We start from the raw sequence: 57,671 nt of genomic DNA on the forward strand, positions 1-57,671 counted from the left end.
ATGCATAGGAACCGTAGGTGAGTATGTAATCCACCAGCGGCTCTTATGACGCCCATCCTCGAATTTATTAGCGAAACAAGCTAAGAAGCAGAGAATACAGAGAGCCTCAATATGCATGAAAACGAAAGAGGGCATGTAATCCATGTACTGCGTCATGACCTGCGCCTTGCGGATCCAGCTTCAACGGCCTACTCCTCGAAAACTTCACGCCCTCCACAAAAAGCAAGATCGGCTTTTTACTGCGACCGCTCCAGTTTTTTTCGGAGCTGAACGGGCCGTTTCAGCTTTTCGTTGGATCTAGCTTCAACGGCCTACTCCTCGAAAACTTCACACCCTCCGCAAAAAGCAAGATCGGCTTTTTACTGCGACCGCTCCAGTTTTTTCGGAGCTGAACGGGCCGTTTCAGCTTTTCGTTGGATCCAGCTTCAACGGCCTACTCCTCGAAAACTTCACGCCCTCCGCAAAAAGCAAGATCGGCTTTTTACTGCGACCGCTCCAGTTTTTTTCGGAGCTGAACGGGCCGTTTCAGCTTTTCGTTAGATCCAGCTTCGGAAGCCCGTTAGCCCCTCGAAACTTTCACGCCCTCCATAAAAACCAGGACCGGGTTTTCATTGCGGCCGCTCCAAGTTTTTTCGGGGCTAACGGGCTTCCTCAGCTTTTCATTTAAAATTTCGGGTTATAAAACGATCGATTATCCAACCCAAATACTCGTTCTGTAAATTCGCCTGGTTTGGTATGTCGTAATGCTTTGTCCATCATGTTCATCGTTGCATCCATTAAATCAATCTGATGCAAAATTTCTGCCTCTCTCACAAGCGGCGGCTTAGGACTACCCCATTCACCTTTACCGTGATGGCTCAACAAGACATGCTTCAAGATCACAACTTCCTCGCCCTCAATTCCAAGCTCATCCGCCATCTTGCTCACTTCTTCCACTACAATCGAAATATGACCAATCAAATTGCCTTCCAATGTGTATGTAGTAGAAATCGGTCCAGATAGCTCAATCACTTTCCCCAGATCATGCAATATCACGCCAGCATACAATAAATCACGATTCACCGTTGGATATAAGTCAGCAATCGATTTCGCCAATCGTAGCATCGACACCACATGAAAACTAAGTCCCGACACAAACTCATGGTGATGGCGCACAGCCGCCGGATAATCAAAGAAATCATCCTGATATTTCTTCAAAAGCGCACGCGTAATTCGTTGCAAATTCGGATTTTGCATCTCAAAAATATATTTTGTGACCTCTTCACTCATCTCGCCCTTATCAATCGGTGCCGTCTCCATAAACTGCCCAATGCTCACGCCATCAAGCCCAGAAGTCTGCCTAATTTGGCGAATTTTCAACTGTTTTCTGCCACGATAATTCTGCACTTCACCAACGATATTTACAATATTTTGACTCGCATAACTTTCCTCATCACTGTCTGAGATATCCCAAAGTTTCGCTTCTAGCTCCCCAGACTTATCCTGTAATACCAGCGATAAAAACGGCTTGCCATTACTCGCGATTCCCTTCGTGCTCGACTTAATTAATAGAAACAGATCGAGCCCTTCTCCAATTTCATAATCCAATAATTTCTTATCCATCTTCAGATCGCCTACTTTCTCTGATTCCATTTCGCCTCTACTTTACCCTTCTAGTATAGCATGTGTTGCGCTTCCTTGGAAAAATATTTACTGAGCTGCTTATGACACGTAAAAAAGATCACTTGGTTCTCGCGACGTATCTCCTGCAATAATACCATAATTTCTTCCAAACGTTCCTCATCAAAATTTACAAAACTATCATCAATAATAATCGGCAAACGCTGCTCTGCATGTAACATCTGAATTACTGCAAACCGAATCGCTAAGTATAACTGCTCTTTTGTCGCCTGACTAAGCTCTTCCGGGAAAAATCGTAGTCCATCACGCCGTTCCACTTGCAGCCTACTCTCTACAAAGCGAACCTGCGCATAATTTCCTTTCGATAGAACATCAAAGAAATGGGTTGCTCGGATCAATACCTTTGGCAACTTCTCTTCCTGTAACTTCCGCATAATCGAACTAACCATATCCTTTGCTAATTTGACGCGAACCCATTCCTGCGCCAGCTCCTGAAAAGCCTCCTGCTCCGAATAAAAATGTTGCATCCGATCTGAAAAGCTCTGTCCATCCTCGAGTGTCTCCCGCGCTAATTCCCTTTCTGCAAGCACTTTATTATACTTATCTAATTCCGTATCAATCATGCGAAGCGCATCCTTGCGCGCCAGAATTTGCTCACTAATATCGCTTTCTTGCTGCACATTCGCAAGTCCTTCCAAATGCGCATCCGTTAACTGCGCTCGAAGTAAGACGACCCGTTCCTGCCATTTCCACTGTTGTTCGACCTGAAGTCCCTTCTGCCTGAATAATTCCTCACTCTTCACATTCGCAGCCTCTAATAATTCCGATTTATCCAGCGCAATCGACGCCTTCTCCCGCTCCAAAATCGCAATCTGATTCCGCAACTGCTCCTCTTTCTCCTGTGATTTCGCAATCTCCGACACAAATTCCTTCCTAGCCTGCCTTTTTGCCTTAAGCGCCATAACCTGCTCCTCCGTCGGTAGCTCATCCAAGCTCAGTTGCTCTGCCAACATTTCCAACCGGTTTTCCCACTCCGATACTTTCACAGTCAGAATTTCCGCATCATTTCGAGCCTTGCGCTTACTTTTTATACCTTGCTGAATCTCACGCCACACATACAAAACACTTCCTAATCGCTTCCCAGAAAAATCACTCGGCAGAAAAAATAATTCCCGATAGCCCTGCCACTTAGCATCCAACTCCGAACCAGCCTGCCGTATTTGCATTGCCTTCTGTTCGCGCTGCTCCGCTTGTAAAGACGCCCGATCCATCTCATCGTAGCACTCCTTAAGCGCCACGCGTGCTTGTTTCTGCCCCATAAACTCGGCATACTCTGTTGGACTATAGGTGGTATTTACAATATTCTTCCGGCTAAATCGCAACCACAAGACGAAGCTTCCTGCTCCGAAGACAAAAGCAACAAAATACAAAACAAGCCACTGCAAAACCCCAGCTAAAATCAAACTCACCAAAAATAATAGCACTAGGCCAAGCACTGTAACCGGGAAATCCTTCTTTTTTCTCGTTTCCCGTTTCTCCATTTGTTGTTGCACTTGTTGAAATTTAGCAGAAGACCATAAATCGCCTTCTAAATCCTCACATTGCTTTTGTAGCTGATTTAGCTCATGTTTCCCCCATTCTAACTGCCGCTCTTGCTCCTCTAACGCTTTTTGATTTTGATCCGCTTCTTGTTCTAAAACCTCTAATCCACGCTCCACCGACACATCTAATTGCATTGCTAAGATATCCTCATCTTCCGGGATCACCTTCACCGCTTCGATCATGGCAAACTGGCTAGCTTCTTTCTGCTCCAAATAAACAAGCTCCTGCTGCAACTCCTTCTGACGCCGCTTCCATTCCTGAAAAAGTGGCCATGTTTCCAATATACCATCCACTTTCTCCGCATCAGTCTCGCTCCAAAAATCACTTGCTCGTTGCTTTTCCACCAGTTGTACCAAACGCTCTTGCCACTGAATGAGCTGCGCGTTTAACTCCTTCATCCGCCCCTCCAAATGCTCCAATCGAACGATCCCGTTCGCTGGAAACGTCAGATCTCCCAACTGTTCCATTTGCGTGCATAGAAAGTGCCATTCCGCATACACCGGCCAAACTTTAAGTAGCGATTCATCTATTTCCATTTCCGTCCGCAATCTTTGCCGCTCAGATTGATACTGCGTCATCGAAAGCCTTGCCGCTTCCAGCTCTTCCACAATAAGCAAATACTGCTGATTATTTCGCTTTCCATCCTGATACGTCGCAAAAGCCTGCTTTACTTTCACCAACTGCTGATTCAACTTCGGATTTTTCCCACTTGGCTTAAAAAGCTCATCCAGACGTTTCTGCAAGCGCTCCTCCGCCCGAATCAAAACATCTGATCCAATCGTTCCAGTTGCTAATAAATACCTTTCAAAATCCACTTCCTTCAAATTTTGCACATTTTGTAACCCATGAATATCAAACGAAAAAATAGATTGAAAACGCGATCGATCCATCCCACCTAGCAGTTTCTCCAAATCAGTCTCAGTGCCAATCGAACCATCCTCGTAATAAAGCGTCACATCTCCCGTAGCTTTGCCGCGTAATCGCTCTACCGTGATACGACCAAGTGTATCATCCTCTAATAATAGCTTGCCACCATACGAGCCTTTACTCTTTGGCTCCATCCGCGGTAAACTCTGCTGTTTAGTAGGAAAACCAAATAAAATACTATGAATGAACGCCATAATGGTCGATTTCCCAGCCTCATTTGGCCCAAAAAACAATTGAAAATCCTGCAAATTCGTTATCTTTTTATTTTCCCATCTACCATATCCTATAATTTCCAATTCAATAATCTTCATTTGAGGTCTCCCTTGAACTGTTCTAGCATATTCTCAAGCAAATCAGCGGATTCATCCACAAGCGCATCTCGCTCCAACTCATCCAAATCTTTTAAAAATCGATGCATTGTTCCATTGGCAAACAAGCTTGATGTCGCTTTATAAAACTCACTCTCCTGTTTCAAAGTCTCTTTTGCTAATTCCCACTCTGTCAAAAGCCCCGACGATTTCAACCAATCCGTATCCCGTTTTGCTTCCAGATAGCCAACACGCATTACCCAAACAAAGTTCGGCTCATCGATCCAAAGCTCCTGTAACATATCCAACCACTCGCCACTATCCATTCGCTGCTTCACATCACCACTGAGCGCTACTTCCGAACGCACAACAAGCGATAAAAGAACGGCTTTATCTGCTCTTGCTGACTCCTTTACTACCTGCATCAAAAGCTGAAACAACGCTGAAATATCCATCTCCGTCTCCACAACAACATCCTTCTCTTCCCAAATAATCGCTGCTGTATCAACAAACTTTAATTCTGCTCCTGTCTCACTCAGCGAAACAATCGTCACGCCTTTTTCCCCAGTTTCCTTGCGATGCCTCCCCTGAATATTTCCCGGGTAATAAATCATCGGTTTCTTCGTCAAAATCTGCCGTAAATGTATATGCCCCAACGCCCAGTAATCCATCTCCTGCATCTCATTCACACGAAAAGGCGCATACACATCTTGCGTAGGGTTTCCCGTCATCTCAGATCCATGCAACAACCCAATATGAAAATCCGCCTTCCCCTCACGCCTATACCTATCATAGATAGTCTCACGAATATGCCGTTCCCCATAACTAAACCCATACAAATTCACAACACTACCCGTTTCGCTCACAAAGCGATGCCACTCCAATTCCGTATCAAAAGCCGTTACATTAACCGGTAGTTGCAATCGATCTTGATACTTCGCCACATAGTCATGATTACCATGAATTAAATACACCGGAATACCCTTCCGATTCAATCGCTCCATCTCACGGTAAAACCGCGCCTGCGCTTTAATGCTCTGATCTTCCTCATCATATATATCACCAGCGATTATAACAAAATCAACCGCTTCCCTAATAGCCACATCTACAGCCTTCGTAAACGACACAAAAGTACTATCCTTTAACTGCCTAAAAACCGCATCTGGCAAGTGTTTCAAGCCTAAAAATGGGCTATCTAAATGCAAATCCGCCATATGTACAAATGTTACCTCTTTCATTGTAGCCCTCCTAAATTACGAATATACGTTCTATTATACCCTATAAACAACTGCTAACACAACGATATTCCATTACGAATAAAATTTTTCCAAAAAGGCTCCCCATTAGCCGAAAAACATGCTATTCTTAACATAACACACCACAGGAGGGAATAAAAATGAGTAATTGGCACCGCAGCTTTGGCGTATACGGCATTGCAGAAGAAAATGGAAAACTATTAATGATATTGCGTGAAAGTGATCCATATAAACAAAAGTGGGATTTACCTGGGGGCAAGCTAAACGATGACGAAACACTAATGGATTGCCTCAAACGAAATATTGCCGAAATTGGCGGAAAGCCCGATATCACTGCCAATTTTGGCGTTTACGATTTCCTTGTTGGCTATCCATTTCTTGATAAACGTATTTTGCAACACATCACTGCGCTTTTCTATATGCAAGTAGATTTTTCAGCCGAGAAAGCTGTTCCACTAATTTTCCAAACAGAGACAGCCGCAACTCTCAACTACAAATGGGTTCCAATGGAGCTTCTCACAGATAAAAACGCTACACCCGCCGCATTAAAAGCTGTCCAGATTCTTCAAAGTAAATAGAGCTCGAAATCAAAAGGAAAAGAAGCATCGTACGAAACCATTATATACTTGGCCTGTACGATGCTTCCCTTTTTGATATTATTTTTCTTTTACGTCATATAACTCTTGTAACGGAGTCATGATAATGCGGTTTAAATCATTAATAATTAAGCTCATCGCTTGCTCTTTTTCCATTAAGTTCGTGATTGCTGCATTGCTTTGCACTTCCTCAGCCACTTCTTGCGCTAAGTTAATCGTGTCATCATCTATTTCTTGACCTGACATTTGTTTTTCTTGAATCGTCACCTGAACTTCACGGAAACGGTCAAACTTCACTTTCGCTTCAGCATCCGCATTCACATCCGCATAAGCTTGTTTTAAATTCGAGAATTGTTCCGTTTCACGAATGCCTCGCTCTAAATCGTTTGCAATGTCATAAATATTGATAGTCATGTAATGTTCCTCCATATATACGAAATTTTCTTCCTTCCCACTATATCAAATTTCGCAGGTAAGGGCAAAGGTTAAAACCAAATAGCAATAACTCCTTGAAGTATTCCAATGAAACCTCCCAAAAATCCTCCCAAATAGGTAATCATTTTCAATTCTTTTCCTGAAATATCAAGTACGATTTGCTCCATCTCTGCAAGTGAAAAAGCTTCAATCTGATGTTGCACCATCTTGCCGATCTCAAGCCTTCTCATCACATCCGCACTATGTTCTCGCGCAAACTGCAGCACCGCATCCACTAGGAACGGTACGACTTTATCCAAAATCTCCTGCTCATACGGTCGAATCCACTCCTGAACCGGCGTATCCATCCATTTCTCCAATTGGACAGTCCGCATAATTTCAGCAACAAGCTGCTCCGAAAACTTCTCCTGTTTCGAAACTGGTATCACATCTATCAACGCTCGTCCCGAAAATTGTTGCCATTCTGATATAATCAAAGCTTCCAAAACGCCTTCTGTCTCAGGCTTTCCGATAAATTTCACAACCTCTTTTTGCATTCGCGTCACAAAAGTGTCGTTGTTCAAAAATAACCCGACCATACCGCCAACTTTGCCATGCTCCGCCAATATTCGCTCGATCATCGCTTTTATTTGCAATTTCCCAGCATCACTCGCTGTAAATAAACCGATTTTCTGTAGTGTTTGTGTCGTGATCGCCGGTATTTTCCGAGCCAACTCTTGCTGTACCACATCCGGCAACACCACCTGCACTGATTGTTCATTACGCTTAACGAAAAACTGATCTAGCTGTCCCTTCAAAAATACCTCTATTCGCACATGTGCAGTATCACCAAAATCCGTCATATCCCACTGAGCTAATAATTCATTAGGCGTTGTTGCCACTCGTAATTTCTCCAGAACCAGCTCATTTGTTGTAACGATTAGCTCCGCGCGTAGCGTTTCCTCAGAAAGCTTTTCTTGCACAGCCTCATTCGTTAACAAATGCTCTGCAACAACCTCACCGATTTTCACAGCCAGCTCCTCGCGCCTTTTTGGAATCACACCAGGCGTAAACGGAACCCGCCATTTTCCAATATATTTTGCCTCAAACGGTCTAAAAAGCATCCGAATAGCAATAAAATTCGTTGCAGCACCAATAAATGCCCCAACAATCACCATAAATAAAATTGTCATCCAAGCGTTCAAAATAGCGTCACCCTCTAATCTCTATGTCGTGTTATCATCTTACGGCATTTATACCTCCGATACAATGGTTTCGCTCTAATTTCAGCCTAAAGTATGACCGTTTTCCCCATCATCTATGTTCGTCATCGCAAGCGGATCAATCCAAACTTCAAACTGCTCTGCCGTCACAAACCCCGACTGTATCGCGGCTTCCTTTAAAGACAAGTCTTCAGCGAATGCCGTCTTCGCAATTTTTGCTGCTTTTTCATAACCAATATGTGGATTAAGCGCGGTTACAAGCATCAAGGAGCGATCCACCAGGCTCTGCATCGCCTCTTCATTCGCTTCCAACCCTTCCAAACAATGCACTCTAAACGAACGCATCCCGTCTGCCAACAAGCGTACAGACTGTAAAAAATTATAAATTATGACCGGCTTATACACATTAAGCTCAAAATTCCCTTGACTTGCCGCCACATTAATCGTCGTATCATTTCCCATTACTTGTGCCGCAACCATTGTCAGCGCCTCACATTGCGTTGGATTCACCTTCCCAGGCATGATTGAACTTCCGGGCTCATTCGCTGGAATCTGTAGTTCACCAATACCGCTTCGTGGCCCACTCGCAAGAAATCTCACATCATTTGCGATCTTCATCAAATCTGACGCCAATGCCCGCAATGCTCCGTGGACAAAATTAAGCTCACTATGACTCGTCAAAGCATAAAACTTATTAGCCGCCGACCGAAACGGATATCCCGTATCGATTTCCAAATGCTTGGCTACCCGTTCTCCAAAATCAGCTGTCGCATTGAGTCCCGTACCAACAGCCGTGCCACCAATAGCAAGCTCCAATAAATGATCCATACTCTGCACAATGAAAGTTTGCGCATGCGAAATCATGCTTTCCCAACCGCTGATTTCCTGACCGAGCGTAAGCGGTGTTGCATCTTGCAAATGAGTTCGGCCAATTTTGACCATCCGCCAATATTTTTCCTTCTTCACGACTAATACCTCACGCATTGCCTCTAGCTCCGGTAGCAAGTGCTCCACTAGCGCTGAATAAGCCGCAATATGCATCGCCGTCGGAAACGTATCATTCGAGCTTTGTGACATATTCACATCATCATTCGGATGCACCGAATCACCCGCTACATGTGCCACAACCTCGTTTATATTCATATTGGACTGCGTTCCACTGCCCGTTTGCCAAACCACAAGTGGAAAATGCCCATCCAGTTCATGAGCAACGATCCGATCACAAACAGCCACAATCGCCGCTGCCTTCTCCGTGCTTAGTTTTCCAAGATCCGCATTACTCTTTGCTGCCGCCTTCTTCAACTGCGCAAAAGCCTTCACAACCTCACTTGGCATCTTTTCCTCACCAATTTTAAAATTCTGTCTACTGCGCTCCGTTTGCGCTCCCCAGAACTTATCCCCAGCAACCGCTATCTCTCCAATCGTATCGCGTTCAATTCTCTCCATACTCATTCTCCCCCTATTGACTTGCGTGTTTAATTCTATCCTAGCAACAAATCAATAGTAACGCAATACCTTAACACTGTTTCAATCAACTACTTCCAAGCGTACTAAAAAACCTACAGAAAAAGTGCCGTTCTCAGCGCTTATTCTGTAGGTTTTTTCATTATCTCCCAAATGAATCTAAAATATTATTGAATCCATCCGCGATTTGGCCACCAATTTCTTTTGCTTTATCGGCGCCTTTCTTAATCGTTTCGCCAGCACCTTTTGCAGAGTCTTTAATTGAACCCCAGAAATCGCCAGCTTGTTCTGTGACTGCATTCTCTTCGTTCTTCTGCTCCGTTTTAGCAGAGGCACTCTTCGTTCCAAAGTCTACTGGCTTCTGATACTTCAAGCCACTCTTCATCACATAATGCGCAAGCGAGGCTACACCATCTGAACTCGTTGTTTTTAAATAATGTGCTTCGTCTGTTTTATCAAAACCAATCCAGACAGAGCCAACTAGTTCTGGTGTATAACCAACAAACCATTGATCTTTCGTGCCATCTGTTGTGAATGGTACTTGTGTCGAGCCTGTTTTTCCAGCCATTTCATAGCCAGATACACCAGCATTCTCACCAGTACCACCATTATTAATAACATCGATCAGCATCGAAGTCATATCTGTCGAAACCTTCTTCGAGATGATCTGTTTTGTTGATGATTCATTTTCGTAAACTACTTTCCCAGTTGGATCAACAATTTTGCGAATGATGTGGGATTCTGGTTTCGCACCGTCGTTCGCAAAGGTCGCATACGCCGTCGCAAGTTCAACTGGTGATACACCTTTGCTCAGTCCACCGAGCGTTAAACCTAGATACTCATCTTCTTTCGTCAATTGAATACCGAAACGTTTGACCGAATCGACACCTTTTTGCAAGCCAATCTTATCAAGTAGCCATACTGCTGGGGCGTTAATCGACTTCGCGACTGCCGTATACATAGGCACTTCCCCGCGGTATACACCACCAACGTTTGTAGGCGTATATTTACCATATGTTGTCTTCTTATCTTGTAACATGTCATCCACTTTCCAACCTTCTTCAAGCGCTGGAACATAGGTTGCCAGAGGTTTCATCGTAGAACCTGGTTGAGCTTTCATCTGTGTCGCACGGTTAAAGCCACGGAAAACGTGTTTTCCACGACCACCAACAAGTGCACGGACGCCTCCAGTTGCTGGATCCATCAACACCGCGCCACCTTGTACAAGCGTGCCATCAGGTGCATTGGACGGAAACAGACTGTCATTCTCAAACGTACTTTCAAGCGCTGCCTGGTAGTTCTGATCCAGTTCCGTATAGATTTGATATCCCTGTTTCATGATATCATCTTGCGTTAAATCGGTTTCCTTCAAAGCCTCATTGATGACCGCATCGGTATACCAAGGGTAGTGATAGTTATCCGGATCGTTTGATTTATCCGTCAGAACTAGCTTCGTCGCCTGATATTCCTTCATCTGGTCTTTCGTAATCTTACCATTTGTGTACATCGCACCAAGCACGATATTGCGTCTATTCACAGCTTTATCTGCGTGCGTATACGGATCGTAGGCCGATGGAGCTTGTAAAAGGCCTGCAATAGTTGCCGCTTGTGGTATCGTCAAATCAGAAGCGCTCGTCCCAAAATACTTCTTCGCCGCATTCTCCACACCCCACTCATTATTTCCGAAGTAGGACGTATTCAAATACATCTCCAAAATTTCATGTTTCGAGTAAGTCCTCTCGATCTCACGCGCCATAAACAATTCTTTGGCTTTCCGCGTAAACGTCTGATCTTGTGTCAGAAGCGCATTCTTTGCTACCTGTTGAGTGATTGTACTACCGCCACCCGTGATGCTTCCGGTCGTGGCAAGTCCCCAAACCGATCGGAAAATACCTTTCATATCGAAACCACCATGTTCATAAAAACGTTTATCTTCAATTGAAATAACAGCATTTTGTAGATTCGGAGAAATATCCTTAATGCTCACAAAAGTAGCATCTGACGCGGAAAGTTCACCCGCTTTATCATTATCCTTATCATAAATGACTGTTGTCGTTTCAAGTCCCTTTTTTAAAGCATCGATATCTGCTGACTTGGCCATAATGACCAGTGATACGATAAAAATCAGTATGCACGTCAAGCCGATAAGTGTTATAAATTTCCCGATATGCTTATTCTTCCAAAAACGGCGGAATTTACTCCAACCGATCCCCAACCACTTCTTTAGAAATAAAAAGAAGCTTTTTAAATAGGTCAAGATAGTTTTGTTCTCATTATTCACGCATATCTCCTAGCTTTCTTCATTAGTATTTGTTAGTTATACTCAGCTGTATACTATCCATTTTACGGCAAAAGACGGATTTTCACCACCAACTTTAGACCGATTTTCGTCACCATTTTCTAATTATACACAATTTCGTAACAATATTTACACTTTTTTAATTTTATTTTCAAAATGAGGTTTTTCTCTATGGAGATGGGGTATTTACTTACTGTTAACGGGAAAGGCCAAACGAGAAAAACCATATATTGCATCACCGCCATCTCATTAAGAACGGCGTTATTACATGCTTTCATTTAGACAGATAAAATAACGCGAGCACTGTGCATTTTTTCAGTCTAACAAAGCAAGAAAGGATCTGGAGTATGAAGAAAACACTCATTTATTTTTTGTCCCCAAGGCACATTCGCAGTTCGATGGCCGAGGCTTGGGCTCAAAAACTGGCCATCAATGACGCCCACTTTGTTAGCGGTGCTTGGTGTGCTACAAAAACATCACCATTTGTCGCCGATGCACTTCATGAATACGCGATGGAACCACCAGCGTCAATGCCTGTCACTCCGAATCAAAAATTATTAAAAGAGGCTGATTTAATCGTTACCATCTACGATTCTGCGTCCGAACTCGCTCCTGGGTTCCCCGCTGAATTGGAGGAAAAAATTGTTTACTGGGATATTAAAGATCCTGAACAAACCACAGATGAACCAGACAAGTGGGCGTATTATCAAGAAGTCTGTGATAACATCGCCACCTCTGTCAAAGGATTGGAAAAAGTATTCTTATAAAAATCTTTACGTCTCACTAGCAGTCCGTATATACTATACGCATTGTTAGCGAGATTTTTATTAGTTACAAAAATTAGTGGGGTGAGGCAACATGGATAACTATGAAGATTTAAAACGAGGCGAACGCGGAGCTTGGCTCAGCATTATTGTCTATATTTTATTGGCCACTCTGAAAATCGTGATTGGCTCATTGGGCAACTCCGACGCCTTGCAAGCCGATGGTTTAAATAATACAACGGATATCATCGCATCTGTAGCACTACTTATCGGCCTTAAAATTTCGCGAATTCCGCCTGATGAAGATCATCTTTACGGTCATCGTCGCACCGAAACCATCAGTTCTCTGCTAGCTTCTTTTATCATGTTCCTTGTCGGGATTGAAGTTATTTGGCGATCCTTCCTCGCTTTTTTGCATCAAGAATTCGCAACACCATCCACGTTGACCGCGATTGTCGCACTTTTTTCCGGCATCGTGATGTACATCGTTTACTTAATCAACAACAATCTCGCCAAGAAAGTTGATAGTCTAGCCGTCAAAGCTGCTGCCTACGATAATCGGTCGGACGCTTATGTAAGTTTTGGTACTTTTATCGGAATTAGTGGGGCAATCATCGGAATTACTTGGCTCGATAATGTCACCGCATTCCTCGTCGGCCTTCTCATTATTTACACCGCTTGGAAAATTTTCTATGACGCGGCGCACACGCTCACAGACGGTTTTGATATTAGAAAAATTGAAGCGATTCATACCATCATTGCCGATGTCCCACAAGTCCATGAAATCAGGGATATCAAGGCTCGGATGAATGGCAATCGAATTTGGATTGATGCTACGATTACCGTTAAGGCTGACTTAAACGTTGCCCAGAGCCATGCGATTACAGAAAAGATTGAAACAGCCATCCGCGCCGCCTATCCAAATGCTTATACACTTGTCCACATCGAACCCTATTTCGATTCCGATGACAAAGTAAATTCAGACCAATAAATCACGATGGGCCAATTTTGAATCTTGTTTTATTGACACGTTTGACTTATAATTTAGATTAAGTATATTTTTTGCAGTCGTTGGGAGGGAAAAAACACAGTGGGGCAGACAAACTAAGAAACGATATGGAACTAAATAATAGATGTAAACCGTTGCTGTCCTTGTGTTTCCTTACCGAGTGAATATCCTCTGGAACAGACACAAACGCAACATAAACTTTAGAAACCATAGGAGGTGTTCGCCATTTCTGGTGCTTTATCAGAGATGGCCAATCATTGATATTAACCACTAAATTTTTAATTATTGCTTTACTTATCGCCATTTCTGCCTTTTTCGTTGCAACCGAGTTTGCGATCGTAAAAATGCGTCCAAGCCGTTTAGACCAGCTGATATCAGAAGGAAATAAACGTGCCCATTTGGCAAAGCATATTTATAGTCACATGAACGCGTATCTTTCCGCCTGTCAATTGGGTATCACGATCAGCTCACTTGGACTAGGTTGGTTGGGGGAATCGACCGTCGAAGCCGCTCTTCATCCACTCTTTGTACTGTTTGAATTGCCGAGCTCGATCACATCTGTACTCTCTTTCGCCATCGCCTTTATCTTGATTACGTTTTTACACGTAGTTGTTGGTGAACTTGTTCCAAAAACACTCGCGATCGACAAGACAGAAGCCGTGGCCCTATCCGTAGCGCGTCCACTGCACATTTTTTACAAAGTGATGTTCCCATTCATCTGGCTTTTAAATGAATCTGCGGTTGTCATTGCCAAAATGTTTGGCTTAGAAACAGCGACCGATCATGAAATTGCCCATACAGAAGAAGAGCTGCGAATTATCGTCGGCGAAAGTTATAAGAGCGGTGAAATTAACCAATCCGAGTTTAGTTATGTGAATAAGATTTTCGATTTTGATGAACGAATGGCAAAAGAAGTCATGATTCCGCGTACAGAAATCGTTACAGTAGCCACTGGCGGTACGATTGCTGACCTTTCGGATATCATGAAATATGAACGCTACACTCGTTATCCAGTTATCGAAGGCGATAAAGACCATATTATTGGCGTACTGAACTTAAAAGAAATCCTTTCCGCATATGTAGAGAACGGTTCCGATCCACTTTTTAGTATCGATCCTTATGTCAAACCAATTATTCGTGTTATTGAAACCATCCCGATTAAGGAATTGCTGATTCGGATGCAGCGTGAACGTTCGCATATCGCGATTCTGCTTGACGAATACGGCGGTACTTCTGGCCTTGTTACAGTCGAAGATATTGTAGAGGAAATTGTTGGTGATATTCGGGATGAATTCGATGCCGACGAAATCCCAGAAATCCGCAAAATTAAAGACGGACACTTCATTATCGACGCTAAAGTCTTGATTGACCAGGTGAATAACATGCTTGGCACAGATATTGAGGAAGAAGAAGTTGACACGATTGGCGGCTGGTTCTTAACACACAATTACGAAGTTGAAATCGGTGATGAAATTGAAAACAATGGCTATATCTTCCGCGTCAAAGAAGCTGAGCCACACCATATTTCTTACATCGAAGTTTTCAAAAAAGAGAAAAAGAAAACAGCAAGCGAAGAAGCGTAAAATAACCCCCGAGTCCGCCATACAGGATTCGGGGGTTATTTATTATTTAGATTTGGCAACAAGTTCTACTTTCATCCGGTCTGGACCTTCTGCAAAAACCGCATAATAATTCGGCCCTCCAGCGAAAGGATGGCGATCCTCATACAAAATCGGGATGCCCTGTGCCTTAAATCGCTCCGTCCATGTATCAACGTCGGCACGCGTCGCGACATGAAATGCCAGGTGACTAAGGCCTGTATGTCCCCGATGATAGCCGGCATCCACAAAACGTGCCTGCGTCTGGACAAATACTAAATACGTCTCGCCGTACATCCAACTAACGCCCATATCCCATTCTGAATAAAGCGAATAACCAAGCCATTCCAGCAAATCATCCCAAAAAATACGTGCTTTTTTCAAATCCGAAACATTGATTTCTACATGATGCAACATCTCACTACTCCTCCTTTTTAAAAATGTTTCAGTGCCTCCTTGCGACTTAGCGTTGCCAAATCATGCGACTCCACAAAAGAAAGAACCGCATCCGGCTCAAATTTAGCATACTGTCGCAAAGCCCAGCCAATCGCTTTTTGAATAAAGAATTCCTCAGACTCCAGCCACTTCTCACAATTAGCGAACAACAAAGCCGCATCCGTTTTGTCCTTATACTTCAACTGAAACAAGATCGCCGTGCGTGCCAGCCATATATTTTCGCCATCGATCCATTTGGTATTATACGCCTCGATCAATTCTGGATACACCTGAAAATGCCCACCGACAAGCGTTCCTGCAAGCAAATCAACTGTATCCCACCACGAATCCGTCACGACCAACTGCTCATAAAAATCAATGGATTCACGCGACTGCTTCTTCACATCCTTCACCAAAATATCAATCGCGATATATCGAAACTCACGTTCAGGCTGTTCATATAACACCTTCGCCACAGCCAATGAATCCCGCGGCTTGCCCTGCTCAGCAACAAATTCCCGATAAACTGCGCGTCGCAACGGACTTCGTAATCCTAAAAAAACAAATTGATTTCGCATATACTGCTCCATCGCAATTTTTTCCTCCGGCAAGGCTCGGCTCCTCAAAAATGCTATCAATTTTTCTGTATAACTATCCATGATTCTCTCCTTTTTTGCTCTTACTACGAAAACATGGCACGCTCTTTTTCCATGCTCGCTATCATGAAATCTACATCATCCGGATCGGGACCAACACGCTTACCAGTTTCCAATTGACCAATTCGCTTCATGTCCTCCGAGTCCAATTTAAAATCAAATAACTGCGTATTTTCAAGTGTCCGTTTCGCGCTGATAGAACGAGACATCGTAATCGTATTCCGCTCCATATGCCACCGTAAAATTACTTGATCCACATGCACCCCGTGCTTCCTCGCAATTTCTCCAATCACAGGATTCTGGAATAGTGCACCCTTCGCGAGCGGCGACCAAGCTCCGTGAGCAATACCCTGCTCCGCCAAATAAGCGCGCAACTCATTCTGCGGCAATAGCGGATGTGTCTCCACTTGGTCAATTGCCGGCTTCACATTCGCTTTCACAAACAAATTCGCCAAATGGTGCTCCTTAAAGTTCGCTACACCAATTGCACGCACCATTTTTTCTTCATATAAACGCTCCATTGCCCGCCAGGTCTCCGTGTACATTTCCGTAAGCGGCCAATGAATTAAATACATATCTAAAAAGTCCACGCCCAAATTCTCCAGCGTGTGCTCAAACGCGGTCAATACCTTATCGTATCCTTGATCCCCGTTCCAAATTTTCGAACTAATAAAAAGATCATCCCGAGCGATATCACTGTGTCCGATTGCCTCCCCAACTAGCTTCTCGTTATTATAAACTGCACCTGTATCAAACGAGCGATAACCAAATTCAAGCGCTTTCTCAATTGCCCCAGTGACATGCTGCTGATCGGTTACTTGAAAGACGCCCATACCAAGATAAGGAATCATGGCACCATTATTTAAACGATAACGTGCTTGAAAGGAATTGACCATCGATAAAACCTCCTGCTTTTCGTAGTTTATATAATATCGCAACGCTTTTCTTTCATTAAATACTTAAAACCAGTATACAGAAATCCACCCCGCTTATCTACCAAAAAGCAACCGCCATAAAAACAAAATCGTGAACAAAAACACAATCTAGTCCTCCAAATTAAAACCTTCATAAAAGTTACCTTCCCCTAACTAAAAAAATATATAAAAGAGCCCTTCGTCACGAAAGCCGTCAAATAGCAAATGTAACCGATTTCAAGTAGTTTTTACCTATTTTAGCACAAAAAAAAGATACCTATTGGCGTCATCCTATGTTAGTATGAATATGTAGTAAATTTCTATCCTTGTAATGATTTTTTTATGTATATTTTTTGTAAACATCCGCTCACTGACATCAATGAAAGGTGAGTCCTATTATACTGGGAAAAATCACACAAAAAAGATCGGGGGAATTAAAAAATGGCTTTTAAAAACAAAAAGGACCGTTTTGCATCATTATTACATGACATGGCAGTAAACCTACGTGAGGGCGCCAATTATTTCGCTTCTTACGACATTGAAACTGGGGAAGATCTACATACTTTTTCGGAGAAGATGAAAGAATATGAAACACATGGTGATTCACTTGTCCACAAAATGATTTTAGAACTAAACGATGCCTTCATCACGCCAATCGAGCGCGAAGACATGTTAGAGCTAACAAACCGATTAGACGACGTAATGGACGGCTTTGAACAGATTGCCTTCACATTCGAGATCTGTCATATCAAACGATTTGACGATTATATGCAAAAATTCATCGATGCGATCGAAGCAAGTACTGTGGAAATTGAAAAAGCAGTAGACCTCGTATTCGACAAAAAATTAAAAGATGTACGCACATTAGCTATTAAAATAAAGAATTACGAATCGATTTGCGACGAAGTATACCGCGAGTCCTTGATTCAACTTTTCCAAAATGAAGAAAACCCAATCCGCTTAATTCGGATGAAAGAAGTGTATGAGAATTTTGAAGAAATCGCAGACAGTTGTCAAAGTGTAGCCAATACGCTTGAATCAATTGTTATGAAAAACGCGTAAGGGGCCGGCTAAATGGAAGGTATGTTATTTATAACGATTGTCATTGTTATTGCAGCACTAGCGTTTGACCTTATCAACGGATTTCATGACACGGCCAACGCGATTGCAACCAGTGTCTCAACGAAAGCATTAAAACCAAAGCATGCGATTATTCTCGCGGCAGTGATGAACTTTGTCGGTGCCATTTCCTTCACAGGGGTTGCCAAGACAATTACAAAAGACATTGTCGATCCATTCTCCTTACCACATGGCGATCTTGTTATTCTCGCAGCGCTTATATCCGCAATTACCTGGAACTTACTCACCTGGTACTTCGGTATCCCGAGTAGTTCCTCCCATGCTTTGATCGGGTCTATTGCTGGTGGTGCTATTGCGGCGGCAGGATTCGGTGCACTCGAATATAAAGGCTTCTTGACCATCATCATCGGTCTTATCGTGTCTCCATTCCTAGCATTTGGAGTTGGTTTCCTAATCTATAGCCTATTCAAGATGTTCTTAAAGAATTTAAACCTAACATCAACAAATCGTCGTTTCCGCTACATTCAAGTCGGAACTGCGGCACTCCAATCCTACACACACGGTACCAATGACGCTCAAAAATCAATGGGTATCATCACACTCGCTTTGATCGCAAACGGTTTTCAACATACCGACGACGTTCAACTTTGGGTACAAGTATCCTGTGCGATCGCAATGGCCGTTGGTACATCGATCGGTGGTTGGAAAATCATCAAAACAGTTGGTGGTAAGATCATGAAAATCAAACCAGTAAGTGGCGTTGCGGCAGATCTAAGTTCCGTATTCATCATTTTTGGTGCAACATTCATTCATCTACCAGTCAGCACAACACACGTTATCAGCTCCTCTATTCTTGGTGTTGGAACAGCTCACCGTGTGAAAGGTGTTAAATGGGATACAGCACAGCGCATGATCATCACTTGGATCATCACATTACCAATCTCAGCCGCACTTGCTGCAGCTGTCTACTATGTCCTACGTTTCTTTTTAGTATAATACTTCAAAACTCGTTTCTAAAATATAGAAGCGAGTTTTTTTATGTTTCCCCTACTAAATAAAGGGAAAAGGTATATATACAACAAATAGGTTAAGTTAGGAGACGATTTTATGCCAAGCTTTCACTTTCAAAAACCTTTAGTCATCCGAAAAAATAATCCAATCGAAGTAAAAAATGAAAAAGAAGAAATCATCGGAAATATTGAAAAAATCTCATCACGTATTTCATTTCAAAATAACCATCCACTATATAGCTATTCTAACGACACCACTCAAAAAGAATTGGCGACACTGACCATCGAAATTGGTTGGCTTGGAGAAGACGGTTCTTCCGTCGTCTACCACAACCTCGACCCAAGTTTTGATATTTCCTTCAAAGAAATCCCAAGTAGCGATCACCATCTGCATATTCGAGCCAACCAAAAAGATCACCGTATTGATATCATTCAAACAGAAACAAAAAGCATCGTCAAAATTTTAATAAACCATACCGATATCAGCCACATTTCCATCGATAAATCCATGTCTGGTAGCGCTGTTTTAATTGAATACCGAGAAGACAGCCCACTTCCGCCCGCCTTCTTTTTGTTGTCCTTTTTTATTATCAAATTAATAAAAGAGGAGTTCTAGAATTTAAGCCCATCTCTGTTCCTTCAAACAAGAGGGAGCAGTTTTTTATTGCCTTTTTGATCAAATCGCGTATACTATTGATTATTATCGAATATTCCATTACGAGGGGCTGTGGCCATATGCGTTCCAATAAAACACCGCAAGGAAGCCTATCTGAACTTTCTAGAGGAATGGGTTGGAAAGGCGCCGGTATTGTACTTCTTATTTTAATAGTTACCATCGTTGTACTGGCTTGTCTCTAGTCCAAAAAAGATGCTGCTATTAAATCAAGCGATTAATAGCAACATCTTTTTTTAATTGGTGTAGAAATCCATCGAAACTGGTGACACACCTCGAAACGGGGTTTTCCCCTCCATTTTGTCAACGATGGCTTGGAGCACTTCGTCTGTTGGGCTGTAGCCATTAATAATTGTCATCACATCTGCAAAATCATACTCGTGATACGGGTTCGCCACTGAGATTAGCATTGTCGGGATTTCGTGAATAAACCATGGTGCGTCAAATCCGGCTAGCGACTTGAACTCCACGCGCAAATTCGTCTGATTCGACATCGTATCCTTCTTTACAAAATAAATAATCAGATCATACTTACTCGTGAACTCCGCAATACTTTCCTTCACCGACTCCATCATGACCTTAATCTGCGAATGATCGATAAAACTCACCTGATATCCCCGCCCTGTCAAAATTTCTCCAAACGCCTCATGGGATTTTTTCTTCCGCTTCTGAAATTTCAATGCAAGTTTCATAATTCCCGACGCGCCCTGCTCTAAAATATCGAAAACATCGAGTTCGTTGCCCAGTGAGATAATTCCAATTTTCTGCTGTTCACTTGAATGAATCGGCAAGAGTTGCTGCGTATCCTTGACCAGCGTGACACCTTCATCCGCGACTTTTTTCGCCAATTGTTTCGAGGTTATCGCTGAATCAAGCGTTGTTTCCCGCTCCAGCCGAGCATCCAAATGTAACCGCGCCTTGAGCCCTAAAATCCGCTGCATCGCGTCATCCAAACGTTCCTCCGTAATAATCCCCTCGCGGAAACCAGCCATCATAAACTGGTAATCCTCCTCTAAATTCTTCGTAAACAAGAACATATCATTTCCCGCCGCGATCGCCCTTGGCAACAAATCTCGCCGCTTTCCTTGCGATCCAAAACCGACCATCAAAGACGCATCTGTCATCACTAAGCCATTAAAGTCCAAGCCTCCGCGCAATAAATCTTGAATCAAAGCTGGATTTAAACTCGCAGGCACGTCCCGAAGCCCCACTTCCTTATCTTCTTGAAAATAATCCGGCAACGAAATATGGCCCACCATCACGCCCGTCGCACCATTATCAATGTTATCCCGGTGCACTTTTCCAAAAGTCCGCATCCATTCAGGAAACGGCAAACTGTTCACACTTTTAACAACATGATGGTCGCGTCCGTCCACACCATCTCCAGGAAAATGCTTAATTGTTACCGCGCCTCCCGCTTCTTGTACCCCCCTCACATACGCCTGGCCCATCGCCGAAACCAACTCCGGATTGTCACCAAACGAGCGGATATTCGTAATCGGATTTTCCCAATTATAGTTAATATCAATAATCGGTGCAAAAGACATGCTCGCACCAGCCAGCGCCGCCTCACCCATACAAAACTTCCCGAATTCATAAGCGTTATCCACGTTTCCCGTCGCCGCAATCAACATCTCATGCCCGATATTCGTATTCTCTTCTATCAAGCCATTCGAGCCCGTCTCCAAATTAGCCGCTAAAAATGGTGGAATTTTCGAATGCGTCATCAAGTAGGTGTTCACTTTTCTGACGTCAGCTTCCTTCAATGGACGCAACATGACGCCACCCGCTTCAAATTCTGCAACTTCTTGTAACGTCTTATCCTTCGCGTCTCCTGCCGCAATCACAAACAACTGTCGAATCTTCTCTTCCAAACTCATCGTCGTTATCGTATTCGCCACCCATTTCAACTGCGCCGCGTCTAAGTAAAATGGTTTTTTCGTCAAATCCACCGTCATACTTCCTTCACTCCTTTCCTAGCATCCAAATCCCGCATGATTTGCGGATACAGCTTATCCACCTTATTAAAGGAAAGCACAATCGCCACAATCAAACAAATCATCCCTGGAATCCACAAATTGATCCACACAATCATCGATGATACCGCTTCTGGCTGTGTTGCTAACGTCCCATTATAATGCACCAGTGCTAGCAACCAACCCACGAGCGCCGCACCAACGCCACCACCAATTTTCGTACCAACGCTCGCCGCTGAGTAGGTCAAGCCCTCTATCCGCTTCTTCGTTTTCCATTCCCCATACTCGATCGTATCCGCAATCATTGCAAAAAATCCAGCTGTCCCGATGCCTAAAAAAGCCCCGTTCAGGACTAAAAATCCATAAAACAGCACCAAGTCATCTGGGGATTGGAAAATAAAATAAAATAAAACGCTACCGTTGCCACAAACATAATCAAATTCCCAAATACCGTCGTCTTAATTTTGCCGAATCGTCTAAATAAAAGCGTCGCAACACCCATACCAATCAGCATTCCTGGCATCATCATGACATTTAAAATACCGACCAAGCTCTCATCACCAAAATAGTATTTTGCCATATAAATATTGGACGTCATCTTCAAGCCAGAGAACGTAAACACTAGAATCCCTACAAGCAACATAATCAGCCACGGCTTATTTTTCAGTAGCGCAACGAATCCCTCTTTAAAAGGCGTCACCTTGTCCTCTTGCGTCAAACCCACATGCTCTTCGGTTCCTTTAAAAGTCACTAAAAGACTTGCCGCTGCGACCAAACCAATGATCAAAAATGTCCACGTATAGCCGACAACCTCAATCAACATCGGCGCAATAATCGCCACTAACATTGAGCCAATCAACGCCCCAATTCCCCGAAATACGCCCAACGAACCGCGTTCCACCTGATCATCCGTCATCTTCACCGACAAAACGCCATACGGAATATTAATCGCCGTATAAATCACCATCGTCACATTATACGACACAAATGCAAAAATAATATCCGCGATTCCGTTCGTTCCCGGCGTCCAAAACGTAATCATCGCCGAAAAAGCAAATGGAAGCGCTAACCATAATAAATACGGCCGAGCCTTTCCATATTTGGATTTCGTCTTATCCACCAAATTACCGAACACGACATCAATCACACCGTCAAAAATGCGCGAAATCAGTAGAATCGTCCCAGCCACAGCCGCACTAATTCCCGCGTAATCCGTCCAATAAAACAAAATAAAGATCGATATCCCTTGATACACTAGATTGGATGCAAAGTCTCCCATACCATACGATAGCTTCTCTTTCATCGACAACTTGCGACGCTTCATCAATTCCCCCACGTACATAGCAAAAACCCCCTCGCTTTTTAGAAACCGCTTTCAAACACTATGTTACGCGTGTCCGAAAAAAAGAACAATGTCATTATGCGGCGATAAAAGCGAAAGGACTATCAAATTCCTATCGATGTTTTTTACGATACGCATTCGGTGTCATCTCATATTTCGCATGAAACAACTGATAAAAAAACTGCAAATTATTATAGCCCACTTCACTAGCGATTTTGTTAATAGGCAAAGTCGTTGCAGTAAGAAGTTCCGCCGCCTTATTAAGACGAATAAACTGCAGAAACTGCGAATACGTCATGCCCGTTATTTCTCGGATCAGTTTACTGAAATAATCCGCAGAATAATTAAACTTTCCAACGAGATCTTGCAATTTAATATCCCGATAATTCACCTCGATGTATTTTTCAATCTCATGATAGAGCAACTGACGGTATCCTTTTTGCTCTGATTTGATAAAATGATAATCGCACTCCATCGTCAACGTATTGAGAAGTCGCGAAAGTAGCCCCTTCATAATCAGAATATAACCAAAATCCTTCGCCGAAATTTCCTCAAACATCCGCAAAAGCACGTTCTCCATTTTCCGCTTATTCGTGCGTGGCGTGAATTTGATATACTCACTTCTCGTCTTCTCCTCAACCAACGCCATTTTCAAAAATTTCACCATGCTGATCTCATTCACATTACTAATCACCGTCTCATCCAGCATCCGCTGCGAAATCCCCAGAAAAATAACCTTGCAATCCTTGTTTTGAATATAATCGGCATGAAGCGTATTACAATCCAGCATCAAAACCTCACCAGGATATAGCGTCACATCTTCCTTCTGCACTCGTAACCTAAACGTTCCCTCAACGACAAAGCATAATTCAATATGCCGATTCTTATGCATTGGCGTGATAAACTCCGTCTTGGCAAGCGCCCCCTCCTCGTACACGATCCCACCATATCCTTCAAAATCCGCTAAATCTGCGTGAAACGACTCCTCCAACTTCTCAAGAAAACTCATTTTAGAGTCAAATATCCCGTTTTCCACCGACCAACGCGTCAAATAAAGCTCATCATCAAAAGACAACTCCCCACCTTGCGTCAAATGCATCGTCGTCGGCATCTGCATCTTTTTCAAATCCTCCACACCAAGCGTATGAGGTCGCGCATCCAACTCATCAGAAAATAAATCACGAAGCGGCATATTCTCCCTCCTCACACAATCCTTCTACTTATTCCTCACCCATGCTTCCCAACATCTTAGCCAGTATCGCATCCGCATGACGCGCCTGCGTATCCGAATCATTATACACCTGAATAAAGCCTTCTATTCCCAAATTAGCAAACTCAATCTCATGCTCCGGCGTAAATAACTTCCCAATCTCCACTTCCAACACCAAAAAAAGGGCATCCAACTGGCGTAACGGCCGCACATCCCGCTCCTCTTCCATTCTTGTAGCAAATAGCTTTAATTCCCGCTGAACCAACTCATTTACAAGGCGCCGCTCCTGTCTTTGCAACATCGGCTCATCCGACTCTGCATCATAAGCCGCCTTATCCTTCGCAACAAAAAACTCCATGCATAAAATCGTTCCATCAAATATCCCTCTAGAATCATTCGGAAACTCTACTTCTTGCATAACAAGTTCATATTCTTTTTCCATCATAACCACACCTTTTCTTTATTTTTAATCTACGATATAATAATCTTGCCTTCAATATAACATGTTCGAGGTCTCCATACCAAATAAATTACAATACCTTAACAATAATATTCCATTGACAAAGAAAGCGCTTTTATGATAAATTTAGAGGAGTATATAGCCAAATTAAGTATTTGTTTAGTTATATATAAAATAGAAAAAAGGGAGATTTTTTTATGAAACAAAAATTTATTAAGATAATTAGTGCAACTCTTATTATTTCTTTAATTAGTCCATCATTTCCTATGATGGCGAATGCTACCGAAGACTTGCCTGTAGTAGTATTCGAAAATGATCAGATTTCAAATCAAAAAGAACTATATGAATTAGCTCAAAAGCAAGATACAGAAAACATTGATATGGTCCAAATTGCTGGGGAAGAAATACCTTTAGATTTAGTTGATACGGAGTCTGTCATACAAGCTAACAATAACGAAACCGAAAATTTAGAAATTTCTAAAGCAACTGAAATTCTCTTGGTTGATAAAACATCAGATGAAGATTATTCCGCGTATATGGCTTCAACAATCTTTGTAGAAGGTGATAGTTCATCTGATCTTTCCTCACAACTTGTTGCTCCTGATAATGCTCAACAAACTAATACTATTGATGATATTAAAATTGATAATACTAGTACTTACAAACAAATTGGGTCCAATTTAGTAGAAAATTTAAGTAAAAATCACAAAGCACTTCTTTTTCCAACTCTAGTTGCTAGTTGGACAGACAGCAAATCCTCTCAAAAGTACGATAGTGGTAGGAATGTTCTATTAACAATAAAAATTTACTATCACTATCAAAAAAAAAGCGGAGCTAATCACCTCGATATGAACTATGTAGAGTACTGGACAACACCTAAAGCTAAAGGCTCATCTGTCGGTTACAGAAAGTTAGAGTTTAAGCAAATGGGAATGTCAGGATATAAGAGTGGGTGGGTGTATAACACTCATGCCAGTTATCCCACATCTAATCATAAAACCGTGGATGTACCTGATGGCTGGCCGCCAGTTCTTACAGGGAACGCTTTTGTAGGGGCTAAGGTACAAGCAACTATATACGGTGCTAATAATAAGTCCTATCACGTCCAGACAACTACAATGTTACTAGATAATCTTGGAGTGAATAAAGGAAGAGGTTCTTGGTAATTTTACTATTATCTCCTATCCTAGGTGATAAAATAAATATCCATTTTTCGAAAGCACGCACCTATTTTTAGGGGCGTGTTTTATATATATCTAGATATATTTAATCCCCTCTATGTTTCTAGTAATAAAAAATATATTGCATAATTAATCAACTTGTTGTATTATTATAGATATCAATTATAGTTACTAATTCATATTCATCTTAAATGTTTATTCATAAAAATGCATAAATTCAGGGATGATATACATTACAAAGGAGTGTACCCATGATTAAAGGGAAGTTTTATCTTAAGTTACCCGCCATTTTTTTCATATTGATAATTATTTTTTCTAGCTTTTCCCCCGTCTTAGCCGCAGACAAAGACACATCACTGGCTGATGTTCAACAACGTGGAAAACTGATTGTTGGTTTATCCGCAGATTATCCACCTTATGAATTTCACAAAACTATAAAAGGTAAGGACACATATGTTGGCTTTGATATAAGTATCGCACAAAAAATTGCCGATGATATGGGTGTAGACTTAAGCATTAGTGAAATGGATTTTGATAGCTTACTACCTGCTCTTAAAACAAATAAAATCGATGTCATCATTTCTGGTATGTCTCCAACCCCAGAGCGTCTTAAAGAAGTAGACTTTTCTGATCCATACATGACGGTTCAACAAAAAGTTGTCATACGTAAAGAGGATAAAAGTAAGTTTCAATCTACAACTGATTTTCACGGTGCTAAAGTCGGTGCCCAAAAGCAATCCACTCAAGAAGCTTTGGCACAAGACGAACTCACAGGAGCAAAAGTAAAATCTTTATCCAAGGTAACCACACTTATGCTTGAGCTACAACAAAAAAAATTAGATGCTGTTGTACTAGAAGGACCTGTGGCCGATGCATATATCACACAATATGATGATTTAATGATTTCTGATGTCAACTTTGTTAATGGCACAAAACAGACGGCTATTGCGATGAATAAAGGAACGACATCACTCCAAAAAAGCATCAACACTTCTTTAAAAGAAATTAAAGATAAAGGTCTATTAAAACAATACCAAGAGGAAGCAAGCAAAGCTATGTTTAAAGAAGGTAATTTCTTCACACAATATGGTTCTTATTACTTGAAGGGTGCGCTATATACAATTGGCATTGCTGCTATTGGTGTATTTTTTGGTGCTATTATTGGTGCCTTAGTTGCTCTTATGAAATTATCTAAAACAAGATGGCTTCGTTGGCCTGCAAATTGTTATATAGAATTCTTACGTGGAACTCCGCTACTTGTTCAAATTTTCCTAGTGTATTTCGGAACAACCGCTGTATTTGCTGGACTTAATTTACCAGCGATTGTTGCCGGTTGTATCGCCCTATCGCTCAACAGTGCCGCCTATGTTGCTGAAATCATTCGTGCTGGAATCATGGCCGTTGATAAAGGACAAGAAGAAGCTGCGCGTAGCCTTGGCATGACGAAGAGTGCGAGTATGCGTTATATCATTTTGCCACAAGCGGTTAAGAACATCTTACCAGCGCTTGGCAATGAATTTATTACTGTTATTAAAGAATCTTCCATGGTATCGATTATCGGTATCGGGGAATTGATGTTTATGTCCGGAGTCGTTGCAGGAGCGAGTCTAAATGCATTCCTTCCATACGCAGTCGCAGCTGTGATTTACTTCATCCTAACGTTCGGTCTGTCCAGACTTCTAGGCGTTGCTGAAAGGAGAATGAGAACAAGTGATTAAAGTAACCAAACTACAAAAGCATTTCGATAAATTAGAAGTTTTAAAAGGACTTGATATAGAAGTAGCGCAAGGTGAGGTGGTCGTTGTCATCGGCCCCTCAGGATCAGGAAAAAGCACTTTCTTGCGTTGTTTAAACCTACTCGAACAACCAACTGGCGGCCTTATCGAATTCGAGGGCACGAACCTCACAGATAAAAACGTTAACATCAACGAATTGCGTCAACGAATGGGCATGGTTTTCCAAAGCTTCAACCTGTTTCCACATAAAACCGTGCTTGAAAATTTGACTCTGGCACCGCTAAAAGTAAAAGGCGAATCCGCCGAGACTGCAAAAAAACACGCCTTGTCTCTGCTTGATAAAGTAGGCCTCGCTGACAAAGCAAACAGCTATCCATCATCGCTATCCGGCGGACAAAAACAACGGGTTGCCATCGCACGTGCCTTAGCAATGAACCCTGACGTAATGCTCTTTGATGAACCAACGTCCGCGCTCGATCCAGAAATGGTCGGCGAGGTTCTTCAGGTGATGAAGAGCTTAGCCAAAGAAGGCATGACGATGGTCGTTGTAACACACGAAATGGGCTTTGCTAAAGAAGTAGCCGATCGTGTCATCTTCATGGACGGCGGTTATATCCAAGAAGAAGGTACGCCAGAACAACTCTTCGATAACCCGCAAAATGAAAGAACACAAAGTTTCCTCGGAAAAGTGTTATAATAAACAAAAAGTGGAATGCCAATTCGGTCGCATTCCACTTTTATCTACATATGGAGGTTTTTTAAAATGAATGCATCTCATTTAGCGAAAAAATATCAACAAGCACCCGTCAATATCCTATCTCAAATCACAACCATCGCGAAAACAACGCCCAATCTGATTGACTTTTCGATTGGCGATCCCGACCTGATTACCGACCAAGAAATTATCGAGGCATCCTTCCAAGACGTCAAAAACGGCCAAACCAAATATACCGAAGCATCCGGTGACATCGAACTACTCCAAGCGATTTCAGGATTTTACGACCGCACGTATGATTTGCAGTTTCCAACGAGCGAAATTCGCGCAACAGTCGGTGCCTGCCACGGTATGTACTTAGCACTCCAAGCCATCATGGATGCGGGCGACGAAGTCATCATCCACGAGCCCTACTTCACGCCTTACAAAGATCAAGTAATGGCAGCTGGAGGCATCCCCGTCTTCATTCCAACCTACGAAAAAGACGATTTTGCAATCAATCTAGATATTTTAAAAGCCGCGATCACCGACAAAACGAAGGCGCTGATTCTAAATTCACCGAACAACCCAACAGGCGCGGTGTTCTCCAAAGAAATCTTTGAAGAAATCGCCGCACTCGCCAAAGAACACAATTTCTACATCCTATCCGATGAAGTCTACGACGGCTTTAGTTTTTACGAGAAGTTCACCCCGATGGCAAGATACGCACCAGACCATACCATCACGCTCGGCAGCCTCTCGAAAAACTTTGCGATGACCGGCTGGCGGATTGGCTACATGGTTGCAGGTGAATATATTATCCAAGCCGTAAAAGCAATCAACGAAGGCATCACGTTCTCCGCCCCATCACCATCCCAGAGAGCCGCCATACACGCAATGAACCATGCCGAGAAGTTTATACCCGCCGTCACAAAAACCTTCCAAGAACGGCTAGAGTACGTCGGAAAACGCGTTGCAGAGATACCGTACCTATCCATTCATCCCATCAAAGGCACGATTTACGCCTTCATCAACATCAGCGGCTCCGGCATGACCTCCGTCCCGTTCTGCGAATACGTCTTAAAAGAAACCCAAGTGCTACTCATTCCAGGCCTAGCGTTTGGCGACACCGGAGACAATTACGTCCGCCTAGCCGCGACACAAAACTTAGAAGTATTAAAAGAAGCTTTTGATCGCTTAGCAAAACTAGAATTCTAAACAGAAATAGAAATAGAAATAAGACCATGGCACAAAGCCATGGTCTCACCTTTACACCAAATTATACTTCCATTGTTCATGCCCGTGCCACCAAACCTCAGCGGAGCGAGAGGGCCTTAGTTCCTAGGCAAAAGCGAGTACCGAAGCCTACGATTTGTACATTGACTGAAAACAGGGAGGAAGTCGTATCCCCGACCATGTAAGAAGTTATGCGAAACGTAGTGTACAAGAGCCCCGGAACAGAACTTTTAACAACGGAGATAAGCGTTTGTCGCTTCGCTGAAGAGCCATTAACCGATAGTAGGAGCCATGGATACTTGCCAATTCGTAATCATTCGGTGCATTTCTTCCTCCGTCAACACATTAAACGCGATAATCTGATCCACCGAAACCGTCAATCCCTTCGAAAAACGATTCACCCTTGATGCCGAAACACAGTTAATATACACATCTTTCAGGGCAACCACACTATGCGGAATCTCATCCGGAATATCGGTAATCCCAATAATATACCCAATGGCCGTCACAAATAAGACCGGCTCACCATGTGTCATTTGCTCGAATAACTCTACTTCTTTTATCGTATTTTCAATCATTTTCAATCACTCCTCATCATTTCCTTCTTTATTTACCCACTAAAAACGCATCCAAATCCACATCTTCAAATGAATCATAAACACTCGTACCTTCCGGGAACACAATGCCCTTCGTGACTTCATTTTTCACAACAATCACGTGAAGTCCTGCACCTACTGCTGACAAAGAACCATTCCGAGAATCTTCTACAGCAACAGCTTCCTCCGGTTTCACACCAAGTGCCTCTATTGCTTGACGATAAAGCGCCGGGTCAGGTTTGATAACCTCCACATCATCCGCCGTCTGAATCGTGTCAAAGTCCTCTAAGATACCAAACTTCTCTAAAATAGGATCTACCCAAGCCCGCGCTGAACTTGTCGCCAAGCCAATTTTGTAGCCATTATCCTTGGCATAATGAAACAATCGCATGAAACCCTCACGCATTTCCAATTTATCACGGCCATTATGCACTTGTAGATCTATGTATTTTTGAAAAGCCGCAGCGTCAAATTTGCCATTCGTTTGTTCCGCCATATATAGAAGTAACGGCTCATCCGTGCTCCCAACCACCTGCTCATAAACATTCATCGGCAACTCCATACCATAGTTCTCTTGCAGATATTTCTGTGTTTCGTCAAACCAAACCGCTTCCGTATCAATCATCGTGCCATCAAAATCAAAAACAAATGCTTTCATGATTTTCCTCCAACTCTCATATTTCAACACCTTCATTATACCATATGAAACCGTTTCATCCTTAAAAAGAATTAAATTCCCCAAAATAAGCTTGCATTTCATTCGAAAAACGAATATTATTGTAGATGTGATTTTAAAACGTTCGTAATAAGACGAGAAATCATCTTTTTAATTATAAAAGGGAGTGGAATTTTATGTTTCAACTAAAGGCTCATGGAACAGATGTCAAAACGGAGGTCATTTCAGGCTTTACAACATTTTTAACAATGGTCTATATCATTGTCGTAAACCCGGCTATCCTTTCAGCAGCAGGCGTTCCTTTTAACACAGTCTTCATGGCAACGATTATTTCGGCGGTCATCGGGACACTATGGATGGCACTATTCGCCAATTACCCCATCGCGATTGCGCCTGGACTCGGGATGAATGCCTATTTCGTCACCGTTGTCACTACGCAAAAATTAGACTACACCACAGCATTCACAGCGGTTTTCGTAGCGGGTATCATTTTCTTACTACTATCATTAACACCCTTTCGTGAAAAATTAATCACGGCAATCCCGCATACACTAAAAGCAGGTATCACAGCGGGGATTGGGCTTTTCATCGCCTTCCTAGGCTTCCGCATGACGGGAATCATCGTGAAAAGCGACTCCAATCTTGTGGGACTTGGTGATCTTCACTCACCAGAAGCATTGCTTGCCATCGCTGGACTCCTAATTACACTTATTTTCTTGGCGCTAAATGTCAAGGGGGCGCTCTTCATCGGGATGATCGCCACCGGAATCATCGCTTTTTTCACAGGCGAATTAAAATTCAATGGCTTTGTCAAAATGCCGTCGATGCCTGATCTTGTTATCACCAACCCAATTCACGCATTCGGTGATGTGATCTCATACAGCCTGTACGGTGTCGTTCTATCCTTCTTGCTAATCACGATTTTCGATACAACAGGAACGATGATCGGCGTCGCTAAAAAAGCCGGTCTGATGAAAGGCGAAAGCTTACCAAATGCAAAACATGCCCTACTCGCAGATGCAGTCGCAACCAGTGTCGGCTCCATGTTCGGTACAACACCAACAAGTGCGTATATCGAGTCATCCGCAGGTGTTGCAACAGGCGGACGTACCGGTTTAACAACATTAACCGTAGCAGGACTATTTATTGTCTCCGCCTTCTTCGCCCCACTCGTCGGTGCCGTTTCAGGTATTTCAGCAATCACCGCACCAGCCCTTATTATCGTTGGTAGCATGATGATTGGCGCCGTTAAAGAAATCGACTGGGACACACTTGACGAAGCCTTCCCTGCATTCCTAGTCATCCTTGCGATGCCACTAACATCAAGCATCGCAATCGGTCTTGCATTCGGCTTCATCTCCTACCCAATCCTAAAAATCTTCACAGGTAAATGGCGCGAACTCAACTGGTTCCTTATCGTCATCGCGATTCTATTCTTTATCTTAGTCGCATTCCTACCCCATTAACAACAAAAGCGATATTCCTATCTTGGGAGTATCGCTTTGCTAGTTCACCTGTTTCCCCAATTCGATGCAAAAATACTCACATTGAGCCCTCGTTTATTCACCATTCCGACAAACTCAAAACCTCGAAATCATGCTATACTAGTACATAACACCTTAGAAGGGAGGGCTTATCATGGGATTTTTAGAAGCATATAAATCATTTTGGAAAAACTATGTGAATTTCACTGGACGTTCTACACGCTCGGCTTATTGGTATGCGATTTTATGGAATGCTATTATTATTAGCATCTTTTACGTATTAATGCTAGTTTTCATCGTATTTACAGTGGCAACGTCTGCAACCAACGCCTCGGGGGACTTAGTGTTCCTCATGACATCTGGTTCCACATTGTTTATCTTGATACTACTATTTCTTTATGAATTAGCAACATTTATTCCAATGCTAGCTTTGAGCATTCGCCGTTTGCATGATTCCAATAAAAGTGGTTGGTTCATTTTACTCGGCTTGATTCCATTTGTAGGCAGTATTATTATAATCATTTTCATGTGCCTACCTAGCGAACTATCCATAGCAGACGATTTCGATTTTTAATACACAAGAGGACGCGAATCAATTTTCGTCCTTTTTGTTTGAAAAATTTATATATATAGCCATTTTATTAGACATTCGCCTTACATATCTGCTATAAAGGAAAGAGAGATTTGAATAGAAAAGAGTGAGCCATTTGTGGAAAGCATTTTTTAGTGGCATTGGAATTGCCGCGTTAGTTATCATTTTCAGCTTATTAACGACCGGATACAGCATGTCATCGCTATTCTCCTTCGTATTGATGGTCTTAATATTTGCATCAATTATCTGCTCCGCACTCGTCTCCATTGGCAGGTCACAAAATCCAAACCGAAAAATTCAAATGCGATGGAGCATCCTACTCGTCGTTACCGCGATTCCATCCTTCATTGGCTTTATCATAAGCTATTACTTCACGTAAAAACCAGGTAAAACAAAACACGTACTCCTAAACAATATTAGGAAATACGTGTTTTTGTTTTGTGTCCGAATATTATTTCTTAAAAGCTTCGATAAAAGCAGGTACATATTCTGGAAGATCTGGTGGGCGGCGGCTCGAGATAATATGGCCATCCGTCACAACAGCCTCATCATGCCAAATCGCGCCAGCATTCGTCATATCATCCTTAATTCCAGGCGTACTCGTCACATTCACACCATCTAAGATCCCCGCCGAAATAAGTACCCAACCAGCATGGCAGATCTGCCCAATCGGCTTCTTCTCTTTATCGAAATAACGAACGAAGTCCAACACCTTATCAAAGCGGCGCAATTTATCTGGTGACCAGCCACCCGGAACCAAAATACCGTCGTAATCTTCTACTTTAATATCCTCAAAACTAAAATCACTCGTTGCAGGAACACCATATTTCCCATGATATACCGTATCCGCCTTTTCTCCAACTAAGTGAACCTCGGCACCAGCCTCGCGAACTCGCAAAACAGGATACCACAATTCCAAATCCTCAAAATCCTCACTGATTAAAGCGATAACTTTCTTACCTTTCAATACCATCTCGTCGTCCTCCTTCGATCATTGCTACTTCCAAGTATAACAATAGAATTAGCAAGCTTGAAGTAATCTGCTTATTTAAAACAAAATACCGTCCTACAAAAAAAAGCCTAGTCAATAGACTAGGCACGCCATCATGTTCGAATGTTTATGCTTAACGGGATGAGGCACAAACGAAAACTACATGGCAAATGAGATGAATGAAAACAAATAATGGTTGTCGGTGCGAAATCATATGATAAACATAAATGCTTACCATTTGGAAGATGGATACACCGAATTCCATTATAACCATGATAGGGTCTTATCCCCACAAAAATAAACAACACTTGTATACTTTTGTCAAAATAAGAACTTACACCATCTGCAAGGTATATATACATTCTACTTTTCTTCAGCAAAAAAAGCAAGGGAACAAATTGTGTAATTTTTGTGACTAAAATAACCGAAGTTTATAGAGTTTTATATGTAAAATCCTCCCCCAGTAGCCCAATAAAGGACTTTTCTAGCTAAAACATGGAATTTCACCTAAATTGAGGTACAAATCCCTGCTTCCTCGATGCGAACAGATGCGAACGTTTCAAAAAAATATTCCCCAAAGCCTCATTGGGGAATCGGGTTACGCTTATTAGTCTACTAATTTTATAATCATATTACAAATAATTGCTACGATCGGAATTAACGCCCAGATGGCCCATGACCAACTACCATTATGTGACTTCATCGTTTTGGCCTGTTCTAGTTCATTCACTTGCCTGCGTAACTCCAATACTTCTAACTCTAAATCCTGTACTTTGTCCTCAAGATCATATAACCGCTCTTCCATGATTAATCCCTCTTTCCCGTGCTATTATTGCTATCATTATAACGTATCAACAAACCGAAGTCATCGTACCATAGCCTGATAAACCTAATGATAGCAATTCCTAGCACGCTTTGCTACAATAAGATAAAAGCGTTAGAATGAGGTGGAATAATGGATATTCATACAGAAGAAGCCGTTGTAAAATTAATTCTTCATGGTGGAAACACACGTAAAGAAGCTTACGCTGCCATCACGGCCGCTGAAAACTATAAATTTGAAGAAGCAACATCTCATTTACAAAAAGCCGAAGTCCAGTTTTTAGAAGGTCACGCGTGGCAAACAAAGTTGGTCTCTAGAAGGAATTCAGAACAAGAGATAACACCATCCTTTTTGCTAGTACATGGTCAAGATCATCTGATGACCGCTCAAGCAGAACTCAATTTAGCAAAACAAATCGTAAAACAATACGTAAAACAAAGTGAACTTGAGGCCCGCATTAAAAAATTAGAAGAAGAAACGTAAAAAGATACACAGATGTGATAGCGCAATAACCTGCTCGGTATTTCGCTAACGTATCTGTGCATCTTTTTTTATCGTATACCGAGTGCGATTTTAGCATAACGTGACATCCGGTCTTTCGTCCAAGCCGGCGTCCACACCAAGTCCACTTTCGTATCTTTCACTTCGGGAATATCCGACATTGCCACGCGTACTTGATCAGTCAAAACCCCAGCAAGTGGGCATCCCATCGTTGTTAATGTCATTGTTACCGTACAAAGCCCGTCCTCATCCAAATCTACATCGTAAACTAGACCAATATTGACAATATCAATGCCTAGCTCTGGATCAATGACTTGCTCTAACGCACCCATCAAATTATCTTTTAGTTCTGCATCCATGAAGTAGTAGCCTCCTTTTGATTTTCTCTCATTATTGTAACATAGTTGAGAATGATTTTCATTATAATTTTTCCTCTAAAAAGCCGACACCTGCGAGCATACCCTCCATCGAGATTTTGTGTTTTGCTTTTTCGTCCACTATGAAAGCCACATTATCCGACATATCTTCCTCAACTAGCGCCTCATATAGCTTCTCGCTGTATTGGAATGGCACCACGTCGTCCTCTTTACCATGCCACATCATCAATGGGCGATTTTTGAGCTTCGCGGGAGCCGCACTTAAATCATATGGTGCCAACTCAAGTATCCGCTCGTTCACGTCAAATGGAAACTGGAGTCCCTGTTTGATGACACCATCCGCTAGCGCCTTCGCAAAATGCCCGTAGTAAGAGCTACCAGCGAGACAAACGCCCACTTTTAGCCACTCGTACTGCGCTAACATTCCAAAGCTTGTGATCGCCCCCATCGAAAAACCACCTATAGCAAGCCTCGACGTATCAATCAAACCTTCTGAATCTAGCGCCGCTTTTAATATCGGTAATTCATCAATATTCCCTCGAACCGTATCCCAAAAATAAATTTCTTGCTCCATATCGGATTCACCGGCCTGCCGTTCCCCGTGCATCGGTGCATCTGGCAAAATCACACGCATTCCACGTTGCGCTAGCAAATACGCATACGGCAAATACAATTCCTTTTGCGATTGAAAACCATGATAAAAAAAGACAGTCGGTAATTTCTCGGTCGCATGTGTCCCGTCAAAAATATGTAGGACTGGAATTTCTTTTATACATTTATGCTCTACTTGAATCATTGATAAGCCTCATTTCCGCGTCATTTATTAAGTTTTTGTAAAATCCTTAGACATTTACAAAGCGCCTAGGAACGTCTATCATGAAGGTATACTATCTATTCTATCACTTTATCAAAACGGGGACTAGATATACGAATTATGAAAAGAATGAGGAGACATATATGACAAAAAAATTAATCGTTCTTGATCTTGATGGAACCGCTCTAAAAGCTGATCAAACCATCTCGGATCGAACAAAAAAAGCATTAGAAAATGCGCGAGCAAATGGTCATGAAGTCATGATTGCAACGGGTCGACCGTATCGTATGAGCCATATGTATTATTATGAATTAGCTCTGGACACACCGATTGTGAATTTTAACGGCGCCGTATTCCATCATCCGCGTGATATCAAGTTTAGCGACGCCTATCACCAAGCGATTGACTTGAAAACAGCACACGAACTACTTGATTTTTCAACGAATTATGCACTTGATAATATTGCAGCAGAGGTTCAAGATAGTGTTTTCTTACGTGAGCGCAACGCCAGTGTTCCAGATATGTTCCAGCAAGGTAAGGACAATGTTTTTATCGGTGATTTGCGCAATACAATGACAACAGACCCGACCTCACTACTATTTTTCGCAAGCCACGACATGTTGCAAGAAATCAGTAACCATATGGATACACGCCTTTCCAACATCGTGACGTATCGCAACTGGGGCGCAGAATGGCCGGCAATGGAAATGACCAAATTCGGCGTGCATAAAGCAATTGGTGTTCAAGCTGCAAGCCGAGTTCTAGGCATTGACCGCAAAGATATCATCGCTTTTGGTGATGAAGATAATGATCTTGAAATGCTCGACTATGCAGGCGTTGGCGTTGCGATGGGTAATGCCATTGAACCACTGAAAAATGTTGCAAACACAGTCACACTAACCAATGAAGAAGATGGTATCGCAGTGTATCTAGAAGAAAATCTCGGCGTTTAAAATAGAAAGTCAGAAACAAAAGATTCTCTGACCTAGAAAAATACGTAGCAACAATCTGAAACTAGATTCTTGCTATGTATTTTTTCCATTTTCATAAATTAAGTCCCTCCAAAACGGATGGCATAATTTCCGGACGTCCATGAGTAATACTTAATCCTTTAAAACTTCCGGTTTGTTTTTCATTCCAAATTGGGGCACGTTCTCCTTGCATATACGGGGAAAAAATAAGTATGGAAGAGATTCCTGCATCTATTAATGAGTCCTCATGATTCAAATACGTTATCGTGAGGACTCAAATTGTATTCTTTAATATGCCTCCTAGTCCATCATAAACTTAAATAGTCTACGCAATGCTATTTCCATTCACATTCGTCGGCTATTTCTAATACCCGGTCTTGAATAATTGATCCATACCATTCCGCTGATTTTTTTTTCGAACGCGTTCTTTTTTCGTCTAGTTCAATTCTTATGAGGCCATATCGATTTTTAAAGGCATTCATCGGAGAAACGCAATCTGTGAACGCCCATAACATGTATCCTTCACAAGAGGACCCTTCTTCAACGGCTTTAAGTAACCATTTGATGTGCTGCTTAATAAAATCAATTCTATAGCTATCATTTACAGTGCCCAGATCATCCATATACGCTTCTTCATTTTCTCTGCCCATTCCATTTTCAGTGATAAGCCATGGAATATCTCCATAATTGTCTTTTAAATAGTGAGCCATATCATATACAATTTTCGGATATATTTCCCATCCGCGTGAATCATTCATTTTCTTCCCTGGTAAATCAAAATTTTCAAAGAACATTTCAGGATGGAATGGCGTCGTCTTATTCCACTCATACCTTGGAGCTTTGACTCTTTTTGGATAATATTGATTAATCCCTAAAAAATCAAGCGTATTTTCGCTAATTATTGATAAGTCGTTATCATCAGGATTAAAATAGATATCAAATGTCGTACATAACGCAATAAGTTCCGATGAATACTTCCCTTTAACCATAGGATCAAAAAAGACTCGATTATAAAACAAATCATACATTTCCGCAGCTTTTTTATCTTCTTTTGAATCTGACCTAGCGTATACCATTTCAGGATTTAATACACAACCTACTCTTCCCTTTAGTCCTAGGGAACGATATGCCTTAACAGCTTGCGCACTTGCTAATGCTTTGTGGTAATTCCATAACATCCATTTTTTAGTATTCTGTTCGTGAGGCCATCTGATAGCGTCTAGATAGATACGTGTTTGAGGAACTATTGGTTCATTGAAAGTAAACCATTGCTTCACTCTATCTCCATAGCGCTCAAAAGCTATCTTTGCATAGCCAGCATATAAATCTACTACTTTTCTTGACGACCAACCATCATATTTTTCAGATAAATACACTGGTAATTCGTAATGTTCCAAGCACAGCATAGGCTCCACATTCGCTTCTAACAATGCGTTTATAACATCATCAATGTGCCCTGCATAGTCCTCATCAACAATTAAGTTCTCATAATCAGTAAAAAAGCGGGACCAATTAATAGAAGTCCTATAATGAGTAAGGCCAATCTCTTTCATTAAATCAACGTCTTCTTGATATTGCTCCATAAAATTAGTCGCTACTGCAGGGCCATACCCATTATGCCAAACAAATTTTTCATTTTTATACCACGAATCAGGATAGGAGTCTTGGCCTTCTTTCTTACCCTTCCAGCCTTCCGTTTGCCAAGCTGATGAGGCCGCGCCAAGAATAAAATTTTCAGGTATGGATAGTTTCATAATATTCCTCTTTTCTACTAATTTTTTTGCTGTGCTGTATTAGATATTTTAACAAATGGTAAATAGATAAGAATGGCAACTATAATACAGACAATTTGCGTAGCTACTGCACCCAAATCTCCGGCGGTTGCTAGATAAGCATTCACAATAGGCGGCATTGGCCATGGAACCATCACTACTGCTTTAGCTGCTATACCTGTTGCTGTTGCGAAATAGCCTATTGTACCTGTTATTAGCGGCGTAATGATAAACGGGATAGCCAAAATTGGATTCAACATGATTGGCATACCAAAAATGACGGGCTCATTAATGTTAAAAATGCCTGGTGCTGAAGAAAGTTTTGTTATTTCACGCATATCTTCTCTTTTACCGACCATGAAAACGGCAACAAGCAGCCCAATCGTCACTCCAGAACCACCTATACTCATATACATATCCCAAAAAGGCATCGTAATAATATTAGGAATTTCTTTACCAGATTCAAATGCTTCCGTGTTTACTGCGATTGATGCAAGTAGCAATGGTTCTCTTATCGGTTTAATCATTTGGTTACCGTGAATCCCTATCACCCAGAAAATTTGCGCTATCAGCATTAGAAGTAATATTCCAGGCAATCCTTGAACGACTCCTTCTAAAGGCCGTTGTACAAGATGATAAATAATATCATAGGCATACATACCTGTCATTGCTTTAACAGCGAATCCTGCGGTAGCCATAACTGCAATTGTAATTATAGTAGGAACTAATGCGGAAAAACTAGCTGATACATTGGCTGGTACTGTATCGGGCATTTTGATTTGCAATCTTTTTTGACGGCCTAGCCAGCTATATAATTCTACAGATACGATGGCAACGATCATTCCTAAAAATAAACCTTTTGTATCTGTGTACTGTTTAGCTAAAACATTTTCTACAAGTATATTTTTATCATCAGATAAGAATCCATAAATTGTTGGGGTAACCGCTAAATACGACATCACCGCAATTATTCCAGGAAAAACCCCTTTCAAATTATTCAGCTTGGCTAACTCAATCCCAATCAGGAAAACAGCATAAATTGTTAAAAAGCTTAAAGTAACATAACTAATCGATGAAGCAATAGGTTTTAGCTCCGCTAGAAAGCTCAAGAATTGAATTTTTGCTAATCCATTTTCCGCATCGAAAACCATCGCTGAAAATAATGTACCAAATGCCCCTGTGATAATAACCGGGATAAGTGCAGAAAAGGCATTTTTAATTACCATGATATAGCGTAAACTATTCACTTTGGTTGCAAATCTTCCTAAGACATCTGATAATCTCCCCATAAATCCGCTTCCCATAATTTTTTGACCCCCTATTTATTTAATGTTTTCTATCTATCATTTCATAATTATTACTAGCTACCCAACTTAATTATTGTGCGCAGAAAATAGTATTATTTCTAACTATTTAGTCTATTTCGAATAAATTTTAAAAGTATGGAGAACTCGAACCATCCCTAGACATACAATTGCAACAACTAGTTTACATGCCGATTTTAGATAAATTTTCCAGAGTCTTTATGTAATTTCTAATCACTCATCATGCATGATTACGCTTTCAATTATTTTAAAAAAACTCTGATTCAATATTATGCTTGAAAGACTCTGTATATTGCTTCACCCACACGTCTCCAACGTTCGCATCATGCTAGTTGTTGTCCTGCTTCATGCAATTAAACTTACTAAATTTGTTGAGTCAACCATTCATAGCTTAATTCTCTATGCATCACTCCTAACAAGTCATCTGATGTATTTATAATAAAATACATCAGATGACTTGTCAATAGTTTTTGTTAGGTTGACTGACTAACTTTGCTAAACTCCTTTCTATTGTTCGCCATATGTACTGTCATGGCATCCAATGCGCTTAGTTCATCGTGTTTGGCAATAGCGTTTACCAAGTCATTATGCAGTTCTACTGTTTCAGTTTTTAAATTACTTACATTATAATTTTCATTAAACAAAGCGATAGATTCATTAATAATCGGCACAATGTGAGAAAGCGCGATATTCCCACTGGCTTCTGCAATAGTTTTATGCAACTCTATATCTAATTCTATATGCTCATCCGTATTATTTTTGAAGGAAACTTCGATAGCATCTTTTAAGTGAATCATGTGGCTTATTTGATTGGCTGTAGCATTTTTTGCTGCTAAAGCTGCCATTGGAGGCTCTAATATATATCTTAAGACAAACAAATCTTTAATCATTTTGTTTTTATTTTTAATTAAAGAAAATCCTAAGGGGTCTTTGACAATACCTTTCTCCTCACTTATATATGTTCCAGAACCTTGTCTAACTTGTAGTATATTGCGCGCAACTAATACTTTGACTACCTCTCTGATGGTACTTCGTCCAACATGCAATTCCTCAGCAAGGGCATATTCATTAGGTAATTTGTCTCCCAAATTAAATTCTTTTAAACGTATATATTCAAGTAATTTATCAGCTGTATTTTCCACCAAATTTTCACGCATTTTATTTTCTCCTCTCTAATCATCTGATGTATTATTAGCATTTTGTAAATTTACGCTATGACCAAATTCCAACTAACTAATTAGTGAACATAGGTAACTTTATTTCTTATTCTGTATAATGTCAGTCATACTATAGGTTCCGATTTGCCAAACACTGTAATTTCATTTTATAATACTCTTCTTAATTTGTATAACTTTTAATAGGTAGTTGAAAAATGATATACTCAAAGCATAGACCTTCTCCAAAGGACGTGTTAAACAATGTTAGCCATTATCATTATCTTCTGCTGGTTCATCGCTTTCATGGCCATATGGGCAATCATAAAAGCATCCACAAAAAAGCCAAAATAAGTCCACCATTCACTCGGCGCGTGCTTATTTTGGCTTTTTTCATCATTAATGCATTCTAGTCCTATACATCTCCATCGCCATTTTCTGATCAGCCTCCGAACGGAAATCACCAAATACACTAGACGTCTCCACAACATTAATAAAGCATCGCGGATCCACAGCTTGAACAACATGCGTCAAATCATACAATTCATATCGCGTAATCACAATCACAAGCATCGTCACGCTTTCCTTCGAATACGCCCCAATCGCCTCAACGACTGTAATCCCGCGAAACATGTTATCCTGAATCCCTTTAATCACATCTTCTGGATTTTGCGTCATAATCATCGCCGTCAATTTCTGATGTCTCGTATGAATCGTATCAATCACCCTGCTCGAAACATACAATGAAATCAACGTATAAAGAGCAAATGTCCACTCATATGTAAAGCCAGCAATCAGAATAATAACCCCATTCATCATCAAAAAATACTTCCCAAAAGAGCGCCCCGTCTTAATCGTAATATACATCGCGATAATATCAAGCCCTCCCGAAGATATCCCGAACTTAAGCGCAAGACCAATCCCCACAGAAGAAATAACTCCACCAAAAATTGCATTCAATAAAATATCCGAAGAAACCTCTTGAACCGGTATCACAATCAAAAATAACGACATAAAAGCAACCGTCACAAAACTGAATACCGTAAACGCCCGGCCAACCTTAAACCAGCCCAACACCGCCACTGGAATGTTTAGCAGTAAGACAAGCAACCCCGTCGACAAACTAATACCAATACCATCTTGTAATAAATCCGATGTCAGCTGTGCAACCCCTGTCAAGCCGCTTGCATATACATGCGCAGGAATTAAGAAGAAATTCATTCCAATCGCATTAAGCAATGCAGCAAGCACTGCAATAAAAAATTTCTTCGTACCATCAATATAAATTTGCTGTTGATTCAACCCATTTTCCCACTTTCAAAAAAATTAAGCACGCTTAAAATAGCGGTCTTCCTCCAGATAAATAAAAACCAACACTCACTGTTGCAATCACGCACACGATAAACAACACAAAAAAGAGCTTCGATGGCTTCTCTTTTTTCCGATAGATAAGTAGCATTTCCACAACACCAATTGTTGCCAAGCCAAGCAATATTTTAAAAACCGACACAACAATATGCTCGCTAAAGCTATATTGCATCATCATAATGCCACTTAAAATAACCGTAATATAAAACACCCGATTACACATTTGCATAATGGTAAACACTTTTACCGATTTCTTATAGATAACCAACGCAACCAATGTAAAAATTACGATACCAACCCATGAAATCAAATGGATATAAGACCACATAAAAATTTCCCATTCCCCTCTTTACATAACTTGATTTTCTAACGTTCCAATGCCTTCAATTGTAATTGTAACCGTATCTCCTTCATTTAGAAAACGCGGTGGTTTCATCGCCTTACCAACCCCATCAGGCGTCCCCGTTGCAATGACATCCCCAGGCATAAGTGTGTGCCCTTTAGACAAATCCGAAATAATCGTCGCAATAGGAAAAATAAGCTGATCCAGCGTACCATCCTGCCGCTTCTCCCCGTTCACCCATGTCTGAATCCGTAATGCACTCGGGTCACCAACTTCATCCTTCGTAACCACATAAGGACCAATCGGGCAACTTCCATCTAAACTTTTCGCTAAATAAAATTGCTTATGCTTCACCTGCAAATCGCGCGCCGTCACATCATTCAAAATCGTATAGCCAAAAATCGCATCCAAAGCCTCTGCCTCAGAAATATTCGTCACTTCCTTGCTAATTATAACCGCGAGCTCCCCCTCATAATCGAGTTCACTAGTCACACCCGCATGTAAAGGAATCGTCCCTCTATGCCCAACCAGTGTATTACTGCTCTTCGTAAAAATCATAATCGCCTCAGGAATATCCGCGACGCTCCCCATCTCCATCACATGTTTCCGATAATTCTTCCCAACCGCCATCACATTATTCGGCGGTATAATCGCCGGTAAAAACTGCACATCCTTACACGGAATCGCACCATGCATCGCTTCTTGTTGCTTTTCAATATGAGCCAATTTCTCCGGTTGCGAAATAAGCTCCACCAATGTACGCGGACACTCAGACTCTGCGAAGAATGCGCTAATATCAATAATTCTATCTCCCTTAACGATACCAAATGACTCCCTACCACTAATTCTAAAGCTAATCCACTTCATTTTCTAATTTCCCCCTATCAGCTCACAAACATGATCCCCATCAAAAAAGTATAAATAAACATGATCCACTTGTCTACCACTAATTTTCTCAATAGCCTCTTTATACATATCCATCTGCACCTGATACCGTTTCTTCAAAATAGCTTCTCCCCCAAGCCAGCCATTTTCAAATTTCCCAGTTATCTGATCTGTCTTATAATCAATAATAATAAGCTGATCATCAAGCTCCACCATCACATCAATCATCCCTTGAACGATAATCTGTTCCATCGTACCCACATCTTGATGCAAACGATTTGCAGGAATCTTATAACTAAACGGAATTTCCCGCTGAGTAAAGTCTGGGTTGGCAAGCATCAGTTGCCCTAAAGCACTATCAAAGAAATTCAATATAAGATCTACTTGTATAGATGCCGCCTGCTCCTTAGTCATAATCTCCTTAAACACAAGTTCATCAAGCAATGACTCTATTCCTATTGCAGTCGGTCTCTCGTTTAAAGACAGCGCCTGCATCACCGTATGCATCGCAGTTCCCCGCTCCGTTGCCGTCAATTGTTTTTCTTGTAAAAATTTAGGTCGCTCAAACGATACCGGTTGCGTACTTCTCGTAAATCGCGTATCACTAAAGCTATCCGAAACAGCAAACTGGCGCTTTACTTCCGTCACCGATTGTTTCGATCGGATGGTCGTTTCTTCTGTAAAGCCATAATGAAAGGAAAGGCGCTCCTGAATCTGCTCAAAATAAGGTGATTGCTCCACAGGCTCCTTCCCGTACTTCACAATATCTATCCAACTTGAATCCAAGCGAACATCCGCGTCCACCATTAAAAATTCCTGGCAATGATACTTTCTAATCACCAGACCCATATTCGTAGGTAAACGAACCGCATCAGGTAAAAGTCCCTTCTCCATCTGATCCAGATAATCCGGGTGCCTTACAAAAGCATTGCCCATCCATTGTAAATAATTTTTCGCTTGGTATCTTATACTTGCTGGCAATATCCAATCCGGATACATCAAATTACGTTCCCACTCTGTAACCGCTTTTTCAAGATTTGGGAGTGTACCAACCAGAATCAACTTCTCTTCTGCCCGCGTCAAGGCTACGTATAGAACGCGCATTTCTTCCGCCATCATCTCAGCAACCTTTTTATACTTAATTGCTTGTTGCATAATGGATGGATATACTAATCGCTTTACAGAATCATTATACCGTGTTGCAAAGCCAAAGTCTTTATCAAATAAATATTTATTATAAATATCACGCATATTAAACTTACGATCTAATCCAGATAAAAATACAACAGGAAACTCTAAGCCCTTGCTGGCATGAATCGTCATCATGCGGACAACATCCTCTTTTTCTCCCAGCGTTTTAGCAGTTCCAAGATCTTGCCCCTTCACCTGTAATCTCTCGACAAACCTAATAAACCGAAATAAACCACGAAATGCGGTCTTCTCATACTGATTAGCACGATCCAACAATGCTCGTAAGTTCGCCTGTCTCTGCTTTCCACCAGGTAAACCACCAACAAAATCATAAAAATGCGTCTCTTGAAAAATTTGCGCAATCAAATCTGCCAAGTTCTCACGCATAGACAACTCTCGCCACTTGCTTAGCTGTCTCAAGAAAGACTGTACTCGCAAAGCCAAATCTCCCGTTTCAGAAACCGAGTATATTTCTAGGGCTTCAAAATACGGTTTATTTTTCCCAGCGGCACGAATGCGAGCCAACGCATCCTCATCCAAATTAACAATCGGTGATCGTAATACAGAAGCTAGCGGAATATCTTGATATGGATTATCGATAATTTTGAGCAAAGATACCATAATAGCAACCTCCGTCGCCTCAAAGTATCCCGAATTATTATTTGCATAAAACGGAATATCTAGCTCCTTCATCGCATCCTCCACATCAGGTGCACTCGTGAGCGCTCGCGATAAAACCACGATGTCTCGGTACTCTATCGGCCTGTATTGTTTCAATCTCTTATCAAAAACAGGCGTCTTATCAGCAATCAATGTGGCAATTCTTTTCGCAATATAACGCGCCTCTACTTGCCTTTTTTTCAACTGTTCCGGCGCCAATTCATCCTCTTCACTTGATTTTTCATCCTGCTCCATATCAATCAAAATAAGTTCCGTCTGAGTATTATCAGACTCTGGAAAATGAGCACCTAAAACCAGTTCCGCTTGCTCATCATATTCCATTTCTGCGACTTCCGTATCCATCAGCTGATTGAAAATAAAATTCGTTGTATCAAGTACATCCCCGCGACTTCTAAAATTCTGTGATAAATCAATTTTCAATCCAGTCCCATCGCCACCCTCGGTATAACGCTGATACTTCGCCAAAAACAAACCTGGTTCCGCCAACCGAAAACGATAAATCGACTGCTTCACGTCGCCAACCATAAATAAATTGCCCTCTGCCTCTGAAGGTGCCGTAACTAGTGATAATATACGTTCCTGCACCATATTGGTATCCTGATATTCATCGATCAAAACTTCTTTAAATTTCTCCTGATACCCCACTGCCGCATTAGACGGAGCACCTGCCTGTTCTGGATCACTCAGAATCCGCAGTGCCAAATGCTCTAAATCATTAAAATCAAGCATTCCTCGCGAAACTTTCTCCTTATAAAAACGCACCGAAAATTCTTTGGTAAGCTCCACTAAAGTTTCGATGGTCGGCTTCATTTTCTCTAAATCTGAAATATACCGAATACCCTCTCGTGTAAACCACTCACTTCCTGCATCTGTCACAACCTTTTTAGCCTGATCTCGAAGCTTCTTTACCTGATCGACTAAATCTTCATCATACAACTCTTTATTTTTCAAAGTTGCAATCCGCTGAAATTTGGTGGCCTTCCAACTATCCGTCAAACTCTTCCAATTCTGTTTAAGTGCCTGCATCAAAAATCGAATTTGCTCCAAATCATTCTCAAGTGTCATTAAATAGGGCTCTGGACCAGCTGACTCACCACATAAAAAAATCGCATGTTTCAAAAAATGCTCCGCCTGTCGCAACGTCATACTTAATTGCTTCTCAATCATCGAATAAAATGGCAAAGCTGACACATCTGTTATTTCACCGACATCATAGTTAGTAAGAATCGCACTCAACCATGCCTCAGGTTCAGGGTGCGCTCGTGAAAAATCATAAAGTTCGCCAACAACTTTTCCAATATCATCATCTGACCGATCACCAGAAAAAGTATCCACTAACTCAAAAAATGCAATATTCTCTGCAATTCCATAATGCTCCTCCAATAACTGATCCATCACCTCATCACGCACCATTGCACTTTCAATAGGCTCAATCAAACGAAATTCTGGATCAATATCAGCCAAATAGTAATATTTTTTTATCACATCTAAACAAAACGAATGAAGCGTAGAGATAGAGGCATAGTGGAGCAAGCCAATCTGCCGTTTCAAATGTGCAGACGATTCATCAAGCAACAAAGCATTCTCCACAGCCTTGCCAATTCTAGCCTTCATTTCAGCAGCAGAAGCGTTCGTAAATGTAACAATAAGTAGCTCATCCACATCTATCGGTGCATCTTGGTCTACAATTTTCTCGATTACCCGGTTCACTAGAACAGCTGTTTTTCCAGATCCAGCAGCAGCAGCAACAAGAATGTTTTGGCCACTTGCATGTATCGCATTCCATTGGTCATCCGTCCAAGTGACGTCCTCTGGTTTTACCGGAATCATCCTTTTCATTCCTGCCCCTCCTCACGCATCTTCCTCAAAATATCTTCCCGTTTTTGATTCTCTAATTTACGATATTGATTGCTCTCAAGCGAGGCATCAAACTGGCAAACAGATCGAAATGCACATAATTGACAAGGTGTCCGTTCCTTTAATTTATAAGGATTAATTGAGACTTCCCCATCAATAATCTTATTCCCAGCCCTCGTGTATTGATGACGCACATACTGCCGCATAGTGTCAAACTCTGCCTTTGTCGCCGTAGCCGAATGTGCATTAAAATGACCATCCTTTTTCAGTCCTGTTGGTATGACCGAAGATGTTTTACCAGCCTCAAGCTCCGTATCCATAAGCGATACCGCCAATGCATCATCCAAAACTAATCCCTTCATCCGAAAACTTTTCAATAATTCCTTCTCAATCTCTGTCTCCGTTAAGTCCTTATCCGCATGAACAAGCGGATTGTGCATATGAAAATATAGCACTCCAGCAGGTTCTGCCACTTTTCCAATAAGCTTCGCTGAATTCTCTACAACAATGTCTAAATAAGTCAACATCTGCAAGGCTAACCCATAATAGACTTCGGTCATCGGTAAATCATGAGCACTTGACTTATAATCAATAATTCTTAAAAATGTCCGTTCTCCCTGCTCCGCCTCATCAATTCTATCAATTCTTCCTTGTAAAATAAGTTCTCGCCCATCATTAAGTGGTAATTTCAAAGGTGGTATTTCTCCCTTCACCCCAAAATCAACCTCTAATCCAACAGGCTTAAACTTACTTGTCTTAGCCTGCTCATTCAATACACGTGTAGCCCGTATAATGATATTTAAGAGCTTATACTGAATGTATTCCAACCTCTTTGTACTAAGCAAAATCTCATGTTGTAGCTTGGGCGCCAAATATTCCATAGCAAGTGTCGCCAGTTTCATGCACTGCTCTACTGACAACTCTCCCCATTCCAAATTATTCTTCCGGAGTTCAGCTGAAATCCATTCCATAGCTCCATGAAATATTTCACCAATATCCACTGACTGCAGCTTGAAATGCGCCCGCTCCTCCAGCTTCAAGCCATGCTGCGCAAAATGCTGAAAATGGCAACTATAAAATCGTTCCATCCTTGAAACACTCGCATGAATATTTTCTCCAAATAAAGAAGTTGAAGCTTCTTCGGAAATATTCTTCGCCTTATTTTGATAAAATAAACTTTCTAAAATCCGTAAAGCAGGGCTTCTCCACTTGTTATTAGATTGGAAAAAATCGTAAGCATCCCACCAAACAGAAGACATCGGATATCCTTTTTTCTTATACTGCATTTGTGCTGTTAAGAGAGCAATTGCAGATCTTGGTGTTGAAATATAAGCCGCCTGCTCTGCTGAATCATCCAATAAAGAAGGATCACTCAAATAAAGCCCTCTCTCAAGCTTTGGAAAAATCGCTTCTATACGCCTAATATAGCTCGATTCTGACAATTCCTTTCCATTATCATCTGCATTAGGAAAACTCAAAAACAAGCGTTCTGAGGGTAGCGTAAACAGACGATAGGCAAGAAACTCTTCCGTCGAAAGCATATTCTTCCCACTAGGCCGAACCGTAATTCCTGATTGATTTAAATAATCTCGATCTTCATCCGATAAAATACCACTCTCCATCTTCTTCATCGGCAAAACGCCATCATTAATACCTACGGCAAAAACAATCTTCATATTCAGCAGCCTTGAGCTATCCATATCAGCAACAATTAGCTGATCTAGCGATGGTGGTAGCAAAGCAAAATCCAATGCATCGAGCCCTGTATTAATAATATCAAAGAAAATATCAAACGGAAGCTCCTCATCGCCCATAACCTCCACAAACTCATCCAACAAAGCCACAACCGACTTCCAAGCTTGTTCGTGTTCTTTCGCTAACTCAAGCTCATTCATCTCCTCCGCCCGTTTACGCCACATATTTAAACGTCCATCAACCTGTACATCCAACATAAACTCAAAAAGCGCACTCGCCTGTGCTCGGCCAGTATTAGCAGCTTTCAATCGTTTTTCTAAGCTCATTAGCGGCGTTTTAATTTGCTCTCTTACTTCATTAATCGTAGCTTCTTTTGCCTTCTCATCATCTGTTTGTACCCCTTGCTTCAAATCTAACCCACGTATTTTCCGATAAGTCCAAGGTCGCTTATCCATCCACCTACGTTTATTATAAATTCCATTCTCTAATATATAATTCTCAAAAATATCTACCTTCCCCCGGTAAGCACTACTACTAACCTCTAACGGGAAGAAAAATTCTGTTCGAACAGCTTGAAACACAGACTCATACTGCCAATTAGTGCGAATTACATCCAAGCTAGAACGAAGAAATTCAACCATTGGATGATTAGCCATTGTCCGTTGCTTATCGATAAAATAAGGAATATCGTTCGTGCTCAAAGAAGCCTTTAGAATCGTCTCATATGCATCCGCATTTCGAAGTAAAATAGCCATATCTCGGTAACGATACCCCTCTAATACCAGCTCTCTAACACGCCTCGCAACCCCATCAATTTCTGCACGTCGATTATTGGCCTCATCGATAGCTAGACTTGGTGTAGCATCAGCAAATTCCATCGCAGAAAACATACCCCAATGCTCCTGTAAGTAGGTTAAATCCTCATTTTGAAAGCGATGATTATCTTTTAAAACAACATCAGGCAATATCTCACAAACTTTGTTCTGCGCAATTTCTTTTAAGTTCGCATAAGTCATTCCTGTGAGTTGAAATAAATTGTACTCCTGCAAATTATTCATACTATAGGCTTGGTCCAATGTCAACGCAATTGTCACATTTTTACAAGTAGCAAATAGTTCACCTAAAATCAAATACTCTTGTGGTGAAAATTCATGAAATCCATCAATAAAAATAGTACTCTCTCTTAGAAATTGGCTACCAGAAATGGCATTCGCAAGCAGCCCCAGATAATCCTCATTCTCTAAATATTTCCCAGCTAGCAATTCTTCATAGGCTTTATAAAGCACTGCTATATCTGCCATTTTATTATTTAAATCAACGCTACTTTCATTATCGAAACCTTGCAATTGTTCCTGTTCAACACAACATTGTTTCATCTCTTTAAAAATCTGTTCCAACTCTTTAATAAATCCTTTTTTAGAACCATTTCTCCCAAACAACTTTAATTCATCCTGCTTCTCAAGCATTATTTTACGAATCACCATTTCTAATCCAGAATCGGTCAGAAAAGTCCTAGCCAAGCCACCAGTCTCTTGTAAAATACGCCAAGCTAGACGACTAAAACTAAAAATTTGCGCATGTAATAATCCTGCAATATCCTCACGCTCAAAAAATACCGTCTCGGTTTGCAAAGTCATCTGATCTGGAACTAAGAAAACACAATTCTCCCCCTCTGTGCTATTCATTCGCTCTTCTAGCAGGTCCATTACTAGCCTAGTTTTCCCCGTACCCGCGCGCCCTATAATAAACTGTAAACTCATTCCACTCACCACCGAACGTATGTTTGTTTTTATATCATAACACATATTACTCAACTCGACCATATTTATTTTAAATTCCTAGTTTCAGTCTATCACTATAATTCAATTTCAACAAATGACAAAAAAACTAGAGCCCAAAAGGCTCTAGTTTTCGCTTTGTTTATTTAAAAAATCAGCATTTCCTGCTGCATTTTGTTTAATTTCTCTGTTAAAAGATAAAACCTCTCTTTATCGTTATTATCTAGAGCTGTATCAATTTCATCCTTTACTTGTTGCATCCGGTGTTCATCAAGGAGCATTGTCATGTAGCACTCAATAAATGTATTCACTAACTCTTTTTCTCCTTTTAGAACTCCAACTTGATTAACTAATGAACTTGAAAAATCTCGCATTTCCATGACTGATCACTCCTTCTTAATTTTTTATTACCACAATGAAAAAATAGGAATAAGGGGTTAAAAAGTCATATTCTTTATAAAAATAGAATTTTTAGAAAAAATAGTGACTTCAAGAATTAGCTGTGCTATACTCAAGCTAGCAAATGAGATGAACCACTGACAGATAGCTTCAAAGTAGGTGTACCTAAGATTTTTTCAAAAACAAACCGGATATTCCATAACCTTAACTCGGTGCATTTACACTACTTACTATACATCCAAAGGAGTGACACTATGTCCAAGAAAATGAAAATGCCAGTGTATGAGGTCAATCCCCATACCATGATAATCCTGCCTCTAAAAACAAAATCAGGGGTGCAATCAGAAATCTTTGAATTAAACGATCATCGTATATCTAGTTTTACCCCATTATTTCTAATTAAAACAAGCTGCCAATATTTTGGATCTAGTTATGAAGGTAGAAAAGAAGGGACACGCTTCTTAACAGGCGTTACTCACAAGCCTCCAATCATGATTGATCCATCTAGCTTCACCTATGCTTTCCCAACAACTTCAGCCGGAAGAGATGATTGTATTTGGATCTTCCCACAACATATCTCAGAGTACTATGATTCCAACTATAACTGTACAACTATCCTATTTAATAATAAACAAAAAATAAAATTATCTGTTTCTTTCGCTACATTCAACAATCAAATGGCCAGAGTTTCCATGCTACATATGAAATTCTCTCAAAAAATGCGTAGCGTGGAAAGTGAGTATCCGTACTCCAATCTATTGTTCCCACCCATCTCTCTTACGGCAGAAAGTCGAGAACCTTATACTATTAGCGAAGTTCGAGAAGCCAATGATCATTTTCTTGATTTTAGCCTCTCTAACGATGAGAAACAAAAAAAGAAGAAAGAAGACGAAGAAGAGAAATAAAAATGAGGCAGTCACCTTTTTCCGGTTTGTGGCTGCCTCTTCTAAAATTAATTATTTCCTAACGCTTCCGAAATTCTTTTCAAAAGTAATAGTTCTTCTTCTGAATAGGAGTAGGGCAATTCTAAGTACCATTTTTCTAGTTCTGGATTCCCAATCAGAGGAAAAGCATTCACTGAATTTTTTTCCCTAAGACCTGCTACATCATCCAATAAAAAGTCAGTTGTTGTCCCTAACTCCTCCGCCAATTTAGCAAGAATAAATACAGGTGGCCTATGATTATCATTCTCATATTTACTAATTGTAGAAGATGTGACACCAATCTTTACTGCTAACTGCTTTTGAGTTAATCGATGTTTTTTTCTAAGTGCTATTAATTTTTCTCCAAAATCCATACCCTCACCCCTTCCTATACATTCATTATAGCAATGAACTACAGATATTTCGACTATTATTGTGTAAACTTCTTTAACGTACAAAAAAACTGCTCCATTTCTAGAGCAGCTTTTCCTCCTATTTCGCTTTTTTCCAAAACCCGTATAGAAGTCCGGATATTACTGTCCCAATCAAGATTGATAACAGGAACAACCCTGCATGATTAGCCAATCCTGCAACAAAAATACCACCATGCGGCGCTGGAACATTGATATGCCAGAATTGAGTCAGCCCACCAGCCACTGCAGACCCTACTACACATGAAGTAATAACCCTTAATGGATCAGCTGCTGCAAAAGGAATAGCACCTTCCGTTATGAAAGATAGTCCTAAAACATAGTTTGTGAGGCCAGCTTGACGTTCATCTGATGTAAATTTATTTTTAAATATAGTTGTTGCCATTGCAATCGCCAGTGGTGGAACCATTCCTCCAGCCATAACAGCTGCCATGAATGCACCATCTGTATTTCCTGTACTTGTAAAAACTCCAATCGCAAATGTGTAAGCAGCTTTATTAAATGGGCCACCCATGTCTATCGCCATCATACCACCTAAAACAGTTCCTAAGATAACTGCATTCGCCGTTCCTAATGACTGTAATTGATCTACTAAAAACTTATTAATCGTTGAGAAAACAGGATCAAAAATGAAATACATTAATCCGCCCGTAATAAGTAATCCTAACACAGGATATATAAGAATGGGTTTCAACCCCTCAAGTGTCTTAGGCATTTTAGAACAAAGAACTTTTAACCCAAGTACGACGTAACCTGCTAAGAAACCTGCAAGTAGTCCACCTAAAAAGCCAGCATCAGATGTAGCCGCAAGCAGTCCACCGACCATACCGGGCATTAAGCCAGGACGATCCGCGATGCTCATTGCAATAAAACCAGACAAAATCGGAATTAAGAACATAAACGCACCTGTTTTGCCGCCACTAATCGCTCCAAGCATATCGGTAAATGCCTTAGCACTTGGGAAGTATTGCTCTAACAAGAACGAAAAAGCTAATAATATACCGCCACCGACAACAAATGGTAGCATGTGAGAAATACCGTTCATTAAATCTTTATAGATCCGACTCCCGATAGAAACGCGCTGCCCATTAGGTGAAGAACTATCAGGTGAAGAACTATCTTTTTCTCCACTATGATGGTACACTGGAGCATCTTTAGCAATGGCTTTATTGATCAGTTCTTCTGGTTTTCTAATTCCATCACTTACCGGTGTTTCTAAAACAGGCTTCCCATCAAAGCGAGCCATCTCTACTTTTTTGTCAGCCGCAACAATGACACCGCTCGCTCTTTCAATTTCTTCTGCCGTCAGCTTATTTTTAGCACCATCTGAGCCGTTTGTTTCTACTCGGATATCCACGCCCATTTCTTTAGCTTTGTTTTTCAAAGCATCCTCAGCCATGTATGTATGCGCGATACCTGTAGGACAAGCTGTAACTGCGACAACAAACGGTATGTCTGATAAGCTGCTATCTTCCTTTACTTCTGGTTCCTCAGCCTCTGCTTGTGCTTCGTCAAATAGAGCTACAACTTCATCGGTACTTGTAGATCCTCTCAATTTCTCAACAAAATCAGGGTGAATAAGCAATCTAGATAAAGCTGCAAGTGTTTCCAAATGCGTTTGGTTTGCTCCATCTGTCGCTGCAATCATAAAGAAGAGAGAAGCCGGCTGACCATCTAAAGAATCATAATCAAGCCCATTCTCACTCTTTGCAAAAACGACAGCAGGCTTGCTAACAGCCTTTGTTTTTGCATGAGGCATGGCAATACCATCACCAATCCCTGTAGAGCTCTCTTGCTCTCGTTTCATTATTTCTGCTTTAAAAAGAGTAGCATCATTCACTTTCCCCGCTTCAACAAGCTTAGCAATCATTTCATCAATAGCACTTTCTTTTGTTGTTGCCTTTAACGAAAGTATCATTGTATCCTGACTCAAAATATCTGTTATTTTCATCATGTAGCCCCCTAATTAAATTTCTGTAATTTCAACCTCTGGAATTAATTTTTGTATCGCCTCATATGTTGCTAAATCCGTAGAAAAAGCAGTTGCACTTCCTGTAGCCACAGCAACCTTAAACGCCTCTAAAACATCTTTATTTTTTGTATAAGTGCCAATAAATCCACCAATCATTGAATCCCCAGCACCTACAGAATTGTTTACCACTCCAATTGGGGTATTAGATCTATAGACTTTATCTTTTACAAACAACAGTGCTCCATCACCTGCCATCGATACTATCACATGCTTAGCGCCAAGCTCTAAACACTTTTTACCATAAAAAATAATATCTTCTATCCCACTAAAAGTAACACCAAAAAGCTCAGCTAGTTCATGATGATTCGGTTTTATGAGAAAAGGACCTCGACGTAAGGTGTTCAATAAGCTATCACCCGTTGTATCAATCGCAAACGCTACATCCATCGCCTCACATTTTGCAATTATTTGATCATAAAAATCGCTTCCAATAGAAGGTGGTATACTACCTGATAGAACAACAATATCCCCTTGCTTCATTACATCAAATTTTTCAAAAAATGAAGCTATCTCATCCATATTAATAATAGGGCCAACACCATTTATTTCCGTTTCCTCACCATGCTTAAGCTTGATATTGATTCTCGTATCATCAGCTATGTTTGTAAAATTACTCTTACTTCCCTCCGATTCTAACCATTTTTGAATAAAATCACCAGTGAAGCCGCCTAAAAAGCCTAACGCGCAATTATCTATTCTTAATTGATTCAAAATACGAGAAACATTCACGCCTTTACCACCAGGAAGCTTCAAATTACTATCCATCCTATTTAAACTACCTAACCTTAACCCCTCTACCCTTACAATATAATCAATTGACGGATTCAGTGTCACTGTATAAATCATTCTTGTACCTCCAAAACATTTGTCTTTTTCATGAGTATTGATTTTTCTTCTGGTTTTACTTGATTCATAATAAGCACTCCGTCCGCTAAATCAAATATTTTAGCAAAGTGGCTATGATGCAATTTAGAGGCATCCGCCAAAATAAAAGTCTCATCAGCAAGTGACATCGCTCGGCGCTTCAGCAAGGCTTCCTCCATATCAGGCGTTGTGTAACCATCAATCAAATGGACACCATTTGCACCTATAAAAGCCTTATCAAATCTGTAATTTGCGATATTATCTAAAGCAATCGCCCCAATAATGGCCTTTGTTCTCGCTTTCATTTTTCCACCGAGAATATACGCATCTAAATCTAAACTAACTAATTCCTCTACATGCATCAAGCCATTAGTAACAACCGTAATATTGCGTCCTCTCAAAAAATCAATCATTTCAAAGGTTGTAGACCCAGCATCTAAATAAATGCAATCTCCCTCCACAACTGTTGAAGCAGCTAATTCAGCAATTCCTTTTTTCGCTTGAACGTTTGTGACTGATTTTTCAATCATGCTCATTTCGATAGTTCGATCCTGACCGAGTATTGCTCCTCCATGCACTCTTTTTAATACTCCCATCTCTTCTAATTCCGCTAAATCACGACGAATTGTTGATTCCGAAGATCCAGAAACTTCAACCAAATCCATTAGTTTTACGCTACCATTACGCTTTAGTCGTTCTATTATAAGGTTATGCCTTTCCGCATTAAGCATATAACCCCTCCATTCACCATAAGAATAACACCAAAAACATTCACAGTCAATCAAATTCTTTCATATGTATATTTTTTTTTTCATATCTATGTCTTTCGGGCAATTATTCCGATATTGGTATTTTTTTAAGGGCATTTTTTCACGGAACTATTTAATCAATCTTTTCCGTAGTCATTAAAAATATACATTAATCCCCAAAATAATTATCTATCTATTAATTTTTTATACTATTATTTGTCATTGAACGATTTTGAAAGAGTTCTTTTCTCCTAATTTATGCATTCTTAACGCCACTCATGAACTTAATTGACGTCATTTTGTGCGATATATCCAAAATTTTACATCAAAATTTCCTTATTTTTATTGTTTTTTTACAATTTTATGTCTAAATTGTGTCTATTAATTAGACATAATCAACCATCATTTTTCTTAGCATTTTATACTCATATTAAAAATAAACTATAAATTCTGTTTTAATAGATTATTTTTAAATAATATCTTCTATTAATGCTACTGGTTCTATTAATTTGCTGTCTTTCTGAGATGTAACAATTTCCTCCACAAACAGCTAAAGAAGCATATTAAAAACATATTATCTTTTTAACAACGAGGCATAACTCGTACCCTTTTTTGCCCCGCAATTAATATAGAATCAAAACAAAAACCCCAACACTTTTGAAGGTGTTGGGGCTGCTTTGATACCGGCGGCCGGGGTCGAACCGGCACGATCGTGA

General features: G+C 41.0%; 50 protein-coding genes, 1 tRNA gene and 1 pseudogene (1 of these 52 running past the window's edge). 18 read left to right on the plus strand and 34 right to left on the minus strand.

What is annotated here, in order from left to right; genetic code table 11:
- Positions 1 to 663: 663 nt before the first annotated feature.
- Genes yhaM through HCJ54_RS14305 form a run of 3 tightly spaced genes read right to left on the minus strand, consistent with a single transcriptional unit; the run spans position 664 to position 5,695 of the window.
- Positions 664 to 1,602, minus strand: coding sequence for a 3'-5' exoribonuclease YhaM (yhaM, locus tag HCJ54_RS14295; RefSeq protein WP_036067017.1), 939 nt, complete (start codon positions 1,600 to 1,602; stop codon positions 664 to 666).
- A gap of 50 nt (positions 1,603 to 1,652) precedes the next feature.
- Positions 1,653 to 4,460, minus strand: a complete 2,808-nt coding sequence (locus tag HCJ54_RS14300) for an ATP-binding protein (protein ID WP_187138128.1) — start codon at positions 4,458 to 4,460, stop codon at positions 1,653 to 1,655.
- The gene (locus HCJ54_RS14305; protein ID WP_187138129.1) at positions 4,457 to 5,695 is read right to left on the minus strand and encodes a metallophosphoesterase family protein; all 1,239 of its coding nucleotides are present in this window, start codon (positions 5,693 to 5,695) and stop codon (positions 4,457 to 4,459) included. The genes HCJ54_RS14300 and HCJ54_RS14305 overlap by 4 nt, the downstream gene beginning before the upstream one ends.
- Before the next feature lie 158 nt (positions 5,696 to 5,853).
- Between HCJ54_RS14305 and HCJ54_RS14310 the strand changes: the two genes are divergently transcribed.
- On the plus strand, positions 5,854 to 6,291 hold the full coding sequence (locus HCJ54_RS14310; protein ID WP_187138130.1) for an NUDIX domain-containing protein: 438 nt from the start codon (positions 5,854 to 5,856) through the stop codon (positions 6,289 to 6,291).
- A 78-nt stretch (positions 6,292 to 6,369) separates the two neighbouring features.
- On the opposite strand, the gene HCJ54_RS14315 is transcribed toward HCJ54_RS14310, so the two are convergent.
- The 4 genes from HCJ54_RS14315 to HCJ54_RS14330 form a co-directional block, all read right to left on the minus strand.
- Positions 6,370 to 6,723 (minus strand): YlbF/YmcA family competence regulator, encoded by a 354-nt coding sequence (locus HCJ54_RS14315; RefSeq protein WP_036067012.1) that lies wholly within the window; start codon positions 6,721 to 6,723, stop codon positions 6,370 to 6,372.
- Positions 6,724 to 6,794: 71 nt separating this feature from the next.
- On the minus strand, positions 6,795 to 7,928 hold the full coding sequence (locus HCJ54_RS14320; protein WP_187138131.1) for a DUF445 domain-containing protein: 1,134 nt from the start codon (positions 7,926 to 7,928) through the stop codon (positions 6,795 to 6,797).
- An 81-nt stretch (positions 7,929 to 8,009) separates the two neighbouring features.
- Complete coding sequence (fumC, locus tag HCJ54_RS14325) at positions 8,010 to 9,392, minus strand: class II fumarate hydratase (protein ID WP_187138132.1); 1,383 nt, start codon at positions 9,390 to 9,392, stop codon at positions 8,010 to 8,012.
- 160 nt (positions 9,393 to 9,552) lie between these two features.
- Positions 9,553 to 11,691, minus strand: a complete 2,139-nt coding sequence (locus HCJ54_RS14330) for a transglycosylase domain-containing protein (RefSeq protein WP_185410041.1) — start codon at positions 11,689 to 11,691, stop codon at positions 9,553 to 9,555.
- Positions 11,692 to 12,056: 365 nt separating this feature from the next.
- Here HCJ54_RS14330 and HCJ54_RS14335 point away from each other — a divergent pair, with 365 nt between their 5' ends.
- The 3 genes from HCJ54_RS14335 (at position 12,057) to HCJ54_RS14345 (ending at position 15,065) form a co-directional block, all read left to right on the plus strand.
- A complete protein-coding gene (locus HCJ54_RS14335; protein WP_036066881.1) occupies positions 12,057 to 12,476 on the plus strand; it encodes a low molecular weight phosphatase family protein in 420 nt (139 codons plus the stop codon).
- Between the two features lie 91 nt (positions 12,477 to 12,567).
- A complete protein-coding gene (locus HCJ54_RS14340) occupies positions 12,568 to 13,464 on the plus strand; it encodes a cation diffusion facilitator family transporter (RefSeq protein ID WP_036066879.1) in 897 nt (298 codons plus the stop codon).
- Positions 13,465 to 13,739: 275 nt separating this feature from the next.
- Entirely contained in the window at positions 13,740 to 15,065 is a 1,326-nt protein-coding gene (locus HCJ54_RS14345) for a hemolysin family protein (protein WP_036066877.1), read from the plus strand.
- Positions 15,066 to 15,107: 42 nt separating this feature from the next.
- On the opposite strand, the gene HCJ54_RS14350 is transcribed toward HCJ54_RS14345, so the two are convergent.
- The 3 genes from HCJ54_RS14350 to HCJ54_RS14360 are packed head-to-tail and all read right to left on the minus strand — an operon-like array spanning position 15,108 to position 17,067.
- Positions 15,108 to 15,497 (minus strand): VOC family protein, encoded by a 390-nt coding sequence (locus tag HCJ54_RS14350; RefSeq protein ID WP_187138133.1) that lies wholly within the window; start codon positions 15,495 to 15,497, stop codon positions 15,108 to 15,110.
- Positions 15,498 to 15,514: 17 nt separating this feature from the next.
- Positions 15,515 to 16,174, minus strand: coding sequence for a DNA alkylation repair protein (locus tag HCJ54_RS14355; RefSeq protein ID WP_187138134.1), 660 nt, complete (start codon positions 16,172 to 16,174; stop codon positions 15,515 to 15,517).
- Positions 16,175 to 16,197: 23 nt separating this feature from the next.
- Positions 16,198 to 17,067, minus strand: a complete 870-nt coding sequence (locus HCJ54_RS14360; RefSeq protein WP_187138135.1) for an aldo/keto reductase — start codon at positions 17,065 to 17,067, stop codon at positions 16,198 to 16,200.
- A 459-nt stretch (positions 17,068 to 17,526) separates the two neighbouring features.
- On the opposite strand from HCJ54_RS14360, the gene HCJ54_RS14365 reads away from it, so the two are divergent.
- From HCJ54_RS14365 to HCJ54_RS15390, 4 genes are all read left to right on the plus strand, one after another.
- Positions 17,527 to 18,147, plus strand: coding sequence for a DUF47 domain-containing protein (locus HCJ54_RS14365; protein WP_036066870.1), 621 nt, complete (start codon positions 17,527 to 17,529; stop codon positions 18,145 to 18,147).
- A 12-nt stretch (positions 18,148 to 18,159) separates the two neighbouring features.
- Entirely contained in the window at positions 18,160 to 19,161 is a 1,002-nt protein-coding gene (locus tag HCJ54_RS14370; protein WP_036066869.1) for an inorganic phosphate transporter, read from the plus strand.
- 111 nt (positions 19,162 to 19,272) lie between these two features.
- Positions 19,273 to 19,791: a hypothetical protein gene (locus HCJ54_RS14375; RefSeq protein WP_185410035.1), complete on the plus strand. Its 519-nt coding sequence runs from the start codon at positions 19,273 to 19,275 to the stop codon at positions 19,789 to 19,791.
- A 119-nt stretch (positions 19,792 to 19,910) separates the two neighbouring features.
- Positions 19,911 to 20,033, plus strand: a complete 123-nt coding sequence (locus HCJ54_RS15390) for a DUF6366 family protein (RefSeq protein WP_222713039.1) — start codon at positions 19,911 to 19,913, stop codon at positions 20,031 to 20,033.
- A 51-nt stretch (positions 20,034 to 20,084) separates the two neighbouring features.
- Here the strand turns inward: HCJ54_RS15390 and HCJ54_RS14380 are convergent, their stop codons facing one another.
- The 4 genes and pseudogenes from HCJ54_RS14380 to HCJ54_RS14400 all read right to left on the minus strand — a co-directional run bounded on the left by HCJ54_RS14380 (position 20,085) and on the right by HCJ54_RS14400 (position 24,821).
- Positions 20,085 to 21,806 (minus strand): glycoside hydrolase family 3 protein, encoded by a 1,722-nt coding sequence (locus HCJ54_RS14380; RefSeq protein WP_187138136.1) that lies wholly within the window; start codon positions 21,804 to 21,806, stop codon positions 20,085 to 20,087.
- Positions 21,803 to 23,166, minus strand: a pseudogene (locus HCJ54_RS14390) (MFS transporter). The gene HCJ54_RS14380 and the pseudogene HCJ54_RS14390 overlap by 4 nt, the downstream one beginning before the upstream one ends.
- A 112-nt stretch (positions 23,167 to 23,278) precedes the next feature.
- On the minus strand, positions 23,279 to 24,358 hold the full coding sequence (locus tag HCJ54_RS14395; protein WP_185410032.1) for a helix-turn-helix domain-containing protein: 1,080 nt from the start codon (positions 24,356 to 24,358) through the stop codon (positions 23,279 to 23,281).
- Between the two features lie 28 nt (positions 24,359 to 24,386).
- Positions 24,387 to 24,821 (minus strand): hypothetical protein, encoded by a 435-nt coding sequence (locus tag HCJ54_RS14400; protein WP_187138138.1) that lies wholly within the window; start codon positions 24,819 to 24,821, stop codon positions 24,387 to 24,389.
- A gap of 212 nt (positions 24,822 to 25,033) precedes the next feature.
- On the opposite strand from HCJ54_RS14400, the gene HCJ54_RS14405 reads away from it, so the two are divergent.
- From HCJ54_RS14405 to HCJ54_RS14420, 4 genes are all read left to right on the plus strand, one after another.
- Positions 25,034 to 26,002 (plus strand): hypothetical protein, encoded by a 969-nt coding sequence (locus HCJ54_RS14405; protein ID WP_187138139.1) that lies wholly within the window; start codon positions 25,034 to 25,036, stop codon positions 26,000 to 26,002.
- 266 nt (positions 26,003 to 26,268) lie between these two features.
- Positions 26,269 to 27,735 (plus strand): ABC transporter substrate-binding protein/permease, encoded by a 1,467-nt coding sequence (locus HCJ54_RS14410; protein WP_187138140.1) that lies wholly within the window; start codon positions 26,269 to 26,271, stop codon positions 27,733 to 27,735.
- Complete coding sequence (locus HCJ54_RS14415; RefSeq protein WP_187138141.1) at positions 27,728 to 28,450, plus strand: ATP-binding cassette domain-containing protein; 723 nt, start codon at positions 27,728 to 27,730, stop codon at positions 28,448 to 28,450. The genes HCJ54_RS14410 and HCJ54_RS14415 overlap by 8 nt, the downstream gene beginning before the upstream one ends.
- Before the next feature lie 66 nt (positions 28,451 to 28,516).
- Positions 28,517 to 29,665, plus strand: coding sequence for a pyridoxal phosphate-dependent aminotransferase (locus tag HCJ54_RS14420; RefSeq protein WP_187138142.1), 1,149 nt, complete (start codon positions 28,517 to 28,519; stop codon positions 29,663 to 29,665).
- Between the two features lie 290 nt (positions 29,666 to 29,955).
- Here HCJ54_RS14420 and HCJ54_RS14425 read toward each other — a convergent pair whose 3' ends face one another.
- Positions 29,956 to 30,246, minus strand: a complete 291-nt coding sequence (locus tag HCJ54_RS14425) for a hypothetical protein (protein ID WP_051998588.1) — start codon at positions 30,244 to 30,246, stop codon at positions 29,956 to 29,958.
- A gap of 43 nt (positions 30,247 to 30,289) precedes the next feature.
- Positions 30,290 to 30,937, minus strand: a complete 648-nt coding sequence (locus HCJ54_RS14430) for an HAD family hydrolase (RefSeq protein ID WP_187138143.1) — start codon at positions 30,935 to 30,937, stop codon at positions 30,290 to 30,292.
- A 194-nt stretch (positions 30,938 to 31,131) separates the two neighbouring features.
- Here HCJ54_RS14430 and HCJ54_RS14435 point away from each other — a divergent pair, with 194 nt between their 5' ends.
- The 3 genes from HCJ54_RS14435 to HCJ54_RS14445 all read left to right on the plus strand — a co-directional run bounded on the left by HCJ54_RS14435 (position 31,132) and on the right by HCJ54_RS14445 (position 33,410).
- The gene (locus HCJ54_RS14435) at positions 31,132 to 32,421 is read left to right on the plus strand and encodes an NCS2 family permease (RefSeq protein WP_185410024.1); all 1,290 of its coding nucleotides are present in this window, start codon (positions 31,132 to 31,134) and stop codon (positions 32,419 to 32,421) included.
- Between the two features lie 172 nt (positions 32,422 to 32,593).
- Positions 32,594 to 33,013: a DUF805 domain-containing protein gene (locus tag HCJ54_RS14440; RefSeq protein ID WP_185410023.1), complete on the plus strand. Its 420-nt coding sequence runs from the start codon at positions 32,594 to 32,596 to the stop codon at positions 33,011 to 33,013.
- A 133-nt stretch (positions 33,014 to 33,146) separates the two neighbouring features.
- Positions 33,147 to 33,410 (plus strand): hypothetical protein, encoded by a 264-nt coding sequence (locus HCJ54_RS14445; RefSeq protein ID WP_185410022.1) that lies wholly within the window; start codon positions 33,147 to 33,149, stop codon positions 33,408 to 33,410.
- A gap of 72 nt (positions 33,411 to 33,482) precedes the next feature.
- Here HCJ54_RS14445 and HCJ54_RS14450 read toward each other — a convergent pair whose 3' ends face one another.
- Together HCJ54_RS14450 and HCJ54_RS14455 are read right to left on the minus strand one after the other, a co-directional pair.
- Positions 33,483 to 34,004, minus strand: coding sequence for a type 1 glutamine amidotransferase domain-containing protein (locus HCJ54_RS14450; RefSeq protein WP_185526841.1), 522 nt, complete (start codon positions 34,002 to 34,004; stop codon positions 33,483 to 33,485).
- A gap of 625 nt (positions 34,005 to 34,629) precedes the next feature.
- Complete coding sequence (locus tag HCJ54_RS14455; RefSeq protein ID WP_036066845.1) at positions 34,630 to 34,827, minus strand: hypothetical protein; 198 nt, start codon at positions 34,825 to 34,827, stop codon at positions 34,630 to 34,632.
- A 150-nt stretch (positions 34,828 to 34,977) separates the two neighbouring features.
- On the opposite strand from HCJ54_RS14455, the gene HCJ54_RS14460 reads away from it, so the two are divergent.
- The gene (locus tag HCJ54_RS14460; protein ID WP_036066844.1) at positions 34,978 to 35,328 is read left to right on the plus strand and encodes a PTS sugar transporter subunit IIA; all 351 of its coding nucleotides are present in this window, start codon (positions 34,978 to 34,980) and stop codon (positions 35,326 to 35,328) included.
- Positions 35,329 to 35,396: 68 nt separating this feature from the next.
- Here HCJ54_RS14460 and HCJ54_RS14465 read toward each other — a convergent pair whose 3' ends face one another.
- Both HCJ54_RS14465 and yjfP read right to left on the minus strand, forming a co-directional pair.
- Entirely contained in the window at positions 35,397 to 35,705 is a 309-nt protein-coding gene (locus tag HCJ54_RS14465) for a metal-sulfur cluster assembly factor (RefSeq protein ID WP_036066843.1), read from the minus strand.
- 61 nt (positions 35,706 to 35,766) lie between these two features.
- Positions 35,767 to 36,519 carry an esterase gene (gene yjfP / locus HCJ54_RS14470; RefSeq protein ID WP_187138144.1) on the minus strand — a complete coding sequence of 251 codons (753 nt, stop codon included), beginning with the start codon at positions 36,517 to 36,519 and terminating at the stop codon, positions 35,767 to 35,769.
- 161 nt (positions 36,520 to 36,680) lie between these two features.
- Between yjfP and HCJ54_RS14475 the strand changes: the two genes are divergently transcribed.
- Entirely contained in the window at positions 36,681 to 37,490 is an 810-nt protein-coding gene (locus HCJ54_RS14475; RefSeq protein ID WP_187138145.1) for a Cof-type HAD-IIB family hydrolase, read from the plus strand.
- Between the two features lie 353 nt (positions 37,491 to 37,843).
- Here HCJ54_RS14475 and HCJ54_RS14485 read toward each other — a convergent pair whose 3' ends face one another.
- The 9 genes from HCJ54_RS14485 to HCJ54_RS14525 all read right to left on the minus strand — a co-directional run bounded on the left by HCJ54_RS14485 (position 37,844) and on the right by HCJ54_RS14525 (position 51,937).
- Positions 37,844 to 39,262, minus strand: a complete 1,419-nt coding sequence (locus tag HCJ54_RS14485; RefSeq protein ID WP_187138147.1) for a glycoside hydrolase family 1 protein — start codon at positions 39,260 to 39,262, stop codon at positions 37,844 to 37,846.
- A 17-nt stretch (positions 39,263 to 39,279) separates the two neighbouring features.
- Positions 39,280 to 40,584 (minus strand): PTS sugar transporter subunit IIC, encoded by a 1,305-nt coding sequence (locus HCJ54_RS14490; protein ID WP_185410016.1) that lies wholly within the window; start codon positions 40,582 to 40,584, stop codon positions 39,280 to 39,282.
- A gap of 494 nt (positions 40,585 to 41,078) precedes the next feature.
- The gene (locus tag HCJ54_RS14495; protein WP_187138148.1) at positions 41,079 to 41,762 is read right to left on the minus strand and encodes a FadR/GntR family transcriptional regulator; all 684 of its coding nucleotides are present in this window, start codon (positions 41,760 to 41,762) and stop codon (positions 41,079 to 41,081) included.
- Positions 41,763 to 42,158: 396 nt separating this feature from the next.
- Positions 42,159 to 43,061, minus strand: a complete 903-nt coding sequence (locus HCJ54_RS14500; protein WP_187138149.1) for a YitT family protein — start codon at positions 43,059 to 43,061, stop codon at positions 42,159 to 42,161.
- Positions 43,062 to 43,095: 34 nt separating this feature from the next.
- Entirely contained in the window at positions 43,096 to 43,455 is a 360-nt protein-coding gene (locus tag HCJ54_RS14505) for a YisL family protein (protein WP_187138150.1), read from the minus strand.
- Between the two features lie 21 nt (positions 43,456 to 43,476).
- Positions 43,477 to 44,337 (minus strand): fumarylacetoacetate hydrolase family protein, encoded by an 861-nt coding sequence (locus tag HCJ54_RS14510; RefSeq protein ID WP_187138151.1) that lies wholly within the window; start codon positions 44,335 to 44,337, stop codon positions 43,477 to 43,479.
- A gap of 3 nt (positions 44,338 to 44,340) precedes the next feature.
- On the minus strand, positions 44,341 to 48,066 hold the full coding sequence (addA, locus tag HCJ54_RS14515) for a helicase-exonuclease AddAB subunit AddA (RefSeq protein ID WP_187138152.1): 3,726 nt from the start codon (positions 48,064 to 48,066) through the stop codon (positions 44,341 to 44,343).
- Entirely contained in the window at positions 48,063 to 51,539 is a 3,477-nt protein-coding gene (addB, locus tag HCJ54_RS14520) for a helicase-exonuclease AddAB subunit AddB (protein WP_187138153.1), read from the minus strand. Before addB ends, addA begins: the two co-directional genes overlap by 4 nt.
- Positions 51,540 to 51,703: 164 nt before the next feature.
- Positions 51,704 to 51,937, minus strand: a complete 234-nt coding sequence (locus HCJ54_RS14525) for an IDEAL domain-containing protein (RefSeq protein WP_185410011.1) — start codon at positions 51,935 to 51,937, stop codon at positions 51,704 to 51,706.
- Positions 51,938 to 52,210: 273 nt separating this feature from the next.
- Between HCJ54_RS14525 and HCJ54_RS14530 the strand changes: the two genes are divergently transcribed.
- Positions 52,211 to 52,861 (plus strand): competence protein ComK, encoded by a 651-nt coding sequence (locus HCJ54_RS14530; protein WP_185410010.1) that lies wholly within the window; start codon positions 52,211 to 52,213, stop codon positions 52,859 to 52,861.
- Between the two features lie 47 nt (positions 52,862 to 52,908).
- Here the strand turns inward: HCJ54_RS14530 and HCJ54_RS14535 are convergent, their stop codons facing one another.
- The 5 genes from HCJ54_RS14535 to HCJ54_RS14555 form a co-directional block, all read right to left on the minus strand.
- Complete coding sequence (locus HCJ54_RS14535) at positions 52,909 to 53,253, minus strand: helix-turn-helix domain-containing protein (protein ID WP_187138154.1); 345 nt, start codon at positions 53,251 to 53,253, stop codon at positions 52,909 to 52,911.
- A gap of 118 nt (positions 53,254 to 53,371) precedes the next feature.
- Positions 53,372 to 55,261: a PTS fructose transporter subunit IIABC gene (locus HCJ54_RS14540; protein WP_187138158.1), complete on the minus strand. Its 1,890-nt coding sequence runs from the start codon at positions 55,259 to 55,261 to the stop codon at positions 53,372 to 53,374.
- 15 nt (positions 55,262 to 55,276) lie between these two features.
- Positions 55,277 to 56,188 carry a 1-phosphofructokinase gene (pfkB, locus tag HCJ54_RS14545; protein WP_187138155.1) on the minus strand — a complete coding sequence of 304 codons (912 nt, stop codon included), beginning with the start codon at positions 56,186 to 56,188 and terminating at the stop codon, positions 55,277 to 55,279.
- Positions 56,185 to 56,937 (minus strand): DeoR/GlpR family DNA-binding transcription regulator, encoded by a 753-nt coding sequence (locus HCJ54_RS14550; protein WP_187138156.1) that lies wholly within the window; start codon positions 56,935 to 56,937, stop codon positions 56,185 to 56,187. The genes pfkB and HCJ54_RS14550 overlap by 4 nt, the downstream gene beginning before the upstream one ends.
- A 699-nt stretch (positions 56,938 to 57,636) precedes the next feature.
- Positions 57,637 to 57,671, minus strand: a tRNA-Leu gene (locus HCJ54_RS14555) (it continues 49 nt past the right edge of the window).

Source organism: Listeria grandensis, from assembly GCF_014322885.1.
Lineage (GTDB): Bacteria > Bacillota > Bacilli > Lactobacillales > Listeriaceae > Listeria_A > Listeria_A grandensis.

What these genes read in the sequence shown, in the direction of transcription:
- HCJ54_RS14505 (WP_187138150.1), bottom strand. Translation starts at nt 43,455, where the DNA reads ATGTGGTCTTATATCCATTTGATTTCATGGGTTGGTATCGTAATTTTT.
- yhaM (WP_036067017.1), bottom strand. Translation starts at nt 1,602, where the DNA reads ATGGATAAGAAATTATTGGATTATGAAATTGGAGAAGGGCTCGATCTG.
- HCJ54_RS14435 (WP_185410024.1), top strand. Translation starts at nt 31,132, where the DNA reads ATGTTTCAACTAAAGGCTCATGGAACAGATGTCAAAACGGAGGTCATT.
- HCJ54_RS14370 (WP_036066869.1), top strand. Translation starts at nt 18,160, where the DNA reads ATGGAAGGTATGTTATTTATAACGATTGTCATTGTTATTGCAGCACTA.
- HCJ54_RS14535 (WP_187138154.1), bottom strand. Translation starts at nt 53,253, where the DNA reads ATGGATTTTGGAGAAAAATTAATAGCACTTAGAAAAAAACATCGATTA.
- addB (WP_187138153.1), bottom strand. Translation starts at nt 51,539, where the DNA reads ATGAGTTTACAGTTTATTATAGGGCGCGCGGGTACGGGGAAAACTAGG.
- pfkB (WP_187138155.1), bottom strand. Translation starts at nt 56,188, where the DNA reads ATGATTTATACAGTGACACTGAATCCGTCAATTGATTATATTGTAAGG.
- HCJ54_RS14375 (WP_185410035.1), top strand. Translation starts at nt 19,273, where the DNA reads ATGCCAAGCTTTCACTTTCAAAAACCTTTAGTCATCCGAAAAAATAAT.
- HCJ54_RS14465 (WP_036066843.1), bottom strand. Translation starts at nt 35,705, where the DNA reads ATGGATGCAGAACTAAAAGATAATTTGATGGGTGCGTTAGAGCAAGTC.
- HCJ54_RS14540 (WP_187138158.1), bottom strand. Translation starts at nt 55,261, where the DNA reads ATGAAAATAACAGATATTTTGAGTCAGGATACAATGATACTTTCGTTA.
- HCJ54_RS14405 (WP_187138139.1), top strand. Translation starts at nt 25,034, where the DNA reads ATGAAACAAAAATTTATTAAGATAATTAGTGCAACTCTTATTATTTCT.
- HCJ54_RS14340 (WP_036066879.1), top strand. Translation starts at nt 12,568, where the DNA reads ATGGATAACTATGAAGATTTAAAACGAGGCGAACGCGGAGCTTGGCTC.
- HCJ54_RS14450 (WP_185526841.1), bottom strand. Translation starts at nt 34,004, where the DNA reads ATGGTATTGAAAGGTAAGAAAGTTATCGCTTTAATCAGTGAGGATTTT.
- HCJ54_RS14350 (WP_187138133.1), bottom strand. Translation starts at nt 15,497, where the DNA reads ATGTTGCATCATGTAGAAATCAATGTTTCGGATTTGAAAAAAGCACGT.
- HCJ54_RS14315 (WP_036067012.1), bottom strand. Translation starts at nt 6,723, where the DNA reads ATGACTATCAATATTTATGACATTGCAAACGATTTAGAGCGAGGCATT.
- HCJ54_RS14460 (WP_036066844.1), top strand. Translation starts at nt 34,978, where the DNA reads ATGGATATTCATACAGAAGAAGCCGTTGTAAAATTAATTCTTCATGGT.
- HCJ54_RS14440 (WP_185410023.1), top strand. Translation starts at nt 32,594, where the DNA reads ATGGGATTTTTAGAAGCATATAAATCATTTTGGAAAAACTATGTGAAT.
- addA (WP_187138152.1), bottom strand. Translation starts at nt 48,066, where the DNA reads ATGAAAAGGATGATTCCGGTAAAACCAGAGGACGTCACTTGGACGGAT.
- HCJ54_RS15390 (WP_222713039.1), top strand. Translation starts at nt 19,911, where the DNA reads ATGCGTTCCAATAAAACACCGCAAGGAAGCCTATCTGAACTTTCTAGA.
- HCJ54_RS14380 (WP_187138136.1), bottom strand. Translation starts at nt 21,806, where the DNA reads ATGACGGTGGATTTGACGAAAAAACCATTTTACTTAGACGCGGCGCAG.
- HCJ54_RS14510 (WP_187138151.1), bottom strand. Translation starts at nt 44,337, where the DNA reads ATGAAGTGGATTAGCTTTAGAATTAGTGGTAGGGAGTCATTTGGTATC.
- HCJ54_RS14420 (WP_187138142.1), top strand. Translation starts at nt 28,517, where the DNA reads ATGAATGCATCTCATTTAGCGAAAAAATATCAACAAGCACCCGTCAAT.
- HCJ54_RS14475 (WP_187138145.1), top strand. Translation starts at nt 36,681, where the DNA reads ATGACAAAAAAATTAATCGTTCTTGATCTTGATGGAACCGCTCTAAAA.
- HCJ54_RS14355 (WP_187138134.1), bottom strand. Translation starts at nt 16,174, where the DNA reads ATGGATAGTTATACAGAAAAATTGATAGCATTTTTGAGGAGCCGAGCC.
- HCJ54_RS14490 (WP_185410016.1), bottom strand. Translation starts at nt 40,584, where the DNA reads ATGGGAAGCGGATTTATGGGGAGATTATCAGATGTCTTAGGAAGATTT.
- fumC (WP_187138132.1), bottom strand. Translation starts at nt 9,392, where the DNA reads ATGGAGAGAATTGAACGCGATACGATTGGAGAGATAGCGGTTGCTGGG.
- HCJ54_RS14430 (WP_187138143.1), bottom strand. Translation starts at nt 30,937, where the DNA reads ATGAAAGCATTTGTTTTTGATTTTGATGGCACGATGATTGATACGGAA.
- HCJ54_RS14400 (WP_187138138.1), bottom strand. Translation starts at nt 24,821, where the DNA reads ATGATGGAAAAAGAATATGAACTTGTTATGCAAGAAGTAGAGTTTCCG.
- HCJ54_RS14365 (WP_036066870.1), top strand. Translation starts at nt 17,527, where the DNA reads ATGGCTTTTAAAAACAAAAAGGACCGTTTTGCATCATTATTACATGAC.
- HCJ54_RS14335 (WP_036066881.1), top strand. Translation starts at nt 12,057, where the DNA reads ATGAAGAAAACACTCATTTATTTTTTGTCCCCAAGGCACATTCGCAGT.
- HCJ54_RS14550 (WP_187138156.1), bottom strand. Translation starts at nt 56,937, where the DNA reads ATGCTTAATGCGGAAAGGCATAACCTTATAATAGAACGACTAAAGCGT.
- HCJ54_RS14485 (WP_187138147.1), bottom strand. Translation starts at nt 39,262, where the DNA reads ATGAAACTATCCATACCTGAAAATTTTATTCTTGGCGCGGCCTCATCA.
- HCJ54_RS14395 (WP_185410032.1), bottom strand. Translation starts at nt 24,358, where the DNA reads ATGCCGCTTCGTGATTTATTTTCTGATGAGTTGGATGCGCGACCTCAT.
- HCJ54_RS14455 (WP_036066845.1), bottom strand. Translation starts at nt 34,827, where the DNA reads ATGGAAGAGCGGTTATATGATCTTGAGGACAAAGTACAGGATTTAGAG.
- HCJ54_RS14495 (WP_187138148.1), bottom strand. Translation starts at nt 41,762, where the DNA reads ATGCGTGAAAATTTGGTGGAAAATACAGCTGATAAATTACTTGAATAT.
- HCJ54_RS14525 (WP_185410011.1), bottom strand. Translation starts at nt 51,937, where the DNA reads ATGGAAATGCGAGATTTTTCAAGTTCATTAGTTAATCAAGTTGGAGTT.
- HCJ54_RS14300 (WP_187138128.1), bottom strand. Translation starts at nt 4,460, where the DNA reads ATGAAGATTATTGAATTGGAAATTATAGGATATGGTAGATGGGAAAAT.
- HCJ54_RS14360 (WP_187138135.1), bottom strand. Translation starts at nt 17,067, where the DNA reads ATGGTCAATTCCTTTCAAGCACGTTATCGTTTAAATAATGGTGCCATG.
- HCJ54_RS14410 (WP_187138140.1), top strand. Translation starts at nt 26,269, where the DNA reads ATGATTAAAGGGAAGTTTTATCTTAAGTTACCCGCCATTTTTTTCATA.
- HCJ54_RS14305 (WP_187138129.1), bottom strand. Translation starts at nt 5,695, where the DNA reads ATGAAAGAGGTAACATTTGTACATATGGCGGATTTGCATTTAGATAGC.
- HCJ54_RS14530 (WP_185410010.1), top strand. Translation starts at nt 52,211, where the DNA reads ATGTCCAAGAAAATGAAAATGCCAGTGTATGAGGTCAATCCCCATACC.
- yjfP (WP_187138144.1), bottom strand. Translation starts at nt 36,519, where the DNA reads ATGATTCAAGTAGAGCATAAATGTATAAAAGAAATTCCAGTCCTACAT.
- HCJ54_RS14310 (WP_187138130.1), top strand. Translation starts at nt 5,854, where the DNA reads ATGAGTAATTGGCACCGCAGCTTTGGCGTATACGGCATTGCAGAAGAA.